40 protein-coding genes and 1 pseudogene (1 of these 41 running past the window's edge) are annotated in these 57,671 nt (G+C 43.2%); 20 read left to right on the forward strand and 21 right to left on the reverse strand.

Features of this window, described 5'->3' with window-relative positions; genetic code table 11:
- The 3 genes and pseudogenes from L4D05_RS04140 to L4D05_RS04150 form a co-directional block, all read left to right on the forward strand.
- Positions 1–7,932 (forward strand): tandem-95 repeat protein (locus L4D05_RS04140; protein WP_428793129.1); only part of this gene is annotated, 7,932 nt, incomplete at its 5' end.
- Between the two features lie 373 nt (positions 7,933–8,305).
- Positions 8,306–8,787, forward strand: a pseudogene (locus L4D05_RS04145) (transposase family protein); the annotation flags it as partial.
- Positions 8,788–9,606: 819 nt separating this feature from the next.
- A complete protein-coding gene (locus L4D05_RS04150; protein ID WP_265672858.1) occupies positions 9,607–9,858 on the forward strand; it encodes a hypothetical protein in 252 nt (83 codons plus the stop codon).
- 31 nt (positions 9,859–9,889) lie between these two features.
- Here L4D05_RS04150 and L4D05_RS04155 read toward each other — a convergent pair whose 3' ends face one another.
- The gene (locus L4D05_RS04155) at positions 9,890–10,201 is read right to left on the reverse strand and encodes a DUF3634 family protein (protein ID WP_428793130.1); all 312 of its coding nucleotides are present in this window, start codon (positions 10,199–10,201) and stop codon (positions 9,890–9,892) included.
- A 17-nt stretch (positions 10,202–10,218) separates the two neighbouring features.
- Positions 10,219–10,671: a macrodomain Ter protein MatP gene (gene matP / locus L4D05_RS04160; protein ID WP_428793131.1), complete on the reverse strand. Its 453-nt coding sequence runs from the start codon at positions 10,669–10,671 to the stop codon at positions 10,219–10,221.
- Positions 10,672–10,843: 172 nt separating this feature from the next.
- On the opposite strand from matP, the gene L4D05_RS04165 reads away from it, so the two are divergent.
- Together L4D05_RS04165 and fabA are read left to right on the forward strand one after the other, a co-directional pair.
- Positions 10,844–12,481, forward strand: coding sequence for a S16 family serine protease (locus L4D05_RS04165; RefSeq protein WP_428793132.1), 1,638 nt, complete (start codon positions 10,844–10,846; stop codon positions 12,479–12,481).
- Positions 12,482–12,553: 72 nt separating this feature from the next.
- A complete protein-coding gene (gene fabA / locus L4D05_RS04170) occupies positions 12,554–13,072 on the forward strand; it encodes a bifunctional 3-hydroxydecanoyl-ACP dehydratase/trans-2-decenoyl-ACP isomerase (RefSeq protein WP_265672862.1) in 519 nt (172 codons plus the stop codon).
- Between the two features lie 131 nt (positions 13,073–13,203).
- On the opposite strand, the gene rmf is transcribed toward fabA, so the two are convergent.
- The 14 genes from rmf to L4D05_RS04240 all read right to left on the reverse strand — a co-directional run bounded on the left by rmf (position 13,204) and on the right by L4D05_RS04240 (position 34,612).
- Positions 13,204–13,377: a ribosome modulation factor gene (gene rmf / locus L4D05_RS04175; RefSeq protein WP_250619036.1), complete on the reverse strand. Its 174-nt coding sequence runs from the start codon at positions 13,375–13,377 to the stop codon at positions 13,204–13,206.
- 167 nt (positions 13,378–13,544) lie between these two features.
- Entirely contained in the window at positions 13,545–15,536 is a 1,992-nt protein-coding gene (locus L4D05_RS04180) for a DUF3466 family protein (protein ID WP_428793133.1), read from the reverse strand.
- A 5-nt stretch (positions 15,537–15,541) separates the two neighbouring features.
- Entirely contained in the window at positions 15,542–17,464 is a 1,923-nt protein-coding gene (locus L4D05_RS04185; RefSeq protein ID WP_428793134.1) for an ABC transporter ATP-binding protein, read from the reverse strand.
- On the reverse strand, positions 17,442–17,693 hold the full coding sequence (locus tag L4D05_RS04190) for a glutaredoxin family protein (protein WP_428750715.1): 252 nt from the start codon (positions 17,691–17,693) through the stop codon (positions 17,442–17,444). The genes L4D05_RS04185 and L4D05_RS04190 overlap by 23 nt, the downstream gene beginning before the upstream one ends.
- Before the next feature lie 8 nt (positions 17,694–17,701).
- Positions 17,702–19,825, reverse strand: coding sequence for a bifunctional 23S rRNA (guanine(2069)-N(7))-methyltransferase RlmK/23S rRNA (guanine(2445)-N(2))-methyltransferase RlmL (rlmKL, locus tag L4D05_RS04195; protein WP_428793135.1), 2,124 nt, complete (start codon positions 19,823–19,825; stop codon positions 17,702–17,704).
- 547 nt (positions 19,826–20,372) lie between these two features.
- A complete protein-coding gene (locus L4D05_RS04200) occupies positions 20,373–20,918 on the reverse strand; it encodes a cell division protein ZapC (RefSeq protein WP_428750717.1) in 546 nt (181 codons plus the stop codon).
- Between the two features lie 205 nt (positions 20,919–21,123).
- Positions 21,124–22,134 carry a quinone-dependent dihydroorotate dehydrogenase gene (pyrD, locus tag L4D05_RS04205; RefSeq protein WP_428750718.1) on the reverse strand — a complete coding sequence of 337 codons (1,011 nt, stop codon included), beginning with the start codon at positions 22,132–22,134 and terminating at the stop codon, positions 21,124–21,126.
- A gap of 213 nt (positions 22,135–22,347) precedes the next feature.
- Positions 22,348–27,189 (reverse strand): NAD-glutamate dehydrogenase, encoded by a 4,842-nt coding sequence (locus L4D05_RS04210; RefSeq protein WP_428793136.1) that lies wholly within the window; start codon positions 27,187–27,189, stop codon positions 22,348–22,350.
- Positions 27,190–27,344: 155 nt separating this feature from the next.
- Positions 27,345–27,563 carry a DUF2835 domain-containing protein gene (locus L4D05_RS04215; protein WP_428793137.1) on the reverse strand — a complete coding sequence of 73 codons (219 nt, stop codon included), beginning with the start codon at positions 27,561–27,563 and terminating at the stop codon, positions 27,345–27,347.
- Positions 27,564–27,794: 231 nt separating this feature from the next.
- Positions 27,795–30,404 (reverse strand): aminopeptidase N, encoded by a 2,610-nt coding sequence (gene pepN, locus L4D05_RS04220; RefSeq protein ID WP_428793138.1) that lies wholly within the window; start codon positions 30,402–30,404, stop codon positions 27,795–27,797.
- 143 nt (positions 30,405–30,547) lie between these two features.
- Complete coding sequence (locus tag L4D05_RS04225) at positions 30,548–31,210, reverse strand: hypothetical protein (protein WP_428793139.1); 663 nt, start codon at positions 31,208–31,210, stop codon at positions 30,548–30,550.
- A 182-nt stretch (positions 31,211–31,392) separates the two neighbouring features.
- Positions 31,393–33,390: a carboxy terminal-processing peptidase gene (prc, locus tag L4D05_RS04230; protein WP_428750722.1), complete on the reverse strand. Its 1,998-nt coding sequence runs from the start codon at positions 33,388–33,390 to the stop codon at positions 31,393–31,395.
- Between the two features lie 17 nt (positions 33,391–33,407).
- Positions 33,408–34,040: an RNA chaperone ProQ gene (gene proQ / locus L4D05_RS04235; RefSeq protein WP_428750723.1), complete on the reverse strand. Its 633-nt coding sequence runs from the start codon at positions 34,038–34,040 to the stop codon at positions 33,408–33,410.
- Between the two features lie 98 nt (positions 34,041–34,138).
- Positions 34,139–34,612, reverse strand: coding sequence for a GAF domain-containing protein (locus L4D05_RS04240; RefSeq protein WP_428750724.1), 474 nt, complete (start codon positions 34,610–34,612; stop codon positions 34,139–34,141).
- Positions 34,613–34,695: 83 nt separating this feature from the next.
- Between L4D05_RS04240 and L4D05_RS04245 the strand changes: the two genes are divergently transcribed.
- The 4 genes from L4D05_RS04245 (at position 34,696) to rsmF (ending at position 42,002) form a co-directional block, all read left to right on the forward strand.
- Positions 34,696–36,492: an ABC transporter ATP-binding protein gene (locus L4D05_RS04245; protein WP_428793140.1), complete on the forward strand. Its 1,797-nt coding sequence runs from the start codon at positions 34,696–34,698 to the stop codon at positions 36,490–36,492.
- A 44-nt stretch (positions 36,493–36,536) separates the two neighbouring features.
- Positions 36,537–37,823 carry a PqiA/YebS family transporter subunit gene (locus L4D05_RS04250; RefSeq protein ID WP_428793141.1) on the forward strand — a complete coding sequence of 429 codons (1,287 nt, stop codon included), beginning with the start codon at positions 36,537–36,539 and terminating at the stop codon, positions 37,821–37,823.
- Positions 37,816–40,452, forward strand: coding sequence for a PqiB family protein (locus tag L4D05_RS04255; RefSeq protein WP_428793142.1), 2,637 nt, complete (start codon positions 37,816–37,818; stop codon positions 40,450–40,452). Before L4D05_RS04250 ends, L4D05_RS04255 begins: the two co-directional genes overlap by 8 nt.
- Before the next feature lie 131 nt (positions 40,453–40,583).
- Entirely contained in the window at positions 40,584–42,002 is a 1,419-nt protein-coding gene (gene rsmF, locus L4D05_RS04260; RefSeq protein WP_428793143.1) for a 16S rRNA (cytosine(1407)-C(5))-methyltransferase RsmF, read from the forward strand.
- 365 nt (positions 42,003–42,367) lie between these two features.
- Here rsmF and L4D05_RS04265 read toward each other — a convergent pair whose 3' ends face one another.
- Positions 42,368–43,213, reverse strand: coding sequence for a CvfB family protein (locus L4D05_RS04265; RefSeq protein ID WP_428750729.1), 846 nt, complete (start codon positions 43,211–43,213; stop codon positions 42,368–42,370).
- A 111-nt stretch (positions 43,214–43,324) separates the two neighbouring features.
- Here L4D05_RS04265 and L4D05_RS04270 point away from each other — a divergent pair, with 111 nt between their 5' ends.
- Positions 43,325–44,674, forward strand: coding sequence for a hypothetical protein (locus L4D05_RS04270; RefSeq protein WP_428750730.1), 1,350 nt, complete (start codon positions 43,325–43,327; stop codon positions 44,672–44,674).
- A 31-nt stretch (positions 44,675–44,705) separates the two neighbouring features.
- Here L4D05_RS04270 and L4D05_RS04275 read toward each other — a convergent pair whose 3' ends face one another.
- The gene (locus tag L4D05_RS04275) at positions 44,706–45,197 is read right to left on the reverse strand and encodes a PaaI family thioesterase (protein ID WP_428750731.1); all 492 of its coding nucleotides are present in this window, start codon (positions 45,195–45,197) and stop codon (positions 44,706–44,708) included.
- A 253-nt stretch (positions 45,198–45,450) separates the two neighbouring features.
- On the reverse strand, positions 45,451–46,350 hold the full coding sequence (locus tag L4D05_RS04280) for a putative PEP-binding protein (RefSeq protein WP_428750732.1): 900 nt from the start codon (positions 46,348–46,350) through the stop codon (positions 45,451–45,453).
- Between the two features lie 257 nt (positions 46,351–46,607).
- Between L4D05_RS04280 and L4D05_RS04285 the strand changes: the two genes are divergently transcribed.
- Positions 46,608–47,672 (forward strand): 3-deoxy-7-phosphoheptulonate synthase, encoded by a 1,065-nt coding sequence (locus L4D05_RS04285; protein ID WP_428793144.1) that lies wholly within the window; start codon positions 46,608–46,610, stop codon positions 47,670–47,672.
- Between the two features lies 1 nt (position 47,673).
- Complete coding sequence (locus L4D05_RS04290) at positions 47,674–48,156, forward strand: YajQ family cyclic di-GMP-binding protein (protein ID WP_428750734.1); 483 nt, start codon at positions 47,674–47,676, stop codon at positions 48,154–48,156.
- Between the two features lie 72 nt (positions 48,157–48,228).
- Here L4D05_RS04290 and L4D05_RS04295 read toward each other — a convergent pair whose 3' ends face one another.
- A complete protein-coding gene (locus L4D05_RS04295) occupies positions 48,229–49,167 on the reverse strand; it encodes a precorrin-2 dehydrogenase/sirohydrochlorin ferrochelatase family protein (protein WP_428751159.1) in 939 nt (312 codons plus the stop codon).
- 475 nt (positions 49,168–49,642) lie between these two features.
- On the opposite strand from L4D05_RS04295, the gene L4D05_RS04300 reads away from it, so the two are divergent.
- The 6 genes from L4D05_RS04300 to L4D05_RS04325 all read left to right on the forward strand — a co-directional run bounded on the left by L4D05_RS04300 (position 49,643) and on the right by L4D05_RS04325 (position 55,278).
- Positions 49,643–50,671 carry an amino acid ABC transporter substrate-binding protein gene (locus L4D05_RS04300; protein ID WP_428750735.1) on the forward strand — a complete coding sequence of 343 codons (1,029 nt, stop codon included), beginning with the start codon at positions 49,643–49,645 and terminating at the stop codon, positions 50,669–50,671.
- Between the two features lie 131 nt (positions 50,672–50,802).
- Positions 50,803–52,005 (forward strand): amino acid ABC transporter permease, encoded by a 1,203-nt coding sequence (locus L4D05_RS04305; RefSeq protein ID WP_428750736.1) that lies wholly within the window; start codon positions 50,803–50,805, stop codon positions 52,003–52,005.
- 1 nt (position 52,006) lies between these two features.
- On the forward strand, positions 52,007–53,104 hold the full coding sequence (locus tag L4D05_RS04310; RefSeq protein ID WP_428793145.1) for an amino acid ABC transporter permease: 1,098 nt from the start codon (positions 52,007–52,009) through the stop codon (positions 53,102–53,104).
- Positions 53,105–53,126: 22 nt separating this feature from the next.
- Entirely contained in the window at positions 53,127–53,876 is a 750-nt protein-coding gene (locus L4D05_RS04315; protein WP_265672887.1) for an amino acid ABC transporter ATP-binding protein, read from the forward strand.
- 214 nt (positions 53,877–54,090) lie between these two features.
- Positions 54,091–54,753 carry a Bax inhibitor-1/YccA family protein gene (locus L4D05_RS04320; RefSeq protein ID WP_428750738.1) on the forward strand — a complete coding sequence of 221 codons (663 nt, stop codon included), beginning with the start codon at positions 54,091–54,093 and terminating at the stop codon, positions 54,751–54,753.
- A 195-nt stretch (positions 54,754–54,948) separates the two neighbouring features.
- On the forward strand, positions 54,949–55,278 hold the full coding sequence (locus L4D05_RS04325) for a TusE/DsrC/DsvC family sulfur relay protein (protein WP_428793146.1): 330 nt from the start codon (positions 54,949–54,951) through the stop codon (positions 55,276–55,278).
- 44 nt (positions 55,279–55,322) lie between these two features.
- Here L4D05_RS04325 and yccX read toward each other — a convergent pair whose 3' ends face one another.
- Positions 55,323–55,595, reverse strand: a complete 273-nt coding sequence (gene yccX, locus L4D05_RS04330; protein ID WP_428793147.1) for an acylphosphatase — start codon at positions 55,593–55,595, stop codon at positions 55,323–55,325.
- A gap of 166 nt (positions 55,596–55,761) precedes the next feature.
- Here yccX and L4D05_RS04335 point away from each other — a divergent pair, with 166 nt between their 5' ends.
- Both L4D05_RS04335 and L4D05_RS04340 read left to right on the forward strand, forming a co-directional pair.
- On the forward strand, positions 55,762–56,952 hold the full coding sequence (locus tag L4D05_RS04335) for a class I SAM-dependent methyltransferase (protein WP_428793148.1): 1,191 nt from the start codon (positions 55,762–55,764) through the stop codon (positions 56,950–56,952).
- Between the two features lie 381 nt (positions 56,953–57,333).
- Positions 57,334–57,671: the beginning of a TolC family outer membrane protein gene (locus L4D05_RS04340; protein ID WP_428793149.1), read on the forward strand. It continues 982 nt past the right edge of the window; 338 of the gene's 1,320 nt are visible here — the first part of the coding sequence; its start codon is at positions 57,334–57,336; its stop codon lies beyond the right edge, outside the window.

Genomic DNA, 57,671 nt, shown 5'->3' on the forward strand with positions numbered 1-57,671 from the left:
GCGACGACGTCATTACCACTGAATCTTACCGTAAGTCCGGTGAATGACGCCGCTGACGTTGAGGGAATGAATTACACCGTACTAGAAGATGGCCTATTGAGTTTTACGGATACGGATCTATTAAGCAGTGCATCAGATATCGATGGCGATACACTGTCTATCGCACATGTTACTTATGACGGCAGTGAAGGGGTATTAACGAATCTTGGTGGTGGTACCTACACCTTTGCACCGAATGAAAACTTTAACGGTAATCTGTCGTTAAGTTATGGGGTTTCCGATGGCACGGTAGTAACGGATGGCATCGCGAACGTCACCGTTGAATCGGTCAACGATCTTCCTGTCTTTGGTTCGGCGTCTTACACCGTTGATGAAGACAATACTCTCATCTTTAATGAAACTCAGCTGCTATCTAGCGCGTCGGACGTGGAAGGAGAAGTGTCACTTATTGGAGTAAGTTATTCAGGTAGCGACGGGATCTTCACCATTAATAACGATGGAACATGCAGCTTTGCACCGAATGAAAATTTCAATGGTACCGTGACGCTGGATATTGTTATTGAGGATGAAGATGGCGCTCAAGTCGCGTCTACCTTTGATGTTAATGTGTTGGCGGTCAATGATGCGCCGGTTAGCGGTGACATCGCCTACACCTTGGACGAAGATGGAATCGTTACACTGTCACAAAATCAGCTGTTATCTCAAGCCAGTGATGTGGACGGCGATGATTTAACCGCCAGTAATGTGTCGGTTGCGGGTAATGCAACGGTGCTGGATAACCAAGATGGCACCTTTACCATCACACCAGATGCAAACTTTAACGGCAATATTGATGTCTCGTTTGATATCTCTGATGGCGACGCCACCGTTCAAGGAGCGGGTGGGTTGACGGTTAATCCTGTCAATGACTTACCGACTACAGACACCGTCACGGCGAGTGTCGACGAAGACAACAGCATCATCGTCAACCAAGCACAACTACTTGCTAATGCTGCTGATATTGATGGGGATGCTCTGAGTGCGGACAACTTATCTGCGACCAATGCCACTATCGTAGATAATGGCGATGGCACCTTTACTATCACACCGGACGCCAACTTTAACGGCCTCATTGATGTCTCATATGATATCAGTGATGGAAGTACACCTATTGCTGGAAACTTAGCACTCACCGTCGACCCGGTGAATGACGCTCCGATTATTTCAGCAGATGTGCCGATCACAATTGAAGAAGATGGCTCCTATACCGTGACGCAAGCTGAGCTCTTGCAATTTGCTACCGATATTGAAGATGACGATATGACTGCCATCATCGGAGAGCAAGGTGAGGCGACCACGGTCACAGGGACGGTACTTAACGCAGAAAATGGCCAGCCTGTCGTTGGCGCGGATGTGACCTTAAGCGATGCGGTGGGTAACTCCCATACCGTACAAACCGACGCACAAGGTCAGTATACGGTTAACGGTTCTGTCTTTGAACAAGGGACCATTACCATTGAGCAAGAAGGCGCTATTACTAATAGCTTCCTCGTGCCTGYCGGTGAAACCAYTGACAGTGGCGTGATTTCCTTGTCTGATGTGCTCGAAACCACCGATATGCGCATTGTTGTGACGTGGGGTGCATCACCGCGCGATATGGATAACCAYTTGTGGCTTTATGATACGGATACAGGCGCCGAGCTTGACCATATATTTTATCAAGATATGAGCCATAACTTGAGCGGGGGTACCGTTCAACAAGACGTTGATGATACCAATGGTCATGGCCCTGAAACCATCACCGTGCCGAACTATCAAGATGCCAATATGCATTACTCGGTACACAACTATACCAATCGCAGCTGGGACGTGGATGGCGTGGATGAAGTACAAGTGCAAGTCTTCGTTGGCGACACTTTAGTACAAACCTTTACGCCAGAATTACCAGAAAACATCAGTGGTGACCACTGGCATGTGTTTGATGTCGTAGATGGTATTGTGGTACCAAGCCAAGAGGTTGGAGGACAAACCGCGTTTACCTTACCGACCAGCGAAGAAGCGGCCAATGCTGAAAATGGTGTTGATATTGCTGCACTGTTTAACGTCGATGAAGGCACCGATGGAGAAAGTGGTACGGATGGTGGTGACAACGTCACCGTTGGTGATATTAGCATGCCAAACGGTGTCATTACCGATAATGGCGACGGGACTTATACCATCACACCGGATGAAAACTTCAATGGTGAGTTTGAAATTAACTACACCGTTGATGATGGCAATGGTGGCGTATCGCCAGCGCAGATAGATGTCACAGTTACCGCGGTAAATGATGCTGCCGTCATTTACGACCAAGTCTTCAACATGGATGAAGATGGCACCTTAACCTTCACTGATGCTGAGCTACTAGCAGGGGCGACGGATATAGAAGGTGATACACTGACCGTCACAGGTGTGCATTATGACGAAACAAATGGCGTATTGGTCTCAAACGGGGATGGCACACATACCTTTACACCGAATGAGAACTTTAATGGCACGGTGAACTTCAGCTTCGATGTCTCTGACGGCACCGATATCAGTAGTGGTAGTATTGATGTTGCAGTGGCCGCTGTGAATGATGCGCCAGTTGTTAGTGGCTCCCTGTCTTATACCATTGATGAAGATGGTGCGATCACGCTAACCCAAGAGCAGTTACTTGTTCATGCTTCTGATGTGGATGGAGACATACTCACTGCAGCAATTGAATCAGCTTCAAATGCAACAGTGACTGAAAATGAAAACGGCAGCTTTACACTAACACCAGACGAAAACTTCTCTGGCGAGATCGTGTTTAGTATGAACGTCTCAGATGGACAATCTATTATAAATTCTGACGTTGTGCTAGCCGTTGATGCGGTTTCTGATGCGCCCGATGTATCAATAGGATCAACCTTATTTGCTATAGACACGTTTGAAACCGGGATGGAAGGTTGGTCTGGAGCAACTGTTGCTGATTCTAGCGGTTTTGAAACTGGGCAAATGTTAGGGCAACAAAACAACCGTAGTGGTGAAGAGGAAGTCTCCAAAACATACGATGTGCCTGCCGGAGCTTCTGAGGTAACGATTGAATTTGACTTTTATCGTCTAGATTCATGGGACGACCACAACTTCAATATTTACATTGATGGCGAATTATTTAGTGTCGAAACCTTCTCTTATCATGGTAACGATAGTGCTAATGTGGTGGATATAAATGGCCAAGTCGTCGGCCAGTTTGTGTCTTCTGAAAATGCTCAAATTCATGGTGTTCAATGGCCGGTCAACCCCCATTACTCAACCGATCAGTCTCATCACTTTACGCTAACCGTACCCGTAGACCCAGACGCTGGACAACTTACGCTTGGATTTGGGTCTACATTGGACCAATCATTAAGTGATGAATCTTGGGGATTAGACAATGTTGCATTGTCAGTGGCTTCTTACCCTGAAGACAGTGCGATTCCTCTTGATATAACAGCGGCACTAACGGATACCGATGGCAGCGAAAGCCTGGCGATTTCTATTCGAGAACTTCCTGAGGGTACGCTTCTATCTTCAGGTTCACTGAATCCTGATGGCACATGGTCTCTATCTGCCGACGACCTGGCAGGTCTAACATTAACTCCACCGGCTAACTTTCATGGAGAACTTAGCTTACAAGTAGACGCAATATCAACAGAGTCGACTGGCGACAGTTCAACAACAACAGTGCCAGTTAACCTGAACATCACACCAGTCAATGATCGACCAGAAGCACAAGACCTACAATTTACCATGCTCGAAGATGGGTCGTTAACATTCTATAACTCGGACTTACTGGCAAGTGCTACCGATGTTGATGGCGACGATTTAGTTGTTATGAATGTTGATTATTCAGGGAGCCAAGGAACACTTACCGATAATCAAGACGGTAGTTATACATTCGTACCTTCAGACAACTATCACGGTGATGTCGAGTTTACTTTTGCCGTTTCCGATGGCGAACTTGAAACAACACAGTCGATTGCAGTCAATATTGAGGCTGTTGCGGATTCACCAGAACTGTCCGTTACCGATGGCGCCAACCAGCCAATCGGAGCCGAAGGGATTAAAGTTGATCCTGATGATACGATAGAGCTTAATATATCAGCAGCACTCACTGATATTGATGGTTCTGAGGTACTGACCGTCGGCGCTTCAGGTATTCCTGAAGGGTCTATAATCCGCTATGACAGTGATACCGTATTAAATGATCAAAGTAATGGTTTAACGAGTTATGTTGATAGTGAAATTACTGTCACCTTTGAAGGAGAAGGTGCAGGGTACTTAAATACTGTCGGTTATTATAAAGTTGACGAAAACGGGCAGATTCAAGATGTACAAGTTGTATATGAAAACGCCTCTCAGCTTGGAGGTGGCGGTAATCTGATACCAGGGCAATCAGCGTTCAGCTTTGACCTTGAGCAAGGCGAAAGCTTCAACTTATTCGTTATTCCAAATGGATTTAATCATAATAACTTTAATAGTTTAGGTGATGGTTCATTCGAGTTTAGAGATGCAGATGGAAGTACGGCAACTACAAGTTCAACTGACCCACAACTTATCTTCGTAAGTTCAAATGGTGAAGAAACGCTAATTCGTAGTGAAAGTGGCGATGCGGTATTCCACGGCGGTACTAGCCCTAACCTAAACCAAGACAATATCAACCACACACAGACATACTTCAATTCAGAAAGTGAATTGGTTTATGGTATCGAGGACATGTACAACGGAGGAGATCGTGATTTTGATGACTTCTTATTTACCATTGATCTCGGAGAAGTGAACAGCTCCATCTACCAAGGCGAAGTCACCGTTGATACTACTGATCCTATCATCTTACCTACAGTAGTATTACTTGAACCTATTACCATCGACTTACCGGGAGATTACAGTGGTGAATTTGACCTACAAATCGACGCAACTTCCACCGAGTTGTCAAATGAAGGGACCTCAACAAACTCCCAGACTATTCATATTGACGCAAGAGAACACGCCCCTGAATCAACACCTATCAATACCAGTGTTGATGAAGATGGAAATCTACTTGTGACACAAGACATGCTATTAGCAAATGCTGTTGACCTTAACGATGATCCACTTACAGCAAGTGATGTCGCAACGAACGATCCAAATGCAATCGTTACCGATAATGGCAATGGTACTTTCACGATTGTGCCTAGCGAAAATTTCAACGGTGACATTGAACTTACTTATAACATCAGTGATGGCGAATTCACGACTGCAAACACTCTAAACTTGACTGTCAACGCAGTTAACGATGCGCCGACATCGGATCGAGTTGATTTAAGCGGTGTAGAAGATGAAAGCATTGTTATTTCGCAGCAGGATTTACTGGTTCATGCTGTCGATATCGAGAATGATGATCTTACCGCGAATAACCTTCAAATTGACCCATCATTTGGTGATTTGGTTGATAACCAAAACGGCACATGGACGTTTACACCAACCGAAAACTTGAATGGTGATGTGCCATTTACATTTAGAGTAGAAGATGGTGTTGACGGTACCGAAGTCTCTGGGAATATCAGTTTAGCTGAGGTTAATGATGCTCCTGACGCTCCAACAGTCACATACTCGACAGATGAAGACCAAGTATTGGTGGTTGACCCTGCATTTATCTTATCTCAAGCTTCTGATATTGATAATGACGCGCTTTCCTTGGAAAGCTTAACTGTCCGGTCTCCAGAAAATGCGACGTTACAACAGCAACCTGACGGACTTTACCATTTAGTGACCAGTCAAGATTTCAATGGATTGGTAGAGCTAGATTACATGGTTTCAGATGGGGAGTTGAGTGCCCAAGGCACCGTGAATGTGGATGTCATTCCAGTAAATGATGAACCATTTACTGTGGGTAATGCATTCTTGACGACCAATGAAGACGACGCCTTTACCTTTGATACCTCTGATATGCTCGATCTCTTCGGAGATATAGACACCACAGAACTGGTTATTTCACGAGTCATTGTCGCTGATAGTGAAGATGGCGGTAGTGTTACTGACAATGGGGATGGAACGTGGACATTTACTCCTACTAGCAACTTCGCGGGATTGTCCGAATTACAAGTGATCGCATCAGATGGCGAGTTTGAAACTGCCTTAGACGTGCCTGTATATGTAAGACCTGTTGCCGATGGTGCTGTTATCACAACCGCACATGATGGACCGCTGGTGTTTGATGAAGATACTACCGGTTACTTGAACTTAGATGTCAACCTTATTGATGATTCAGAGCAGCTTAGTAACCTTGTTATGACAGGTTATCCGGTTGGCTTTACGCTCAGTGATGGGCCCAACGTCGTGGAAATCACCGAGGAAGGGCAACTGATTAATATCACCAATTGGGATATTGATAATCTACAAATGACTCCGCCAGAGGATTTCCATGGCAACTTCTTTGTCACAGTAACGGCGACCACCGTCGACTATGGTGATGAAGCTAACGAGCAACCTGAACAACCAGTAGGAGGAGACTTCAATGTTGTGTCTGGGGAAGCGCTTGTTATTAGTCATGACGATCTTATCGCGATGGCGCAAAATGTAGAAGCAGAGCAGGGTGATAGTGTCCAACTCGTGCACTTAGTCGATCCTTCTCAAGGAAGCTTAATTGAGAACGACGATGGTACGTGGACCTTCAGCCCTGCGTCAGGTTTCTCTGGTAATGTAGACTTGGCTTATGTCATTGAAAAAGAAGGAATACTATACGATGAGCAAAGCGACATAGGTGTCTTTGACTCCAGTGAGTCACTGACTAGCTCGCCAATTATAGATGCTATCGCTTATACCGATACCGACGAAAGCGAACCACTCACGTTTACTAACGAAGATATGCTAGCAACGATTAGCTCTGAGGATAATCACGATCTAAGTATCGAATCCGTATCTCTACTTGCAGGAGAAGGACTTATCGAATCAAACGGGCAGGGTAACTATCAATTTACTCCTGCAGAAGGTTTCACCGGTCAAGCCCAAGTAGGATTTGTCGCTAGTGATGGAGAAAATAGTGTTCAGAGTCACTTTAATATTGGGGTTGATAATGAAGTCTCCGTGAATCAAACACTTGCTCAAGCGGATGATGGTTCAATTGAGATAAGCGCGTCTAACGTTTTAACTAACTTAAGCATAGAAGACTCAACATTAACCGACCTAAATTATACCGGAGATCAAGGTGCGTTAATTTCAAATGGCAATGACATGTGGACGTTCTGGCCTGATGAAGGATTTGAAGGCAATATCGACCTTAGTGCTGTCGTTGAAAGTAGCGCTGGAATTGAGCAAACGTACACAACAAGCTTAACGGTAGAAACGGTAGAAACGGTAGAAACGGAAGGAGCTCAAACTCAGCCAGTTGATACACAGAGTACGAATTCAAGTGACGAAGTAAATTCAAACATTGAAAGCTCTGTCGATATTACTGCAGCGCCCGGTGATGAAGTGGAGATTAGCGCTCCAGAAGAAGTTACATCCGTTGATGGTGTCGATTACATAACCGTGACAAATCTACCGGAAGGTGCGGAAATCAATGGCGCATTAAGTGATGGTGAAGGTGGTTACACAATATCAGGAGACTTAAATCAATCTGTCACATTAGTACTCGACGATCAGTATGAAGGTTCTGCGAATCTTTCTTTCCAAGGGTTTGATGACTTAGATACTCCAGTAGAAGGTGCGACGGCAACGCTAGAGCTCGATATTGATGAACAATATTCAATGCAAGCTTCAAGTCAGCAAAACCAAGACACATCATCATTGCAGCAAACTGATGGTGCTGACTGGACACAGAGTGATAATACTCAGGTAGATGTAGACTTTACTGATGATACCGGCAGTTTTGGTACCGATGATAGCTCAGGCCCAAGCACACAATCAGATGTGGATGACAACTTGGTATAGCCACCAAAAAGCAATGGCTGAGTTTGCAATACAAACACAGTCATTGCTTTGATCTCTTGATTTCTAATAATCACATTAACTTAAACGTAGATTAAGTTAATGTGATTATTAGGTATTTTATGGTAAATAGCGTTATTGTTAAATACAGAAAGAAAGCTCAGCACCCAATGTAGCAGGGAACTGCTGAACACTAGATTAATCTTACTATTGTGAAACTACATTTAACATAAGATAGATAATACGCACTGATATTGTAAGCCCCAGATAGTAATGTCACTTTTGAGCTAGATTAAAATGTCACTTTAGTACTGGTTGCTGACTACATTTCATGTACCAGCTTCGGTTACTAAGGACTACTGAGATGTTGATTGCCATGAGTGAAAAAGAAATTAGTCGATTCAAAGTTATTCAAGACGTCTGTGAACATCGTTTGCGTCGTACTGATGCGGCAGAGATACTTTCGTCAAGTTCAAAGGTTAATGAACAAACTACGTGAACATGGTGCGGCTAGTTTAACCCATGCTTCTAGAGGTAAACCCAGTAATCGACGTTATTCTGATTTCTCGCCCACATTTGCACGTGGAAAGATCATAGAAAATCATAATTTAGCTATCTCGTTAGAGACACTTCGCCAATGGATGATTGCCGACAACCTTTGGATCCCGCACTCACAACGAAAACCTAGAGTCTATCAACCTCGTTATCGCCGAGATTGTCTCGGTGAGCTCATTCACAAATCGATGGCTCACACCACGATTGGTTTAAGGACACAGCGACAAGTACTGCCTTTTGGCCCTCATCGATGATACGACTGGCCGCTTGATGAACTTAAGGTTCAGTGAAACCGAATCGGCAATTTTGTCGACGCTAATTAGTGTCATATCAAAGGAAAATATCTGCGCTTGTTCAGTTAGGTGTCATCGTACTCGAAAAGCATCGAGCAAAAAAAACCGCCTACAAACACACAATAGTAAGTAGGCGGCAAAGCTTTAATACGGGTCTAGGTTCCGTGGAACTAAATATGTAGGATTACAAATAGTTGTGCAAACACTATTAGCAAATCTAATTCAACCTATTAACCAATGTCGTGAGACAAGGGAAAGGCGAACGACTCAACAGTGCCAAAACGCCATTCAAGCGTTGGATAAGATGGATTAACATAAACCAATGGAGTTACAGTGTCACAGGGCTAATGCACTAACACTTTGGGATAGAAGCACCATGGGTACGGTGTTTTGGATTGCGCGTAATATGCCCCCTACTTGTCAAATCATCAGGAGTAACCCGTATGCAATTGATGACAGAGCGGCACATCTAGCATCTTCATTAAAGAACCGTAAATCCAGCTTTGACGCCAAATCAAAGCGAACGATAACAAATAGCAAAGATTGAGTGACAACATAAAAACCAAGCCAATATAATAGCCACCCACTATTGATTTTCCAGAAGTAATTAATATAACTCAAGTGTATCATATGACACCTTTTAAATAGGACTTTAATAAGTTACATAAATAATGTGGCAATAATAAATTAAAGCTGATAATAGTGATTGTTATTTATAAATTTTTATTCGCTATTTTTAACCTTAACCCTTTACATAAATATAAATTTCATTATTCTAACGAAAAGGAAATAGAACTATTTAAATAAACTTATAGAAATGGAGTATTCTATGACACTGCCTTTAATGTGGTTTGAAACAAGTTACACTCGTATCAAAAAGTGGGATACAGAGGGTCTTTCACTGCTGGAAGCTGAGACGGCGCTAGATACGTACTTAACTGAGAACAACCCTATCTCACTTGAAATGGCGGACTATGTAGCAGAAAACTGGACATGCAGAAGGATACAAATGCTCGATTCAGATGCGCGCCGCACCCTAATGAAGATATGGGATGAAAGAGAAATTGCAGCACAAGGCTAATGCAGGAATAAATATGGTAGCAGCCTAGCTGCTACCTAGACTTCTTACGTCCTTTAGATTTAAAACTTTGGAACGGGAATACATTACGTATTTTTTGCTGGCTCTTTTTGTTAATTTCTTTAGAGAACTTTAATGTCATTCCTGAGCGTGTTTGGTATACCTTAAAAGTGCCAGAAATATTATCCCTTTCAGCGATATCTTTAAGGTTGTGACTAAATGAAGGTGGAATATGGCCTTTAATATTCGTGACTTTACCATCAGTAACTTGCACAGTGAGTACTGGGCGATCAATCGCGACTAACCAAAATACTAATACAGCGCCAATCAAAATTACATATAGCATTTACTTCTCCTTCTTTGTTAATCATCGCCCAGAAGCTTGCTCAAGTCTTGTTTTAAGCTACTTACGGTTTTTTTCGCCTTTTCGCTTCGTGATGCTTCACTCAATAGATATTCAATTGCCTCTGACAGCGTGCATCCCAACTCATTTGCTCGATATGACAATTTTTCCCAGACTCGATAGTCTAAATCAATCGACTTTTTCTTCGTATGCACCTGTTCTGCGTTATAATGACGTTTTCTTTTTGCGCGGATGGCTTGCTTGAGTTTATTGTCAACTTCCAATGACATATGCTCACTGATCCAATCTAAGACCAATGTCGGCTCATATTCAATGGCTTTAAGTTGTGAAATAGCGTGTTCTATCTCACTAGTATCGACATATCGAGTGATATTTTCGCCATCTCGATGTTTTTTTGACAAATATTGCCACTTCCAACCACACTCTAGATTTTCAAGTTGTTGGTATTTCATTAAAATTTGCCTCTACATTGGTTAGAGTGACAGCGTAACCCACCTTCTTTACAATCTCAACAATTGTGCATTCAAAGTGAGAATCAAATCTCGTTGATTTACGTGCTATTGACTAACTTTAGTCGTGAAATCGTTGTATACTCCATGCAAATCTAAACTAAGCTCTCAAATAATGAATCCAGTCCTTTGGCAAGATGCCTGCCCGCTCTACACCGATTTTAAACCTACTCTAGATAACGTTGCGAACAGCGCAGGGAAATCCCTGTTTGATTTGCAACCCCGTTTGCGACAAACACTTCAGTACTTTGTTTCTCCGGCTTGTTTTTCTAAAGTATTAGTGATCAAAGATGGTGGCAGCCTTACTTATCGCGAGCTTGTTGCCAACGAATTGCGTAGCCTTGGAACGCATGTGGTGGTTAGTGCTGATGTTCGCTCTGAAACATTATTTGACCAATATCAGGTCACCGATGGTCACGTGGAGTCTAAAAAGGGCCTCATTCATCAAGCTGATACTGGTATTCTGATCACATCAACGAACACTGTATTGTCTACGTTAGTGAGCTGGACCAATACCAAAGCCCTACTACAAGGTGCTCAATTAGAAGCGACACCAGTGAGTCAGATCAGTGCCAATATTGAGCAGCCGATCTACAGCTCAGAGTTTAAACTGATTATTATCGGTGATAGAGAGCAACTCGCAGAGCTGGATTATCTAGAAGCTGAGTTTAGATCAGGATTCATGCAATACACCGAACTAGAAAGTGACTATAAGTTAAATAATGAATCAGTTGCGCCATACTTGGGTTTTGTTAAACAGTTAATGTTAGATAATTTGCCAAGCCATACACTCGATTCATCGGGCTACCTTCGCCTCCTGCAAGCCGGAGCTAGAGAAACCGAAGATAAACAATATGTCCCGTTATCATTAGATTGGCACTTAGCTTTGCTAGGAGAAGCATCCTCTTACAGCGACAATAGTGTGATTAACGAAGACCACATAGAGTCTGCGATAATGGCAAAGCGCTATAGAGAGGCGTACTTACCGGCGCGAGCAGTCGATGATATTTTAGAAGGTCAAGTGGTCATCGAGACTCAAGGCGAGCAAATTGGACAGGTTAATGGCTTAACGGTTATCGATATGCCTGGCCATCCACTCTCTTATGGTGAACCTGCTCGTATCTCCTGTGTGGTTCACTTTGGTGATGGTGATATTTCTGATGTCGAACGAAAGGTCGAACTTGGGGGTAATATTCACGCCAAAGGTATGATGATCATGCAGGCGTTCGTCAGCACAGAACTAAATCTAGATGCCCCGTTGCCCTATTCTGCTTCTATTGTTTTTGAACAATCGTATTGTGAAGTAGACGGTGACAGTGCCTCATTAGCTGAGCTGTGTTCTTTAGTCAGCGCCCTTTCTGGATACCCAATTGACCAACAGATTGCCGTCACTGGTGCGGTTGATCAATTTGGTCGAGTTCAGGCGGTTGGTGGTCTTAATGAAAAGGTCGAAGGGTTTTACAATGTGTGTAAACATCAAGGTTTTACAGGCAAGCAAGGCGTTATTCTACCAAAAACAAATGTTCAGCACCTCGCGTTGAGCAAGGAAGTTGTCAATAGCATTAAAGATGGGCAATTTCACATCTGGGCAGTTTCTCATGTCGAGGAAGTGATCCCTTTACTGCTAGGCAAACCATTTAAAAGTGAATCAGAAGAAAGCGTGTTAAGTAAGATAGCAGAACGCATTGAAAACTTTGAAAAACTTGAACTACCAGAAACCTTGTTAGAAAAAGTAAGAAACTGGTTTGTTTAGTCGTGGTCGGAGTTGTTTGGCGTACACGTGTTCACTAATATGCTCATATCAAATATTGGAGTGACTTTAAAAATGCAAAACAGACGTGATTCGTATACTCGTGAAGATCTTTTAGCTTCTAGCCGTGGTGAACTATTTGGTGAAGGCTACCCTCAGCTACCCGCTCCAAATATGTTAATGATGGACCGTGTTACCAGAATGTCAGAAACAGAAGGTGATTTCGGTAAAGGTCTTGTTGTCGCAGAGCTAGATATCACACCAGATCTTTGGTTTTTCGACTGTCACTTTATCGGTGACCCTGTTATGCCAGGCTGTCTAGGTTTAGACGCAATGTGGCAATTGGTTGGATTCTACCTAGGTTGGATCGGCGGCGAAGGCAAAGGCCGTGCTTTAGGTGTTGGCGAACTTAAATTTCAGGGTCAAGTACTTCCTACTGCCAAAAAAGTGACATACGAACTGCACCTAAAACGTGTTGTTAACCGTAAGCTTGTAATGGGTATCGCAGATGGTCGTGTACTTGTGGATGGTAAAGAGATTTACGTAGCAAAAGACCTAAAAGTTGGATTGTTTAAAGACACTTCTTCTTTTTAAGTGAGAGTTTATTTAAAACGGCATCATTGCCGTTTTATTTTCTATTAAACTATTTAGTTATAGTGCGTTAGGTAAGTTAAAAGAAGGACCTCATGTGAGATCCTTCTTTTAACTTACCTAACTACTCCCGACTACTTGAAAAGCCCTGACTGTCTGTCATCTCTCGCATCACGCCAACCACCAAGCCAATAGGACTTAGCATCCATTTGTTGGTATGGGCAAGTTTCCATAGATTTCCCGTTCAACCCTGCTTTATAGCCTTGGGATTGAGCTCGATCTAAACGGTCACGCTTTTGTCTCTTCATAGTGCGGTCCTCGCTATACAAAACTGGCGGCTAGCCAGCCTTTTGATATTAAAGATTTGTAGAGTTTTTATGACTCCTCAATAATAATTGCTCAATTTTTAGCAGAACTCAAGACGTAAAAAAGCTCGTATTTATCCACATAAACACGAGCTTTTCTTTTTATAACACTATTTGTTACGGCGTAACCCTAAGAAGCCCAAGAAAATCATAGCCATCCAACCTAAGCTACCACCTTTACGCTCTACCGGTGGCGCTTCAATAGTACGCGGAGTAATTGAACGTTCGTCTGTATTTGAGATCGGGATCAACTTAACTGCGACCACTTTCTCAGTAGTCTGCCCATTACCACAATATGAGTTGTGACCAGTGGTGTCGTATCCTTGCGGACACTTAATCGCGGTTGCAGCGATGACACCATCGTCGTTGATGTCAGCTGCGTCGATGATGCGATATTTGTTGTTTTCAGCACTAAATGTGCCTCCATTGGTTAAGTCATCGAGTAACCAAGGTTTATTTTGAAAAACGTCTCTTCTCTTAACTATATCAGGGTTATTAGCATCAACAACGGTGTACGGGTATATAAATCCGCGCTGGCGGCGCTTTTTACCGTAGAACTCTGTAGCTTGTTCCGCATCAACCGCACCAACAATTTCATTGAAATTGTTAATTGCGCCCGTCTTACCACCGACACCACGGAAGAAAATACCGCTGTTACCGTTCAATTCGTCAAAATATTGAGCTGATGCGCCACCGCTATCGTTAACTTGTGCCAAAAACATTCGGTTCGCTGCCGCACCATTTTCACGTTTGTCACCGCGCCGCTTGGCTTCACCAATTAGTACAAGTTGCTCATTGATGTCTGTCGCTACAGAGTTAGTGTAGATATAATCATCGCCGTCTTTAATCCGCGAGCGGCTCACTATTGATGGTGACCACGCATTTCCGGCGGATATCGCGTTTCCATTAGGGCTAAATACTGTCGCTTCGACAAAGACATTGCTGCCATCTTGATAGCTATTCATACCAACAAGAACAGGCTTCCCGGTAAATGCCGTCGCGTTTGCACTGATTACGGCTGCTCTTGCACTGCCTTGCATCGCTTTTTTGTCAACATTACGAGAAGTACCGTTATTCCAACCAGAAATAGGGTTAACGGTAGCTCCATCAGCAGACCACACTGCCGCTTTTGAAGCAAATGCAAAATTTTGGCATTCACGCTTTGCCGCAGGGTCATTGCCTGACAAGCAATTATTTAGGTCGCCACCCCAGTTTTTATTATCGTCATTGTAATCAAATGGACCTACTGCGGCACTGCCTACATAGTATGTGCCAGTATCATCACTAAATGAATCCCATGCCATGGTGCGACCCATCTGAGTAGTAATCTGCTTCTCTTGAGTATTGCCGTTATCTGCGAGAGGTTTCAGCATTGTCGTAGTACTACCATCAAAAACATAACCACGTTGACGATAGGCTGTAGCAAGTTTGTTTGAATCTAACTTAAAGTACCCAGAGCTCGCAGTGCCAATGACTTTATCACCATCAAGGCGATTAATGACTATATTTGCTGAATTTGTTTCGGTTGTAGTTTTCCCTCCTGGCGCATAGCCGTCAGAAGTAGGGTTAACCATTAACATCGGTGCCGCAGCGGCTGAAGCCGTATTGCCACTAAAGGCCTGAGCATTAGATTTATATTCCGTTGCGGAAAAAGCATCACGCTCACGCTTTAGTCCACCAATCGAACTAAAGCTATACCACATTTTGTTCGTCCAAGCAGGATCACAGGTTTGGTATCCTAGCTCAGAACGACAGTAATCTCGATTTCGGGTCCAGTCGGTGTAATAGAAGCTAACATCCATATTGAACGGTACTTCATCACGGTAAGAGAAGCCTTCTGAACCGCTCCTAGAGTCACCATACAGCGTATAATCAGTACAAGTACCACCTTGTGTAAAACAGCCCATCGGAGTCACAGAAGCACTCGGTGTACTCTCAATCGCAGAACCATAGAACTCTGTGTACTGCGCATCATAGATACCACTACTGCTAATGCTCGCTGTCGGGTCTATTTCGACAATCTGATACAAAGCAGCATTTGCGGTGGTCGCAGCGAATACGCTTGCGGCCACCATTGAAATTTTAAATTTTGTACAACTCATTTAGGCTAACTTTCCTGTTGCATTGCTTCTAGCTCTTCCCATCGCTCGAAAGCAACGTCCAACTCTTGCTCTTTAGCAGAGAGTTTATCTAATATTGGTTGAGTCTCATCAACGGGTTTTGAGAAAAATTCGGCGCTATTCACAACTTCTTGTAATGAACCCAACTCTTCTTCTAACTGCTCGAGCAGCGCTGGTAGCGCTTCAAGCTCTCTTTGCAGTTTATACGACAGCTTTTTCGGTTTAGAGTTCACAGCACTCGTACTCTTTTTAGGTTCAACCGATGCTTTTTCGACCGTCTTTACGGGTTCTAAATCACGTCTGGCATTTTTAACCTGTAAACGCTGCTGTTGTGCATCATGATAACCGCCAACAAACTCTTCAATAACCCCTTCACCTTCAAAAATCCAGCTCGTGGTCACAGTATTATCAACAAATTGACGATCGTGACTCACTAAAAGCAATGTTCCTTGATAGTTGCCCAATAAATCTTCGAGCAATTCGAGTGTTTCGATATCAAGATCGTTGGTTGGCTCATCCAGAATTAACAGGTTATTGGGTTTTAAGAAAATACGTGCTAATAACAAACGGTTTTTCTCACCACCAGATAAGGCTTTTACCGGAGTGCGAGCACGCTTAGGAGCAAACAAGAAGTCTTGCAAGTAACTAAGAGCGTGTCGTTCACGACCACCTACCATTACTTCTTGCTTACCGTCAGCTAAGTTATCGATCACTGTTTTTTCTGGATCAAGCAATTCTCGGTATTGGTCAAAGTACGCCACTTCCAGTTTAGTGCCACACTTCAATTTACCTGAAGATGGTTGCAGCTTATCAAGCAACAACTTAATTAATGTACTCTTACCGCAGCCATTGGGGCCAATTAACGCGATACGGTCACCTCTCATGATATTAAACGAGAAGTCCTTAACGATTGTCTTACCCTCAATATCATAGCTGAGGTTTTCTGCTTCGAAGACGATCTTACCTGAACGAACCCCATCGTCGACTTTCAGGTTCACCTTGCCTTGCACTTCACGGCGGTCACTTCTTTCTTCACGAAGTTTCTTCAGAGCACGAACTCGACCTTCATTACGTGTACGACGCGCCTTTATTCCCTGACGAATCCAAACTTCTTCTTGTGCGAGTTTCTTGTCAAACTCAGCATTTTGCATTTCCTCTACACGCAGCGCTTCTTCTTTCTCGATTAAGTACTGATCATAACGTCCAGGATAAGACACCAACTGACCACGGTCTAAATCGACGATGCGCGTCGCCATAGAGCTAATAAACGCTCGGTCGTGAGAAATGAAGATGATAGAACCACGAAAATCTTTTAAAAACGTTTCAAGCCACTCAATCGTCGCAACATCTAAGTGGTTGGTCGGTTCATCAAGAAGTAATACATCTGGGTCACAAACCAATGCACGTGCAAGTGCGGCTTTACGCTGCCACCCACCCGACAAATCCGTGAGTAATGTTGCGCCATCAAGCTTCAACGCAGCAAGAATATTTTTGATGCGGTCTTCAAAACGCCATGCACCTAAGACGTCTAGCGTATCTTGAATCTTCGCAAGCTTGTTAATGTTCTTTTCACTAGGGTCATGAGCGACAAGGTCCAACAACGCATGATACGCTTTCAATTGCTGACCAACTTCTGCAAGCCCTTCAGCCACGTAGTCTTCAACCGTCCCTTCTTGGTTACGCGGTGGATCTTGCTCTAAACGCGAAACAACAACATCTTGAGTGATTTGAAGTTTACCGTCATCCATAACGATTTCGCCAGCGATGACTTTCATCAACGTCGACTTACCGGCACCATTACGCCCAACTAAACATACACGTTCATTTTCTTGAAGTGCAAAATCTGATTTGTCTAGCAACGGGTGATCGCCGAATGCTAGTTGTCCATTATGAATGGTAAGTAATGCCATTAAGGTTCAACCATTGTGTTAATTGATGAATATCGAAGGGCCAATTGAGTTCTGAAGAACCATATGAGATCACTGGAATAGTGACCCCGTAACGGCTAAAGAGCTCATCGTTAAATGCTATATCAATAATATCGAATTGTTGAGAAAGCCCGACGCGATGAAGTAATTCGGATGCCATCTCACAAAGATGGCATCCTTCCGTGCTGTATAAGGTCAGTTCCTTTGTCATTATATCTCTTAGCTCTTGTGAGTAATAAGCCAGCAGTTATGAATGTGTTTGTTACGTGAGAAATCAAGTGGCAACGTCTTATCTGAGATGTTCTTCGCCTCTAAGCCGATTTCTGCCAATGCATCGTGATCCATCTTGAACAAACGCTTGTTGTTGGAAAATACTATGGTGCCATCCGTTCTAAGCAAACGCTTTAAGTTTTCCATCAACATAACGTGGTCACGCTGTACATCAAATGATTGCGCCATTCGTTTTGAATTCGAGAATGTCGGTGGATCGATGAAAATCAAATCATAATCGCTATTGGCATTTTCTAGCCACTGTAGACAATCGGCTTGGATAAACTGATGTTGACTTCCCACCTGTTTATTTAATTGCATGTTCTCTTTTGCCCACTCAAGGTAGGTATTGGACATATCGACTGTCGTTGTGGACTTCGCACCACCTACTGCTGCGTGAACAGAAGCAGAGCCCGTGTACGCAAACAAGTTTAGGAAATCCTTGCCCGCTGCCATTTGACCAAGCTTACGACGAGTGATTTTATGATCTAAGAACAAACCCGTATCTAAATAGTCATGAAGATTAACGATTAACTTAACACCGTATTCATTCACTTCCATGCGATCAGATTTCGCCGCCAACTTGTTGTATTGGGAAGAACCCTTCTTCTTCTCTCGCACTTTAATCACAACGTTGTTGGTTTCAATACCCGTCACGTTAATGCTTGCACGAATAATGTCCGTCAAACGACGCTTAGTCTTTTCTTCAGGGATATCTTTTGGCGCAGCGTATTCTTGAATAACAAGGTGGTCTTGATAGACATCGATAGCTACGTTGTACTCCGGAAGATCCGCATCATAGATACGATAACAATCTAGTTCTTCACGTTTCGCCCATTTGGCGATTTTTGCCAAGTTCTTTTTCAATCGGTTGGTAAAGTCTGGCGCGACAACTTGGTCGGTACGCTTCTCTGCAAGCTGCTCTGCCGAGCGGCCTGAAATTGAGTAGTTTTTTTGGTGACACGGTAACGCACCGTTATTTAACTTAAACTGCTTATCAGCACGCATGCGTAAGCAGCTTAACAAGTCATCCGAACTTGAGAAGATAGACGCTTTACTTCCACCAAACTCGATTTTTAGTTGGTTACCGAATTCAGTGTAAAGGGCAATAAGACCAGGCTCAGTACCAAGACGCTCACCATAAGGTGGGTTACAAATAACAATGCCTTCTCCAAAGCCCTCAGGCTTGGTCAATTTACTCGCGTCACCTAATTCAAACGTAATCAAACTATCGACACCAGCTCGACGGGCGTTATCTTTTGCCGTTTGTAGTACCCGAGGGTCATTATCGAAGCCCCAAAACCTGCTGTCAGTCTTTTTGACACCGCGACGACCTTGTACACTGGCTTCTGATTTTATCTCAGCCCACAGCTCTGGCTCAAAGTCTTCGTGCGATTCAAAGCACCAGCTTTTTCTCTTTACACTCGGTGCCATATTCGCCGCTAGCATCGCCGCTTCAATAAGCAACGTGCCTGAACCACACATTGGGTCAAGCATGTCATCACCTTGAGTCCAACCACTTCGAGCAACAATTGCCGAAGCTAGCGTTTCACGCAATGGTGCACGACCCGCTTCCGTACGGTAGCCACGCTGATGCAAACCAGACCCTACCATATCAAGACCAAGAATAGCTTTGTCTTTATGCAGGCGCACGTGGACACGAATATCAGGACTTTCTTTACTGATGTTAGGGCGCGGCAGGCTTCTTTTATTAAAGCAGTCCACTACCGCATCCTTCACCTTCATCGCGCCATATTGGCTATTACGAATTTCTTGGTTAGTACCGTTAAAGTCGACAATAAACTTCTTCGAGCTATGGAAATGATTAACCCAATTCACAGCAGACGCAGACAAATACAAATCCATGTCGTCTTGGCAGGTAAATTCAGCAAGAACTTTAACGAAGCGGGAAGCATATCGGCTCCACAGGCAAACACGATAGATCTGCTCATTGGTCGCTTTAAATTTCACTCCAGCCTGAACAGGATTGACGTTTTCAATCCCAAGTTGTTCAAGTTCACGGGCGAGTAGGTTTTCCAGCCCATTTGAAGTAACGGCAAGATATTGATTCATAGTGTATGTCTGACTGCGGAAAAATGGTGCCAATTATACCTGATAATGTGCCATCCCACTAACCAAACAAGTCGCTTTCATTAGGATTCTCGTTTATTTGCGCAAGCTTTAGTCAACTGAAAACTAACACCATGTGTTTAACAGAACGTGATACACGCAACTGAAATCAAACCTAATTACATACCACTCAGCGATAGTGACTACTTATTCACTGCAAATCTGGACTATACCAGAGTGAATTTGCGACTGAAAGTTACTTACAAATATACATAAACGAGGAATTTATAGTGGCCAAATGGTATTTTCCCGTTCAGTATTTGCTCATTTTTTATCGTAAATTTCTGGTTAATTTTTGTTGATAGTCAAAATCTTGTAGGAGCTACGCTCTAAGAGATAGGAAAAAACGAGTGGGAATAATGTAGATTGCGTTGATACTGAGGAAACATAGGCAAAAAAAATCGACCCGTAGGCCGACTTTTATCGCTTGAACACTGTCATGTTCTTGAGACAAGCACCACTGCTTTCTCTTATGGCGTTGTTACGCCGTCTAACCAACCAGTGCGATTGGTTGTAGTGACGTCATGTAAGAATGAGCAGAAGCCATTCTATCATGCATCACTTTAATGCTTTGCCCGAACTGAACGTCCTTATTTGAGGTCAAGTTGAATGGGTCTAAATCAACTAAGGCGCATAAACTCGCGCTTTCCCCTACTTCCAACACAATAAAGAAACCAGAAGAGTATTGGTTGGTTAACCTGACCAATTCACCTTCTTCAGGTTGAAAGGAAACATCTTGATGGTCGAAGAACCAACTCTTAGGCTGTACTGGCTTATGAAAGCGCTTCGCGGCAACGCAGTATAGCGCTAGCTCTGCTTGTCGCGGCTCAGAGAGGTCTAGGTTCGCAATTTGGTCTTTATAGATTTGAAACGCGGACGCGTCATCAACTGTGAAGTTATTCTGACCCATCGCGCACTCAACTAAGAGTTTACGGGAAAGATTGGTTTTAAAAACCATTTCATCTCCCAAATCCAGCATCAGAGAATTCTCATCCTCATCCATATACCAGATCCATGTATCGCTGGGTTTAAGCATCGTTCCGTCTCTTATAACTAAAGAATAATCAGACTGTTAGGTAAAACGCTTAATTACCTTTTTGGTCAGTTGACTCTAATTCTACAAACGATTGAACAAAAAAAAAGGGGAAAACTATTCCCCCTCTCAATGGTTGCAACTTGGACAGAACTATCAATATATGAACATATTGATGGGCCTCTAACCGATATAGTCAGTATGTGCCCTACAGGTTTTTGACGATCTCTTTAACAAGCTTTGGTCCATGGTAGATAAAACCAGAGTACACTTGAACCAATTCAGCGCCAGCCATTAACTTTTCTTTTGCTGAAACATAAGAGTCAATACCACCAACGCCGATGATTGGCAATTGACCGTCAAGATACTTAGCTAGCAAACGAACGACTTCAGTACTACGTGATTGGACTGGACGACCACTTAAGCCACCAGCTTCATTCGCATGCTTCATGCCTTCGACAATTGAACGATCTAGTGTGGTATTCGTTGCGATAACACCATCAATCTTATTCTTAATCAATGAGTCACAGATTTGCTGTAATTCATCATCGCTAAGATCCGGAGCAATCTTTAACGCCAGCGGCACGTACTTGCTATGCTTCTCTGCCAGCTCAGCTTGTTTCGCTTTTAATTCACTAAGAAGATCATCAAGTGCTTCCCCATACTGCAGAGAACGTAACCCTGGAGTATTAGGCGAAGAGATGTTCACTGCGATATAACCCGCGTGCTCATACACTTTTTCCATGCAGATAACGTAGTCTTCTGCACCCTTTTCAATTGGCGTGTCTTTGTTCTTACCAATATTGATGCCGATAATGCCGTCGTACTTCGCTTTCTTAACGTTTTCGACTAAGTTATCAACACCTAAGTTGTTGAAACCCATTCGGTTAATAATGCCTTCCGCCTCTACAAGACGAAACAGTCGCGGTTTATCATTACCAGATTGTGGACGAGGTGTTACCGTCCCTACTTCGACAAAACCAAACCCCATCGCACCAAATGCTTCAATACACTCACCGTTCTTATCGAGGCCAGCGGCAAGGCCAACTGGATTCTTAAACGTTAAGCCCATACATTCGACAGGACGATTTGGGAGATGTTGACGATAAGCTAAATCAAGAGGAGTGCCGGTAAAGCGCTTAAAATTTTGAATAGCAAGATCATGAGCCTTTTCGGCATCAAGTTGAAAAAAGCCAGTTCTGGCAAGACGGTAAAGCATTGTGCCTCCGATAGATAACCCGTGTAAACGGGGAGGTATTATTGACGCAAACGTTTGAACTTGCAATTGAGAATTCGCTTTTATTTACCAAAAGCAAATGTTTAGCGGAATAAGTAAGCAATTATTAAGTGACCGCGTCACCGAATAGACATCGACATAAAAAAAGCGCCCTATTTGGGCGCTTAGCTAATGGTGTAGCACGTTTCTTTGTATTTAGATGCTCGTCGCACAATTGAGGTTAAGTAAACTCAACTCTCGCAATGCAACAGAGAACTTGGCAAATTCATGAACACTACCTACTTTAAACTCGTTAAGAATATTGTCCCAACGTTGTAAGCTAACCGCGTTTGTCTCCATCCAGTTATCAAGTGACAGGATCACGTCTTGACCCTCCCCGCCACAACCGCATCTCAAAACTTGCGCCGTCAATTGGCGCTGTTGCCAATCTAAATCTTCTCTAAATGCGGCCCTTGCAAGTGCTTGCCAGTTATTGTCTACCGCCTGACCATTAATTTGGTTAAGGAACCAATGCAACGATAGACGGTCTCCAAGGTGGAAGTACAATTTAGAAGCCTGTTCGACATCATAGTTTGCTTCTGCCGCTATCTCAGAGATATCCACCGCAGATAATAGACTCGATAACCTTGAGACATAGCTCGCGAGATCTTTATCAACTCCGCTTTCTATCCAGCCTTGAGCCTGAACATTATGCTCTGCAACTTCTTCATCTACGAGACATGATTCAAGTTTCTGCTCAATCTTAATGACGTTATCTCGATAACGTGCCACTAATTGCTCAACCGACTGTTTTCCAGGGCGGTTACGTAAAATCCATCTCGCTAAGCGACGTAACGTACGTCTCACGATAAAGAGCAATTCGTATTGAGCCTCGGAAGTCGCGATATTATCCAGTTTACGTATTTGCTCAAACGTAAACGCAAAACCATAAATTTCTCTTGATGCAGCGTAAGCATTGGCAATATCAACAACCGTCGCTCCCGTTTCTTCTTGCAAGCGAGTCACAAAGTTGCAGCCCATTTCATTAACCATTTGGTTTGCTAGGCCTGTGGCAATAATCTCAGCTTTAAGCGGATGACTTGGCATACTATCAATATAGTTACGGCGTAACAGTGATGGGAAGTATTGCGTAAGCTGTTGATTATGATAAGGATCATTGGCTATTTCATCCACTACCAGCTGTTCTTTCAATACCATCTTGCCATAAGCAACTAATACCGACAGTTCAGGACGAGTCATACCGATGCCCTGCTTTTCTCGCTCGAGTAAATCGTCATCAGCAGGAATGTATTCAAGCCCTCGATCAAGGTAACCGGCTTTCTCCAATGTATGAATGAAGCGGATCTGCTCTTTCATTAACGGAACACCTTGGTATTCGGTCACGGAGATTGATTCAGCTTGGCAATAAGCATCATCGAGAACAATCTCACCCACTTCATCTTCCATCGCTTCGAGTGTTTGATTACGTTGCTTGATCGTTAGATCGCCGCTAGATACTAAGCTATTCAGGAAGATTTTAATGTTCACTTCATTATCTGAACAATCTACACCACCAACGTTGTCGACAAAGTCGGTATTAACACGACCACCAGCGAGTGCGTACTCCACACGGCCTAGCTGTGTCATACCAAGGTTTCCGCCTTCTCCGACCACTTTTGCTCGTAAATCACTGCCATTAATGCGTAGTACATCGTTCGCACGGTCACCGACATCGGTATGCGTTTCTGCTGATGATTTGACGTAAGTGCCAATACCACCGTTCCACAAAAGATCCACTTGCATAGACAGAAGCATCTTAATGAGATCGTTTGGTGTCACTGAACTCTTCTTAGTGCCGATCATCTTTTGGATTTCTGGAGTCAGCGTGATCGATTTTGCTTTCCTAGGGAATATCCCACCACCTACTGAGATCAACTTAGGATCATAATCTTCCCAGCTTGAACGCGGCAGATCAAACAAGCGCTTACGCTCGATCCAACTTGATGCTGAATCTGGATTCGGATCAATGAAAATATGCATATGGTTAAACGCGGCTTGCATACGAATATGTTTCGATAACAGCATACCGTTACCAAATACATCCCCAGCCATGTCACCTACACCTATAGCAGTAAAGTCTTCATTTTGGCAGTCGATGCCCATTTCACGGAAGTGACGCTTAACCGATTCCCAGCCACCTTTCGCCGTAATGCCCATTGCTTTATGGTCATAGCCGTTTGACCCGCCCGATGCAAACGCATCACCTAACCAGAAATTGTATTCTGCCGAGACTGAGTTGGCTAAATCAGAGAATGTCGCTGTCCCCTTATCCGCAGCAACTACCAAGTATGGGTCATCTTCATCATGACGTACCACACTCTTAGGCGGAGCCACCTCGCCTTCAATGATATTATCGGAAACATCTAGCAACGCGCGAATGAACTGCTTGTAACAGCGTTGGCCTTCAGCAAAGATTTCATCACGAGATGTGAGTTGAGGTTGACGCTTACAAACAAAGCCTCCTTTTGCACCAACAGGAACGATAACGGTGTTTTTCACCTGTTGCGCTTTCACTAGCCCTAGAATTTCTGTTCTGAAGTCTTCCTGACGATCGGACCAACGTAATCCACCACGCGCCACTTTACCACCACGTAAATGCACCCCTTCAATATCCGAGGCATAAACAAATATTTCAAAGGCTGGCACAGGTGCTGGAATATCTGGAATCTTAGAAGGTTGCAATTTAAGTGATAACCAAGGCTTGTGAAGTCCTTTGTCATCTTTCTGATAATAGTTGGTTCGCAGCGTTGCAGAAATCATCTCGACATAACGACGAATAATCCTATCGTCATCTAAACTTTCCACTTTATCTAACTGAACATCAATTTTGTCGATAACGCGTAACTGACCCTTCTTACTGCCTTTCAACGACGGCATAAATCGTTGAGAGAAAAGTTCAACTAAGTCTTTTGCAATTTCCGGATAGTGATTAAGCGTGTCTTCAATATAGTGTTGACTAAACGGAAAGCCAACCTGTCTCATATACCGCGCATAGGCACGTAGAATAGAAACTTCTCGACCTGTTAATCCTGAACCCAAGACTAAACGGTTAAAGCCGTCACTTTCTAGGTCACCAGCCCAAATAGAAGCAAACGCTTGTTGGAAACGATCGCGAGCTTCTCGAAGATCGACCACTGTTTCACTCTTGTGAAGCATGGCAAAATCAAGAATCCAATAGCTGCCGCCATCGCTCTTAATGACTTCATAAGGCGACTCACCAATAACACGAAGTCCAAGGTTCTCTAGCATCGGCATTACATCGGAGAGATGAATGGGCTCATCACGATGATAAAGCTTCAATTTAACTTCTTTTGAATCTGCCGCCGCTTCTTGTGGGCGATAGAACAACATCCCTAACTTGTTACTCTCACTTAACGCTTCTAGACGCTCTATATCTGCAACAGCAGACGTTGGCATCATGTCTTCCTTATACGAACGAGGGAATGCACGTGAATAGACTTTTGATAGCGGTAGGCCTTTGCTTTCACCAAAGTTAGCGACAATCGCTTCCGATAAACGATCATCCCAAGAGGCAGATACTTCCATTAAGTTTTGTTCGATCGCTTTTACATCGACATCCATGTTGTTGTTATCAACCCTTACTATATAGTGCGTTCGAGCTAACGGACTTTCAGAAAAATAGGTGGTGAATTCGACTTCTTGCTCGCAGCCAAAGTAGCTTTTTAAGATCCGCTGTGTATCTTTTCGAAGTTGAGTGTTGTAACGATCTTTACTCACATACACCATACAACTAAAGAAGCGACCAAATGGATCTCGGCGCACAAACAATCGGATCAAATCGCGATCTTGCATTTGAACGACACCCATCCCGATTTCAAGCAATTCTTCTTCTTTTGCTTGAAGCAGTTCATCTCGGGGGTAATTTTCAAGAATGTTTCTTAGTGCTTTATATGAGTATGAACCACTACGGTAACCACTTGAGGCTAAAATACGCTCCATTTTCTCGCGGATAAGTGGAATCGTTGACACGCTTTGGTTATACACTGCTGAGGTATATAGTCCAGTGAAGCGATGCTCACCAATAACTTTTCCATCTTTATCGAACTTTTTTATACCAATGTAATCGGTATACGCTGGACGATGTATCCGGCTTGCTTTATTACCCTTAGTAAGAATCAATAAGAAAGGCTTTTTCGCTTCTAACCTGGCTGAATCTGAAAAGTCCGAAATTTTAACCGCGCGAACACGTTGCTCACTAGAAAACAGCCCTAAACCTTTTTCTTCTGTCGGCTTAAGAATTGACTCACCATCTAGTTGAACCAAATCAAACTCTTTGTAGCCCATAAAGGTGAAGTTATGATCGCCTAACCACTGCAAGAACGCCATGGTCTCGTCAAAACGATCATCTTCTGTTGGCAACATCGCCTTATTCTTAAGTAGATCTTTAGTGATCGCCTTAAGCTTCTGCGACATCGGCTCCCAACCGTTAACCACCAAACTTGTATCTTCAAATATAGTGACTAACTCTTCTTTCAATGCCGTCATTTCTTGCTTATCGCTTAAGCGATCTACTTCAATATGGAAAATAGACTGTAGATGCCCTTTCTTCTCATTGACCGAAGTGATTTGTCCTTTCTCATCACGTTCAAACTGAGTGGGACCATGCAGAGTAATATGACAAGTTAAATCAAGTCGGTTGAGCGCCATTTTGACGGAATCGACAAGAAATGGAGAATCAGGAACCGCAATCTCGACAATGGTATGTGTTGACTGCCAGCCATGTTTACTCACCGCTGGATTAAAGACTCTGACCGAGATTTCATCGTGTTTCTTTTCGTTAAGGTGATGCCAAAGGCTGATGACAGCACCATACAAATCGGATTCATTTCTTTGTAGCAAGTCATCTGGGGACACATTGCTCAAGATATGTTTGGCGAGTTTGGTTACTAACGGTTGCGCCGAGCTCTCAAGCTTCGACTCAATCAATTTGTAAACTTTCTCCAGAAGAACCGGGACAACGGGTTCGCGCGTGGTCATAGTAACGCTCCACTTTCTATTTTTATTGGGGGATAGGCTTGCTTTTATTGTAAAAGCTTTATTGATAAAGAGTTAATAAAATTTGGAATAAGTTGGAGAGAAAAGTTTGATAGTGTGACTGATGTACTTATTTATCTTGCTAGCAAAGCGACAAATTACAGTGAATCTAACCGTAGAAATTTATTGTTGTGGTCAGTTGTCAATCTAAAGCGACCTTTTATACCTATTTGTGTTAAATATGGGCGGAAACGAGCCGCGGGTAATTGGAGCTTTAGCCCGTTATCCGTTACCACTAAAATGTTAGCGGCATGGCCAGCGTAATGCTCGATAAATGCTTGATAACGGATATTCATAGAAAAGTGATAATAGTTCATGATAAAAATAGCCTCCTCACACAAGAACTGTATGTACATACAGTTATTTTACCTGCTGATTTTTAGTCTCTAATGTGCTTTGCTGCCTTTCATTAGCAATTCAGTACAAAACTACGCCATCATTAAGCGAAAAATAGCCATGCAACTGATAAAAATCGCCAGCACTGTATGGATATACAGTGCTGGCGATTAGCTAGTATTAACGTGACTTAACGTACCTAATTAAATGCCTCAAGCCTCAAGGGCCTTAGTCACTTTTTCATACAAGTCGTTCGCTAGGTTATCCATCGCTTTCAGCTTTTCTAATTCAGCAATAATTAGTGCCTGGCGATCAGTATCGTACTTCTTGAATTTCAATAAAGGATCGATCAATCTAGACGCCACTTGCGGGTTAGATTCGTTAAGGCTCCGTAGAATTTCACCTGCAAACTGATAACCACTACCCGATACATCATGGAAGCGACGTGGGTTCATGTTAAGAAATGAACCAACTAGGCTTCTAACACGATTTGGATTACTCAGGCTAAACGCTGTGTGTGACATGCACGCTTTAACATTTTCAAGCGCATTTGAACTTGGATTCGATCCCTGTAACGCAAACCATTTGTCCATAACCAAGCCATCGTGGCTCCAATCCTCACTATAGCGATCCATGAGGTTTTGTCTAATCGGCAGAGAACTACTGTTGGCAGCCACCATCGCGGCAATCGTATCCGTCATATTGTTTGCAACATCAAACTGATTAGACACTAGAGGTGCATATTCTTCCATTGTCGCCAAGTACTGTAAGCAGAGGTTCCGCAGTGCTCGTTTCGCTATCGCAGTATGATTAACGCTATAATCTTGCTGACCCAGAGAATGATACGTAGCTGACAGTTCATCCTTTAGTTCAGAGGCAATAATGTGTTTTACGCCTTTAAGCACATCACAAACCGAATCGACTGAGACAATATCATACCAACCTGCAACCTCATTAAAGCTAGGCAGTGAAAGTACTTCAGCAATAAACGCAGGATCAAGCTGATCGTTTAAGATCACCCCTCTAAACGCATCAATAACAAGCTCTGGCAAGGTAATCGCTTGCTGGTTTAATACTGCTTCAACGTTTGATTTAACATACTTTGCCAGCAACATCTGTCCAGCATCCCATTTAGCAAATTCATTTCGAGCATGAATCATTAAAAATGCGAGCTGTTCATCTGAATAATCAAATTCCAGTTTTACTGGCGCTGAAAACTCTCTCAGCATTGATGGCGTTGGTTCGGTATCAATATTTTCAAAGACGAATGTTTGCTCTTGTTGAGTAAAACTTAAAACGTTTCCTACCGCACTACCATTACACTGTAACTCTAAAATATTTCCTTCACTATCATACAGTTCTACATCAAATGGAATGTGTAGCGCTTGTTTTTCCTGTTGATCTTGTGTTGGTTTCGTACATTGAGTAAGCGTTAACGCATATGTTTGCGCGTTTACATCATAATCCGCTTTCACGCTAACGGTTGGCGTACCAGATTGACTATACCAAAGGCGGAATTGATTAAGATCGATTCCAGACGCATCCTCCATGGCACAGACAAAGTCTTCACACGTTGCCGCAGTTCCATCATGGCGCTCAAAGTAAAGCTTCATTCCCGCTTGGAATTTCTCTTCACCTAGCAAAGTATGCATCATTCGAATTACTTCACTACCCTTCTCATATACCGTTAAGGTATAAAAGTTATTCATCTCAATAACTTTTTCTGGGCGAATAGGATGAGACATTGGGCTTGCATCTTCTGCAAACTGAGGACCACGAATGATTCGAACATTGTTAATGCGGTTGACAGCACGGGAGCCGAGATCTGAAGAAAACTCTTGGTCACGAAATACCGTTAGCCCTTCTTTTAAACTTAGTTGGAACCAGTCTCGACAGGTGACTCGGTTACCGGTCCAGTTATGAAAATACTCATGACCGATAACAGCCTCAATCCCTAAATAGTCAGTGTCTGTCGCCGTCTTTTCATTGGCTAGAACGAACTTGGAGTTGAAAACATTTAAGCCTTTATTCTCCATCGCCCCCATATTGAAAAAGTCGACGGCAACAATCATATAAATATCGAGATCGTATTCTAATCCAAAACGTTCTTCATCCCACTTCATCGAATTAATCAATGACACCATGGCATGATTTGCTCGATCTAGATTGCCCTTATCAACGAAAATCTCTAGTGCAACTTTACGACCAGAGCGCGTTGTATACTGGTCGCGCAACACATCAAAATCGCCAGCGACTAAAGCAAATAGGTAACATGGTTTAGGATGGGGATCTTGCCAAACCACATAATGTCTTTGCGTATCCACCTCACCTTCTTCTACTTTATTACCATTACTAAGTAGGTGTGGGAACGCCACTTTATCGGCAATGACTTTTGTCGTGTAGGTAGCCAGTACATCTGGTCTGTCTAGAAAATAAGTAATGCGTCTAAAACCTTCGGCTTCACATTGTGTGCAGTATGCGCCATCAGATAAGTACAAGCCTTCCAGTGCGCTATTGGCAATTGGCGAAATCTTGTTTTCAATTTTGAGCTCAAACTCAGCAGGTAAGTTTGATAGTTCAAGACCTGATTTTAACTGCTTGTAATCAGGCCACGCTTGACCGTTGATATACACGGCAACCAGTTCAATACCTTCACCATCTAGAAGTAAAGTCGTTGAGTCTGTATTTTGCTTAACAGTAGAGATCGCTGTCACATGAGTTTCACGTTCGTGAAGATCGAAAGTTAGGTTTACATCTGAGATAAAATGAGAAGGCGATTGATAATCGCTACGGTATTTGGCTTTAGGTGCTGACTCCGTCATCCTTTAGTCCTTATTTGTTATAATTAGCATTGTCGCTGTAAATACCGAACGATTATAACCCCATGTATCAACTGATTGCAGATCCTTAACGCAAAAAACGCCAATTAATATTGACGTTTTTTTGGTGACCGTGTGGCTTAGCATTAACGAATCCGGTTAAGTACCGCAAACATATCCCCATCTTCAACTTCTAACGTAAGTTCATCTTGGTTCAAAGTGTAAGTAGCATCATGCTCACCGTCGGGATAAAGCAAAACAATATGATTATCTTCAGTGTAATAAACACCACTGTGTATTGCTTCATTTCCTTCGTTTGAACTCACTCGGAAGGTAAACACAAAGTCAGGCTGCAACACCAAATCCATTCTAGCAATGTCGTTAGCATGTTTGTCATCCCCCGTCACGGTTGTTGATGACCAAATTCCCGCAAGCGCATTCGGTAACGCTTTTGTAAATACGACACCATTTAAGTTCAGCATATGATGATTGCCACTATAGTTATAGATTTGCGGTTCATCGCTGTTCAGTCCCAAAATAATGGTATCTTCATTGGCCGTAAACAAACCTTCCCAATGTTCAATACTGTAGTCTTGTTTTTGAATATCGATATTGAACGAGTAGTTCGAGTCGAGGGAAAGCTTAATCGCCAGAAATGCATCGGGCGATTCTTCTGGAGTCGGGTTTATCAAATACCAGTCACCCAGTAAAAAAGGCTGATCAAACTGGGTCAAATCATTATTGTCTTTACGTGTATCTGATAATACGCCAAACGATACCACACATAAAATCACAGTAATCCATCTCATATGCTTCCCCTTTGCTGTTTACTTAAGCTTAGGCGCTCACTACGAGAATGCTAAATTTTTTGATCTAAATCACAAATTTTACTGGTGAGTATCAGCTTTGAGAACACAAATTTTGGACAAAAAAAAAGCGAGCTCAAGGCTCGCTTTATTATTCAGGCTCGCTTTATTATTCAGATTCGTTTCTATTGCTTAATCATGTCGACCATAATGGCAACTGATTCGTCCAGATACGCATCAGGCACTTCGTAATCTTTTGGTACGTCATCTAGCGTAGCAAAAAGATCATCTCCCGCCGCTTTTTGGCGAGCATTGATACGATCAAGTCGTCGCACATCATGATTATCACTTTCAGCTTGCCTTGTTGCTTCATTTAACGACAATGTCTTGTCATCTTTTTCGGCGTTGTACTTAGCAATATCTTCAGCGATAAATCCAAACTCCATATCAGAGCCAATTCGTGCTTCATGCTTCTTCGTTAATGCTGCAATCATCTCGTCGTTACGCTGTAACACTTGATATTTTGCAGGGTCAATGCTGTCCCAAGGCAGTGCGTTATCTTCTACACTCTCCCCTGTTTCCGCAGGATCGATTGGTGTTGGGAACGCAATATCAGGTACTACCCCTTTATTTTGCGTACTACCGCCATTAATTCGATAAAACTTCTGAATCGTGTATTGCACGTAACCCAATTCTTTATCAAACAAGTCATAGATGTGATTTAGTGAACGGTGCTGTTGTACCGTGCCCTTACCAAATGAATTCTCACCTAAAACTATGGCACGACCATAATCTTGCAACGCAGCAGCAAAGATCTCAGATGCCGAGGCGCTATATCGATTTACCAGTATGGTTAACGGACCTTCGTAACTCACTTTTCCGTCGGTATCGTTATTAACGTTAACACGACCATAGCTGTCACGAACTTGTACCGCCGGACCACTGTCAATAAACAATCCGGTCATTGCGGTTGCTTCTGTTAACGCACCACCACCGTTGTTACGTAAATCGACAATAATACCGTCAACGCCTTTTTCTTTAAGTTCGGTAATAAGTTTGTCGGTATCTTTAGAAAGTCCTACGTAATAGCTAGGAACTTCGAGAACACCAATTTTCTTACCATCCTTCTCAAAGATTTCAGACTTGACTGCACGATCTTCTAATCGAATTTTATCTCTAGTAATTTCAACTACTTGTGCTTTAGCATCTTTACTATCAGACAAAATTTGCAACTTAACTTTGGTTCCTTTTGGTCCCTTAATCAGTTGCACGACATCATCGAGTCGCCATCCAATCACATCAACAATTTCTTTGCCGTCTTGGCCAACGCCGATAATCTTATCGCCTTCACCTAGCTGCTTACTTTTTGACGCAGGGCCTCCAGCAACGAGAGAACGAATAATCGTATAATCGTCCGTCATTTGAAGTACCGCACCAATCCCTTCAAGAGATAAATTCATCTCTGATTGGAATTGCTCAGCAGAACGTGGCGACAAATAACTCGTATGCGGATCAACTTCACGCGCGAACGCATTCATGTAAATCTGAAAAGCATCTTCATTATGAGATTGAGTGATTCGTTTGATCGCATTATTGTAACGCTTACCTAACGTCTCTTTTATCTCATCCCAATCCTTACCTGCAAGTTTAAGGTTAAGCGCATCGTATTTAACGCGTTTACGCCACAACTCATTAAGTTCAGCTTCGTCTTTAGCCCAATTGGCTTCCGAACGATCAAGCTCTATACCTTCATCGACATCAAACTTCATCTCCGTATCAAGCAGAGATAATGCATAGACAAAACGATCGTATCGTTTCTGCATCGATAAGTTATAGACATCAAACGCAACCTGATTGTTACCCGCTTTCAATTGATCATCGAGCAGTGTCGACCAAGCATTAAAGCCATCAATATCCGATTGAGTAAAAATGTTACGGTTGTAGTCGAGCATTTCCAAATAACGATTGAACATCGCCTTGGAAAACTCATCATCTAGGGTGAAATGCTTATAGTGAGATCGTGTAAAGCGAGATGTCACTCGCTTACTCGCGGTTTCATGTTGTGCTTCTGGAGCTAAAGTCGGGATATCAGTTTTCTGATACTTAGCTTCTAAAGCGTGAGCTGAAGACGCTGCTAGCCAAAGGCTAGCAGCAATCAAAGATACTTTTGAACGGCACTTCATGCGTAGGAGTTTCTCCTTTAAGCGCGCAAATGCTCCGCTTTAACAACCATTTGTAGGCCATTGACTAGCTGAACACGCACATCTTCCTTATTGATTTCAACAATGGTCGCAGCCATGTTTCCTTTACCCATGTTTACGTTAACGTCTTTGCCTACGATCATTTCATCGTTATTCAAAGCACGCGTTTCAACAGGTTTGCTTACTTTTGCGTTTTTGCTTGCACTACTTTGTGGTTTACGAGCTTGTGGCTTTTTAGCTTTAGGCTGTTTAGCTTTCGCTTCTTCACGCGCTTTTTGAGCTTGCTCTTTGCGGCGATTCGCTACTTTTGCTTTGCTTTCAGCTAGTGTCGCTTGAGCATGTTCTACATGTTCAGCTTCAAGCTCTCCACAAGCATTACCATCTAAATCTACTCGTACTGCACCCGGTTTAACACCGTGCAGGTAACGCCAAGAAGAAGTGTACTGTCTTAACGCTGCACGTAGCTGAGTTTTACTTACTTTCTCATCATCTTTCAAGCGTTCAGCAAGATCTTGAAATATACCAATTTTAAGCGGTTTCGCTTCACCTTCTACAGTAAAGCATTTAGGGAAACATTCAGCAACATACGCGATAATTTCTTTGCTGTTCTTCAACTTCTCAGTGTTTTCCATGTGGGTTCCTGGTTAATGCGGTTTTCCGCGAAGCATTAAGAAAAATATTCTTGGTATTATAGTGACCTGCTATAGAAAAACCACCAGCAAATGTGATTTTAGACCACGTTTGCATGGGAATTGAGCACCTTTTCTACAGATCTCATGAAGTTTGTCAGTCCAATTTCGTCAATTTCGGAAAATCGATTAATACTTGGGCTATCTATATCCAATACACCAACCACTTCACCATTCACAGAAAATGGAATCACAATCTCAGAATTACTCGCAGCATCACAAGCGATGTGCCCTTCAAATTGATAAACATCGGCAATTCTCTGAACCGTATTGGTTTCAACTGCTGTACCACACACTCCTCTACCTACCGGAATGCGTACACAGGCAGGTTTACCCTGAAAAGGACCTAATACTAATTCACCGTCCTTCATGAGATAAAAGCCGACCCAGTTAAGATCGTCTAACTCCATGTTAAGAAGTGCACTAATATTAGAAAGGTTAGCGATAAAATCCGTTTCTGATTCCGTCAGTGCAATAGCTTGTTTCGCTAGGCGATCGTAATTGTCTAAATTCATTATATTTCCATTAATATAGTGCTTTGATTTTGTTCTAATCCACGTACAATGCCTCAATCTAAATAGGACTTATTATCATAGATATGATCAGTACGAACGACACTATTAGCCGCTCTTGGTTGATAACACAAGTAAAAACTCACAAGTCTCGACTTATTGGCGCAAATTTAATCGCCATTATTGCCACATTAATTAGCGTCCCTATTCCACTACTCATGCCGCTTATGGTTGATGAGGTGTTGTTGGATCAACCCGGTTTAGGGCTAAGTTACATGAATACGCTTCTCCCTCAGTCCCTAGAAACGCCAATTGGTTATATTAGTCTTACTCTCATCCTTGTTGTTCTGATGCGTGCTTTTAGTCAAGCATTCAATATTTTACAAAGTCGTCAGTTCACTCTAGTGTCCAAAACCATCACCTATCAAATTCGTTGCAAAATGATTGATAAATTGGGCCGCATTAGCATACGTCAGTACGAAACAAGGGGCAGTGGTGGCATCAATGCGCATTTAATTACTGACATAGAAACTATTGACCAGTTTATCGGTTCGACGCTTAGTAAATTCATCGTTAGCTTTCTCACCGTCTTTGGCACCGCGATTGTCCTGCTGTGGCTAGACTGGCGATTAGGCCTTTTCATTTTATTGGTCAACCCCGTCGTTATCTATTTTTCTCGTAAATTAGGTGGCATGGTTAAACACCTTAAGAAGAAAGAAAACCAAGCCTTTGAAGGATTCCAAAATCGCTTGGTTGAAACCCTTGATGGTATCTATCAACTAAGAGCCGCAAATCGCGAACGTGAATTTTTACAACAACTCAAAGGACAAGCTGACCAAATCCGTATCAATGCAGACAAATACGCTTGGCAATCTGAAGCGGCTAGCCGTGTCTCCTTTCTTCTCTTCCTCATCGGATTTGAATTGTTTCGTGCGGTTGCTATGGTAATGGTGTTATTTAGTGACTTAACCATTGGCCAAATCTTCGCGGTATTTGGGTATCTATGGTTTATGCTAGGTCCAGTTCAAGAACTATTGGGCATTCAGTTTTCTTGGTATAGCGCGAAGGCTGCCTTAGCACGGATTAACTCACTGTTGGCTCTCGAAGAAGAGGCTAGAACCGTGAGCAAGATAAACCCGTTCCACAACGGTAAACAGGTTGATGTGTCAATTCAAAACGTGAGCTTTTGTTATGACGACGATAAAGATGTACTTCGCAATTTAACGCTAGAGATACCCGCAGGAAAGAAAGTGGCACTCGTTGGGGCTAGTGGTGGTGGCAAGTCTACACTCATACAGTTACTGATTGGCGTTTATACACAAAGACAAGGCATCATAAATTATAATGGTTCTGATAGCCGCGACATCGGTTTTGACATAATTCGAGATAAAATTGCTGTTGTTTTACAGCAACCTATACTATTCAATGACAGCATAAGGCATAATCTGACGCTCGGACGTCACTATGATGACCGTGAAATATGGAATGCCCTGGACGTCGCGCAACTACAAGATGTCACCAGAAAATTGACCGACGGTCTCGATACCGAAATCGGTCGAAATGGGATTCGTCTTTCCGGAGGACAGCGGCAACGGCTCGCCATTGCTAGAATGATATTAAGCAATCCGCAGTTTGTCATACTTGATGAAGCAACATCAGCACTAGACACCTCAACCGAGGCTGCTTTGCATATTGCTTTAAGTGCTTTTTTGCAAAACCGGACAACCCTAATCGTTGCGCATAGGTTGTCTGCGGTCAAACAGGCGGATTTAATTTATGTGTTGGAAGATGGACAAGTTACCCAAACCGGTACCCACATCGAATTGGTTGAACAACAGGGACTCTATCAAACCCTGTATGGTTCGGTGCAATCCGCAAGTTAATCGTGGCGAAATGAACGCATCGTACACGTATTTTGGAGTTTACGATGCGCGTTGTTTCTAATTCACAAGATCCACAAACAAGTAACCAACCCCAGCAACATAATGTGCGTCTATGCCAATGCTGCGAGTTACCGGTCGCCGTCATTGGGCTGGATAAAGGGTATAGCGCCGACTGCCCTCGTTGTGGAACTCAGCTCTACCGCAGTGAACATCATTCTATTAATGGCAATTTAGCGATTGCCATTACTTGCTTATTACTTTTTATTCCTTCTCACTATTTTGACTTTATTACCATCAGATTGGTAGGTGTGATGATTCAAGGCACCTTATTTGAGGGGGTATTAGCACTAAATCAAGAAGGTTACCCCGGTCTCGCATTACTCACTCTTTTTTGTCACACCATTGCACCTGTTGCCATGTGTACTGCAGTCCTCACCACACACCTAGCGCTACGATTTCACTGGTTTAAAACGCTTAAGTGGTCCTTAAGCATACTCACCCATAGTAAACACTGGATGATGTTAGATGTTTTTCTTATTAGCATCGCCATTTCATGTTTCAAGTTGCAAGACTATTCCGACATCTACATTGGTCATGCGTTATATAGCTTAGTACTACTGCAAGGACTGAGCGTTTTGCTTGTATGTCGCATCAGTGTTAGGCGCTACTGGGAGGCATGGAAACCAGAAATCTCTTACCCTTCTTCAATAAAAGAGATTCATTGCCACAGTTGCCACCTTTCTCAAAAAGAGGCCGACCGTTGTTTACGATGTGAAGCTAAGCTTCATCATAGAAAACCCTATTCATTGCAAAAAACCTGGGCTTACCTCATCGCAGCATCGGTGGCGATTCTGCCTGCAAACTTAATCCCAATATCGATTCTCATCACCAATGGACAACGATTAGAAGATACCATCTTCTCTGGTGTTGCGTCCCTAATCAATAACGACATGATCGGTATCGCTATCATTATCTTTGTCGCCAGTATTGTCGTGCCGGTGGCGAAGATATTAGGACTGGGGTATCTGCTTTTTTGTATACAATTTGATAAAGTGAACAATCACCGTTTTGAAATGACCGTCTTTCGGATCATAAAATGGATAGGTAAATGGTCAATGACCGATCTCTTTGTCATATCAATTATGTTGACCTTGGTAGACCGAGGGCAAATTCTTAATTTTACACCGGGCTTCGGCGCGGTAGCGTTTGGTATTGTTGTCATATTCACCATGTTTGCAGCCGAGAGCCTCGACCCTCGCCTATTATGGGATAAAAAGACAACATCCTCTTCTGTATTAGACACTAAGACGAGTATTAGCGGTAATGAGTAACGAGACTAAGCAACCTATGTCGTTCAACCCTGAAGTGAAGAAAGATCGTCGGATTTCACCGCTTTGGATTCTGCCAATTTTGACTCTCATATTAGCTGGCTGGCTATTAGCAAAAGCCGTGCATGATGCAGGTCAGCGTGTTCAGATCTATTTTTCTGATGCCCAAGGTCTTATCGCGGGACGCACGACCATTAGGTATCAAGGGTTAGAAGTTGGGATGATCCGTGACATAAACTTATCCAAAGACCTTAGTAATATCTATGTTGATGCCGATATCTACCCTGAAGCGACCAAGTTACTTGGCGAAGACACTAAGTTTTGGCTAGTAAAACCATCTGCATCCTTATCAGGGATTTCTGGTCTAGATGCACTAGTGTCGGGTAACTATGTTTCCATTTATCCGGCAACAGAGACCAGCAATAGCAAAACAAAGTTCCAAGCATTGGATACTGCACCGGCTGAGCTGGCAGCCAATGACGGCCTAACCGTCACACTCAAAGCTCGTGATCTCGGTGGCATATCCGTCGGTTCAAAAATCGTCTATAAGAAGATACCAATCGGTGAAGTGTACAGTTTTAAGCTGGATGAAGACGCAGAAAGCGTACTCATTAAAGCCTCTATTGAACAACAATTTAGCCATATTATTACTGATAAGAGTCGCTTTTGGAACGTCAGTGGCATTGGCGCCAATGTTGGTTTCCAAGGCGTCGACATTCGTTTAGAAAGCTTAAGCGCCATACTGGCAGGCGCGATTGCCGTTGACTCACCAGATAGTGGCGCGCCCGTCGAGAAAGGCACTTCTTTTAAACTTTATCGTGATTTAAAAACGGCTGGTCGTGGTATCCCTATCTCCATAACACTACCAGACAATAGTAATTTGAAAGCTAACGGTTCTCCGATCGTTTACCGAGGATTGGAAATCGGCCAAATAAATAATCTCGCACTCAATGATGAACGTGATTCCATCATCGCTTCTGCATCTATCGAGCCTGCCTTTAGTGATATGTTAAACGAAGGCACGCTATTCCTACTCGAAGAAGCCAAAGTATCTTTGTCGGGTGTCGAGAATCTATCAAACTTAATTACTGGCAACTTTTTAACACTCGTTCCAGGGACGGGTGGCAAAGCCCGCCAATTCGATGCTATTAAGCAAGAAGAGTTTGATCGAGTAAAAGCCAAATCCATTTCTATTCGGCTGCTATCGGAAAACTCTTTCGGTTTAGAGCCAGGAAGCAGCGTATTATATCGCGGAATTCCTGTTGGCTCCCTCACCTCAGTCGAACTCGTCGACGATCAAGTTGCCATGGACATTGCCGTAGATATTGAATACCGCAACCTTATTAGAACCCAAAATCGATTCTATGTAACAGGAAGTGCCACTGCAGAGCTTACCAAAGCAGGACTCAATGTTACCGTCCCACCAGCAAAGCAATTACTTACCGGTTCGATCAGTTTTGTGAGTGAAGGTAAAGCGACAGAGCGTGTTGAATTCCCGCTATTCCAAACTAAATCATTAGCGGAATTAGCCAAGCACAATCAATCAGGCTCAATGAAACTGGCCCTGTTTGCCAACGAATTACCGCCAATTCAAGAAGGCAGCCCTATCCTTTACCGCAACATGCAAGTTGGTAGTGTAACGGACTTCTCATTAGTCGATGGAGGCGTCTACATCAACACCTCGATTGATAATCGCTACAAGCATTTAATTACCCCTCAAACCGTTTTTTGGAATCGTTCGGGAGTAGAAGTGGAGGCATCGTTGTCTGGTGTTAGCGTAAAAGCTGCACCGCTCAAAACGCTAATAGACGGAGGCATCGCCTTTGACTCTATGCCTGGTATAGAAAATAAGACAGGTAAAAATTGGAAACTGTACCAAGACTTTAATGACGCGAGAAAATTTGGCGCTTCCGTTCAACTGGTCACCACAACTACGGACCAACAAGTCACCAAAGGCATGCCTATTAAATATCAAGGCGTGAAAGTGGGTGAAGTCATGTTAACACTCCCCGACTTTACCCATGAACGTGTTGAGATTACCGCTCGAATACTGCCTGAGTACGTAGAGCAAATCGCCAATTCGCAAGCCTATTTTTGGCTAGTTAAACCTGAGTTTGGCTTGAGTGGTGTGAAAAATTTGAATGCACTAGTCTCCCAATATATTGCCGTTGAACCGGGAAAAGGCAAAACACAAAAGCAATTCAAGCTCTTTGATTTCCCTAAAGTTGAGAATGGCATTGAGTTTACACTGCAAAGCGAAAACCGAGGTTCCATCAAAGAAGGAACCCCTATTCTCTATCGTGACCTCGAAGTTGGCCGAGTAACAGACGTTGAACTTGGTCCCTTTGCCGATAGAGTGATTTCAACCTTTCAAATAAAACCAGAGTTTGCCTATTTAGTTCGCGCCAATAGCGTATTTTGGAATGTATCGGGTGTCGATGTTCAGATTGGCCTTTCTGGCGCCAGCATTAAAGCAGGTACAATGGATAGCCTAATTCGTGGCGGGGTGACTTTTTCAACGCCTGAAGGGACTGAACTTCAGCCAAGAGCCAGTGAAGGTCAGAGCTTTTACCTCAATCAATCCGGCGACCCTAAATGGAAGGAATGGCGAACTGCAATCCCTGCTCCTTAGAAAAGATTCACAGCAAAAAGCCCTGCGCTGTTAAATCACACAGATAAGCCCGCAAACGCGGGCTTTCGTTTTCTGTTCAGTGCAGTTCAGGTTATAATTGAGCAAATACTTTCCAACCAGCAGGCTCCATTTTGCACTCTAACGTCTATATCCCTGACGACTTTCTAACGCACATCGCATCTCAACTACCCAAGCATCTAAATATGGATGACTTTGTTGCCGCTTGCCAAAGACCGTTACGAAAGAGTATCCGTGTCAATACCCTCAAACTGACCGTTGACGCTTTCTTAGCAAGAGCAGAAGAAAATAACTGGTCGCTCACCGCTATCCCTTGGTGTAATGAAGGTTTTTGGATTGACGCCGATGAGAGTCAAGTACCGCTAGGAAATACAGCAGAACACATGGCAGGCTTGTTTTATATTCAAGAAGCAAGCTCTATGCTTCCTCCAAGCGCCCTTTTCAACGATAACGCCAGTTTTGATACTGTGCTAGACATGGCGGCGGCGCCTGGTTCAAAAACAACGCAGATTGCCGCACTCATGGATAATAACGGCATTTTAGTCGCGAACGAGTTTGCCTCTAGTCGAGTCAAAGTACTACACGCCAATATTGAACGCTGTGGCGTTAGAAATGTTGCGTTGAGTAATTATGATGCTCGCGTGTTTGGTGGCTGGCTACCAGAACGCTTTGATGCCATTTTATTAGACGCCCCATGTTCCGGTGAAGGCACAATTCGAAAAGACGCCGATGCAATGAAAAACTGGAGTCTTGAGTCCACCAATGACATCGCAGAAACACAGAAAGATCTTATCGAAAGTGCATTTCACGCGTTAAAAGTAGGCGGTACACTGGTCTACTCTACCTGCGCTTTGAGCTGCGAAGAAAACCAACAAGTCATGCAACACCTTCGAGATACGTTTGATCACGCGGTTGAGTTTGAGTCACTTGAGCACTTATTTCCAGATGCTAAGCTCGCGACAACGACGGAAGGCTTCTTACATGTTTACCCTCAATTATTTGATAGTGAAGGTTTTTTTATTGCCAAAGTCAAAAAACTGGTGTCTACAACTCCGCCAGTAGTGAAAAAAAGGCTGGGTAAATTCCCATTCCAGAAGCTATCGTCTAAAGAAAATGAAGCCGCTACGTTGTCACTGAAATCCGCATTCTCCATCGATTTCCCAACACATAGTCAACTTTGGAAACGTGATAACGATATATGGCTATTTCCAACAGCGCTCGAACCATTACTGGGTGAGTTTCGCTTCTCCCGCATGGGAATCAAGGTCGCTGAGCAACACAAAAAAGGCTACCGTTGGCAACACCAAGTTGCGACATCACTAGCAAGCAGTCAAGCTGAAACGGTCGCGGTGAATCAATCTGATGCGAGAGAGTGGTATATGGGCAGAGATATTCGCCCAGAAGGCTTAAGTGGTTCTGGAGAAGTCTTTGTTAGCTATAACCACATCGTCATTGGGTTGGGGAAATGGGTAGGCAACCGGATTAAAAATGGCTTACCTCGAGAGTTAGTGAGAGATAAAAATCTGTTTTAACCCAGAGGCATAGCGGTTTTGTGCTGTTAAAACCGCTGTGCATATCGCTTTTTTACCGTTTTGTACTACACTTTAGGGGTTATCAACATTGGCATGAACAAGCGATATCACATCAACTAAGTGGTTCATTTTACACTCGCTTGCTTAGCATCAGTACACCGAATAAAGCTATAGCATTAATCGTTGAGTAACCAGTTAATAGTAAGTAACTAACACTCGATTAAAACAGTTAGCGTAGGCTCTCCATGAGCCATTCCCCTAGGCCCAAAACAGGATCAGTTTTGGGCCTCTTTTTCGCTCTTACCTTTCAATAACCAATCGATTGTCACGCCAACAATCGGGATGGTCAAAGGGGATAGCTAAGATTAAGCGTCTTCGCCAACCAAGCGAATGCCATCTTTATCAATCGTGATTTTGCCTTGCTTGAATAAACCACCAATGGTTTTTTTGAACGTACCTTTACTGGTTTTAAACGTCGTAAAAATCGCTTCTGGCGTCGACTTATCACTTAAAGGCAAGAATCCGCCCTTCTTCTCAAGCAAACTCAGAATGCTTTCACTCAAATCGTCCATCTTTGCCGTACCAATCTTTTGTAGTCTAAGATCGATCTTCCCATCTTCACGAACTTGCTTAACAAAACCTTTCAGACGTTTACCAACAAATAGCTTACCAAATACATCCGATTGGAAGATCATGCCCCAATGCTCACCGTTAACAATGGCTTTATAACCAAGTTCACTGCGCTCGGCGATGATTAAATCGACTTGTTGGTTCGTGGTGTAAACCGCAGGCACGTTATCGAGCCATTTGTTGAATTTAGTCGTACCAACAATACGCCCAGAAGCTTTGTCGGTATAAACATAAACCAAAATATTTTGACCAACGACCAAGCGTCCACGCTGCTCACTAAATGGAATCAGAAGGTCTTTTTCTTTGATGCCCCAGCTTGCAAATGCACCAACACTGTTAACGCCTTCAATTGTCATCATTCCCCACTCACCCACCTGTGCTACAGGCTTATTCGTGGTCGCTGCAATCTGGTTATCTGAATCAAAATAGAGAAAAACATCAATGCTATCGCCAACTTTTACCCCTTCAGGAGCGTATTTTTTGGTTAGCAAAATTGATCCATAATCTTTGCCGTCTAAAAACCACCCGAAGTCTGCTTCTTTCATCACTTCAAGCTGGTTCATTTGACCTACATTTATCATTATTTTATCTCTATTGGGATTATTCGGGCGATTATACCTGACTCGCTTTAAGATGCTAGTTTCTGCGTGTTCTGATATGCTTAACGGTATCAATACAAACGGAGAAGTTGTTTGATTTCTGTCGACAAACAAGATGCCATCACTTTAAAAATTGCTCATGCGATGGCTAATACAAAAACCTTAGACTTAGATGTTTTTCTATTCATCCCAGGAGAACTCGACCTCGAGTCACACCAAGTTTCCGAGTCAGACTTTTATCACAACTCGTTCTCTCAAAAGCGCACGTATTTCAGTACAGAAACCCTGCTGCCTCTTATCCACTCTCGACTCGCCAAGCGTGGACGTTTATCCAACACTCAATATCGTGTCAGTTTAAGCTTGTTCGCCTACCAATATGTATTTGCGTTAGACAATGCGGTTTCTTCACTCATCAACTCCTCAAAAGAAGAAGTCACCGCAGACGAAATTGATGAAGTAATTGAGTTAGCCATCGACATTTTGCGTAAGATGCGTCGAGCTGTGCCCTATGAGGAGAGCCTCAAGCGTTATTATGCCAACATCGACAACTACCTTTCTTGGTATACAGGTCAGAAATTTCTGTCCCTTGTCGTTGCGTTACCCAATAGTAAATCATACACACCGCTCAAAGAACGACTCATCACCATTGTTGAGAAAGAACAAGCACACCGAAACCTCAACAATTATAACTCTGATCAAGTTCGTAAGGACTCGACTCGCCTTAGTAATAAGATGCGATTATTACGACGATTAATCGAGCACCCTATTGTGCTACAAGAGAAACTGACCTCAATGGGTAACAACACTAAACGCTTCATCAAGGGGTCAGCAACAGGGCTTGTGATGTTATTCGTTACCACGGCCGTCATTTTAGCAAGAGATTACCTCGGCGAAATCACGGCCTCGTTTATCTTAGTGTTGTCCGTCATCTATGCGCTTCGTGAAGTATTTAAGGACGATTTACGCGACATTTTATGGCGTTGGATCCAACGAGGTAAGCCTAAATGGCGTAGGCGCTATATCGACCCGACGACAAAAAAAGAAGTGGGGAGAAAAATTGAATGGTTGGATTTTGTTTCTTTTGACCGATTACCTGACCGCATTAAAACAATACGTAAAAAACGAGTGGTTCAGAGAGAGGAAAAAATACTTCACTATCGCACTCACACCACCATGGCTACATCGAAGTTCACCAGTGGCTATGACCAAACCCGTGAAGTGATTAACATTAACTTTCGCACACTAACTCGCCTAATGGATAAAAGTAATAACCGTTTCTTCCGCCTACAAGAGGGACAAGTGGTAAAAGAGTCGTTAGAAAAGCGTCATCTCCTCAATTTAATTATTAAGGAGAATAATTACGATACGGAACCGCACTATTACCGTTGGAAGATCATTCTTAATCGTTCAAAAATTGTCGACATTGAAGAAATACCGCTTTAAAGCAACGGGATTTAGCTATCACCTACAATTATCAGTGAACGGTTTTCTTGACGACCTTTTTCAATGATAGCACCAGTAAAAACTCCGCCATGGGCTCGTCACCATGTAACGATGGACATATGGCGGTAATTTTTACTGGACGGTTCACTCGCTCTCCGGTGGCAAGTGTCTCATCTAGCATGCTATCAATTAGCGCCCCATCATCACAGATAAAATGAACATCAGCTTCTGGCCGTTTAAAAAACTTACCTTCTACCTCTTTAAAAGCCAGTGATACCCTTTCACCTCGCTGTTGCGCTTTATTCATCGCCATATATCCACCAGCCACATCGGCACCAACAGCCAGAACACCAAAATACATACTATTTAGATGATTTTTTGTCCGTCGCTTTAAAGGGATTTTAATCTCGACCTTACGCTGATCAAGCTGAAGAATTTTAGGTCGGCATAGCCAAATGAAAGGAACTTTGAAAAAACCAAAGGTATTGAGATATAAGTTAGCTTTACGAAGTGGTGATAACATGTCCTTGTCCTTTACAAGAAAACTCATCCGACCAGTAAACTAAAAAGCAATAGGGATGTCAAAGAAATGTTACAAAACGACACGATATTAAAAAGTTGGAGAATGTGAAATCGCTAAAAGGAAAACGCTGTGGAGTATTAAAATGAAAAAACTATGGAATATAAAAAGGCTAAGGCTTGGATGCCATTAGCCTTTCATTATTTTCAGCTCCTTAACTGACCTGGAATCATTAAAGAGCCAGCCACTACTGTAGTTACGCCGTCACGTAAACATCAATCTGCCCCAACTCTTCCAACTGGAGAGCAAGGTGGGGATAATCATCAAGTGAACCAATAACCACAATCGCTGGTTTCTTCACTTCTTTTGCCGTAACCACGGCATCTCTAACCAACTTAAGTACAGCCTCACTCTGTGGATCATACAAGTGGGCTAACTCGTCTTGATGGCGATCCACGCCAAGTGTTAACTGGGTCAAGTTGTCAATTTTTATCACTAAACCATCAAAATACTGCAGTAAACGCTCTGATAGCAGAACAGCAGATGGCGTATCACAAGCAAATAAAATCTTTAAACCATTCAACCCGCGTGGCAAACCTTGCTCTGCAAGTTGATCAATAATTTTTGCCGCATCACTTAGTGCTCTTACGCACGGTACAATAATCTCGACATTAATTCCCTGTTCTCGCAACGTCTTCACAACCTGGCACTCTAACGCAAACGTCGCACTATACGCCGCTGACGCAAAACGAGAAACGCCACGAACACCAAGCGCCGGGTTCACCTCTTCTGGCTCAACTTTTCCACCTAGCAAGGCACTCATACCATAGCTGTCCGCATCATTTAACTCTATTCGTACCACTTTGTGGCAAGGCTGAACGGCCGACACAATTTCAGCAACGAGAGTTTCAACGAAAAAGTCCGACGCTTCACGCCCCCCGAGTAATGCATTGATAGCGTCCAATTCGACGCTATCGAGTTCATCACCAAGTTGAGCATAGTCAGGATGAAAGAATATTTTCTCCATAATGAGTTCGGCAATTGATACATACAAATGCTCTGCCTCAGCTGTTTCAGAGTAGCTTGGAAAAACATGACCAAGACTCAGTGATGCTAAGGGAATGTTTTGACTTTGTTTCTCGCTTTCGTAACTCATGACTGCTCCGTGCTTTCTTAACTCTAACTAAAAGCAAAATACCGACTCAACCTTATGAATACAAGGCATGATGAGGAATTATCATGAACTATTTTGACCACAGTCCATACATTCCGACAATTGCGTTATTTTTAATCAATTATGTGACCATATTTAGCGGTAATCCCTCGTCAACTAAGGAGATTGCCATTAATAGTTTATTTGACTCGGCATTTCCGCTATCTTTACCGCTTCGAAATTAATACGTAGGCTGCCCCATGCCATTAAAAACAGACGAACTAAGAACTCAGGCACTAGGCCCAATGCCCACTCCGTTGGAATTAAGTACGACTCATCCCATTACAGATGATGTCGCGACAAGAATTGCCGATTCTCGCCGTCAAATTGAAAATATTCTATCCGGAGAAGATAGCCGTCTTCTTTGCATTGTTGGTCCATGCTCTGTCCACGATACAGACGCCGCGCTTGATTACGCGAAACGCCTAAGTGCGATTCAAGACCAATACCGCGATGAGCTTTTCATCGTCATGCGTACCTACTTTGAAAAACCTCGCACAGTCGTAGGTTGGAAAGGCTTAATCACCGACCCAAATCTAGATGGCTCTTACGCCCTTGAAACTGGCTTAAACAAAGCCCGCGGTCTATTGCTTGACATCAATAAGTTAGGTTTAGCAACGGCAACCGAATTTCTCGACATGATAACAGGGCAATACATCGCCGACCTTATCACTTGGGGTGCGATTGGCGCTCGTACAACCGAATCTCAAATCCATAGAGAAATGGCCTCGGCACTATCTTGTCCTGTTGGGTTTAAGAATGGCACCAATGGCAGCGTTAAAATCGCCATGGATGCGATCCGAGCAGCTCGCGCTTCACACTATTTTTATTCACCTGATAAAAATGGTCGCATGACAGTTTATCGTACAAGCGGTAACCCACATGGCCACATTATCTTACGTGGTGGTGATACAGGTCCAAACTTTGACGAAGGCTCTATTGCCTCTGCTTGCGAGCAGCTTGCTTCATTTGATTTGCCACAGCGCCTAGTTGTTGACTTCAGCCACGCAAACTGTGAAAAGCAACACCGTAAACAGCTTGATGTTGCGGAAGAAATAGGTCGTCAGATCATCGCAGGTTCGCATAAAGTTGCTGGCATCATGGCGGAAAGCTTCATCGAGGAAGGCAATCAGAGCATGAGCGACATCAATAACCTCGAATATGGGAAGTCAATCACTGACCCATGTCTAAGTTGGAGCGACACTGTTGATATGCTTAACATTCTCGCCGACGCGGTAAAACAACGTAATAGTAAGGAAATCTAACATGCCATCATTTGATATTATCTCTGAAATCGAGACCGTTGAATTGCGTAATGCTGTTGATAACGCAAATAGAGAGATCACTACCCGCTTCGACTTCCGTAATGTTGAAGCATCATTCACACTAAATGGTGAAGTAGTGAAACTGTCTTGTGAAAGTGACTTTCAACTAAAGCAAATGCGTGACATTTTACGTGGTAACCTGACTAAACGAGGTGTCGACGTTGCTTCTATGGAATCTAAGACGGCTGAGCAGTCTGGTAAACTTTGGCACCAAAACGTTGAATTTAAGCAAGGTATTGAAACTACCGTCGCTAAAAAAATCGTGAAAGCGGTAAAAGACGCGAAAATCAAAGTGCAAGTTTCAATACAAGGCGAGAAAGTTCGAGTGACAGGTAAGAAACGCGATGACTTACAAGCTACGATGCAACTTGTTAAAACCAGTGAGCTAGGACAGCCTTTCCAGTTTGACAACTTCAGAGACTAATCTCCGACCAATACCATTTGTTGCTTATTTAACAGCGACAAACAAATAGATAAAAAAGGGCTTCTGCCCTTTTTATTTTATCCGTGCCAACTCAATGACGTCGTCATTTTCTTTGAGTAATCGATAAGCTGACGAGGTAGGGTCGACAAAGACCACCACTCTTTGCCCATCACTCTTGCACTGGCGTATGTGTGCCGCCACATCAGTAATATCGTGAAAAGAAAGTCGCTCTGCATCACGCCTTACTAAATCCACAAAACCGAATGGACAGGTTTTATCGTGAAATACGATTTCTGCCTCTTGCATCAAGCGTAATGCTCTTAGCGGTAGTAATTCTGGGTCAGCGCCAAACTCAATCCAAGTACATGATTCGGAAAATGTCACCGGTTTCTCTACCATACGCTGATAAACCTGTTCAATCTCTTGATTGTTTACACAACACATCACTTCAGGCTTTCGAAAAAACAGCTCCCAAAACTTACGACGCTCATCAACAGAAGGAAAGCGTTGCTTAATGTCTGTCCGCTTACTCGCGGCAAAATCCGCTAATTGGGCGGTATTCATAGGCAAAACCGTTTCTATTTTTTCGCGTATACCTCGAATGAGCACTGGTGAGGATCCGCCACTAGAAATCGCTATCTGGATGCGCCCTCGGTTAATTACTGAGGGCGTTATAAAATCACAATAAGGCGTATCATCGACAACATTCACAAGAATACGTAATTTTTTTGCATCTTTATGCACTTGATGATTTAAGCTTGGATTATCCGTTGTCGCCCAAACTTGCACGTAATCGGTTGTCATCAATTCCGGCGCATAAAAACGCTGTATCCAATGGCACTTCTCATTTTCTACTAATTGCGCTAGATAAGGCTCTATCTTAGGCGATACGACGGTAACCTGTGCACCAGCACGCAGCAACATATCAATCTTCCGACAAGCAACCTCCCCTCCACCTATAACGAGTACAGGCTTTTCAAGCAGATCCATAAACAGTGGAAAGTAACGCATAAATTTCCCTTTCAAACCGAAATAACTATTCATTCAAACTCACCAGAATGGTGCAGCTTTGTCACCGAGACATTCGTCACAAAACAATTTTTCACTAAATTTTTAACGATAACAAGCACAATATCCAGAAGTTAAATCAAAAAACAAGCATGTATATTAAATTAACGTTTCTTTAACAAATCTACTTCTATCGCACTAAGTTGGTGTTTAGTTGCACTATTTACAAAACTATTACACTTCGTCATTCTAACAATGGTTTAAGGTCGTGTGACAACTCAAAACATCTTTTAAATTAATAATTTGAGAAATCATTAAACATTATCTACGCTTTAAACGGTTGTTACAACTGGTAGAAAATTAGTTCGAATATTAAGAACTTAAGATGCACCAAAATCATGACCAGCATAAAACAATGATTAGCACATTGTATTCAGGATGGACCTGATTTACACGGAACTTACAGGAAGGATACACAATGGCAAAGAACCTCACTCTAATTGCATCTTTGGTAGCTGCTTCAGCTGCTATGGTAAGCACGTCAGCTTCCGCGGCTGACAGCACTCTAGAGAAAGTCACAAAAGCAGGTGTTTTAACTTGTGGTGTGAGTACGGGTCTTCCCGGCTTCTCTAACCCTAACTCAAAAGGTGAATGGGAAGGGATCGACGTAGAATACTGCCAAGCTGTTGCAGCTGCAGTACTTGGTGATAAATCGAAAGTAAAATATGTTCCCCTAACTGCTAAGGAGCGTTTTACTGCCCTTCAGTCTGGTGAAATTGACGTACTATCGCGTAATACCACTTGGACATTGCACCGTGATACGGCACTTGGTCTAAACTTCGTCGGCGTTAACTACTACGATGGTCAAGGTTTCATGGTCATGAAAGACCTTGGCGTGACCAGCGCTAAAGATCTCGATGGGGCTTCTGTTTGTGTACAATCAGGTACAACAACCGAACTTAACTTAGCCGATTACTTCCGAAATAGTGGTATGTCATACAAGCCGGTGGTATTTGATACCGCAGCACAAACTTCAAAAGGTTTTGACGCTGGCCGTTGTGATGTACTGACGACTGACCAATCCGGTCTCTATGCGCTTCGTCTTAACCTTAAAGACCCAAGTGCAGCAGTCGTACTCCCAGAAATTATTTCTAAAGAACCGCTAGGCCCTGTTGTTCGTCAAGGTGACGATCAATGGTTCAACATTGCTAAATGGACACTAAACGCCATGATCAATGCTGAAGAATATGGTATTACCTCGAAAAATGCGGACGAAATGCTTAAATCGACCGATCCAAACATCAAGCGTATTCTTGGTGTTGATGGACCAAAAGGTAAAGGTCTAGGCATTAATGATGACTGGGGTTATCAAGTTATCAAACAAGTCGGTAACTACGGCGAAAGCTTCGAGCGTACTGTCGGTACAGGCTCTCCACTTGCGATTGACCGCGGTGTCAACGCACTTTGGAATGCTGGTGGTTTCATGTATGCGCCACCAATCCGCTAACGGTATCAAATAGCTGAAAGCGAACGTCGCTGTTAGTTATTTGCACTACAACTAGTGCTTTGAAATACATAATGCTCCAAAACAAGGGCGGTTTATCCGCCCTTTCTCAAAGGATTTGAGGTTATAGCTGTATGAAACCTACTAATACTCAAGTCGCACCGCAGAAAAAACCTGCGAAAAGCGCAAATCTCCTGTACAACCCTACCTTCCGTTCTGTTGTTTTCCAAGCTATTGCGGTTATGGCGCTTGGTGCTTTTTTCTATACGATTGTCACCAATGCTCTCGATAACCTTGCCGCTCGAGGAATCGCAACAGGTTTTGATTTTCTTTCTGAAGAAGCTGGATTTGGTATAGGGTTAACGCTCATTGAATACGACGAAACGTTTTCTTATGGTAGAACCTTTTTTGTTGGGCTACTAAACACGGCTCTTGTCTCTGTCCTTGGTATACTCTTTGCGACAGTATTAGGCTTTGTCATTGGTATTGCTCGTCTTTCTTCTAACTGGCTCGTAAGCCGATTCGCTGCCGTTTATATTGAGATATTCCGAAATATCCCATTACTTCTGCAAATCTTCTTTTGGTATTTTGCCGTACTACAGGCGCTTCCTTCGCCAAGGCAGAGTATGAGTTTGGGTGAAGCCATTTTCCTTAATGTTCGTGGTTTGTACTTCCCTGCCCCCGTTATGGAAGCAGGAAGTAGCATCGTCATTGGAGTCTTCATCATCGGTCTAATTGCTACTATTGGCGTTAATATATGGGCTAAAAACAAACAGAGATTAACCGGGCAGCAGACCCCTATGCTACGTATTGCCTTAGGGCTACTCGTTGCATTACCACTGGTGGCGTACTTCATCATGGGAATGCCGATTTCTGCAGAGTACCCCGTACTTAAAGGGTTCAACTTCCGCGGTGGGATTAGCATTATCCCAGAGTTAGCGGCATTAACCATTGCGCTTAGTATTTACACCGCTTCCTTTATCGCAGAGATCGTTCGTTCCGGTATCAATGCCGTCAATCATGGTCAAACCGAGGCCGCAATGTCTCTTGGTTTGCCTCGCACTCGCACCCTGAAACTGGTCGTGATCCCTCAAGCGATGAGAATCATTATTCCGCCTCTCACTAGCCAATACCTTAACTTAACCAAAAACTCATCTTTAGCGATGGCTATTGGTTATCCAGATTTGGTCTCTGTTTTCGCGGGCACAACTCTGAACCAGGTTGGGCAAGCGATTGAAGTTATTGCGATGACAATGGCAGTCTATCTGACCTTAAGTCTAGTCACTTCCGCGTTAATGAATGTGTATAACCGCAAAGTTGCTTTGGTGGAGAGATAATATGTCGCAGCATCAATTTCAGCCTGACCTTCCGCCACCAGCTAACACGGTAGGTGTTGTCGGTTGGCTACGGCAAAACTTGTTTGATGGGCCAGTCAATTCAATACTCACCATTATCGTGAGCTACATCTGTATTACATTACTGTGGCAAGTTGCCAACTGGGCATTTATTAATGCCGATTGGGTGGGTACAACTCGAGATGCCTGCTCACGAGAAGGCGCATGTTGGGTGTTCATCAGTGTCCGCTGGGACCAATTCATGTACGGCTTCTACCCAGAAGCTGAACTCTGGAGACCACAGCTATTTTATGCAACACTCGCGATTTTCGTCGCCTTGCTTGCCTATGAAGGAACGCCTAAGCGCTTGTGGATTTGGTTGTTTTTTGTAAACATTTATCCATTTATCGCTGGCGCACTACTTTATGGCGGCGTGTTTGGCTTGGAAGTCGTTGATACCCATAAATGGGGTGGCCTACTCGTCACACTAATCATTGCACTGGTTGGGATTATCGTCTCCCTGCCAATTGGTGTGGCATTGGCACTAGGGCGGCGTTCAGAAATGCCTATCATCCGCAGTATCTGTACTGTGTATATTGAAGTCTGGCGTGGTGTACCGCTCATCACAGTCTTATTTATGGCGTCTGTAATGCTTCCATTGTTTTTGGCTGAAGGGACAGAAACGGATAAGCTGATTCGTGCTCTAGTGGGTGTGGTGTTATTTAGTGCCGCCTACATGGCAGAAGTAGTCCGAGGCGGGTTACAAGCAATTTCCAAAGGGCAGTACGAGGCAGCGGATGCTCTAGGTCTAAGCTATTGGAAAAAAATGGGGTTAATTGTTTTACCTCAGGCATTGAAGATCACTATCCCTTCAATTGTGAACACGTTTATCGGTCTTTTCAAAGACACCAGTTTGGTACTCATCATCGGTATGTTTGATGTATTGGGTATTGGTCAGGCAGCAAACACCGACCCAGAATGGTTAGGGTTTTCTACCGAAAGTTATGTATTTGTCGCGTTAGTGTTCTGGGTATTCTGCTTTGGCATGTCGAGATATTCGATATGGCTAGAGAATAAACTGCATACCGGTCACAAACGATAAAACGGAAATTCAAGGACGTATTATGACGCAACAAGAAGATTACATGATCCAACTGAAGGACATGAACAAATGGTATGGTGAGTTTCACGTACTAAAAAATATTAACCTAGAAGTTAAAAAAGGCGAGAAAATCGTTATTTGTGGCCCTTCTGGCTCTGGTAAGTCGACCATGATTCGCTGTATTAACCGCCTGGAAGAGCACCAAGCCGGTAACATTTTTGTATCTGGTACTGAGTTAACGGAAGATCTAAAAAACATCGAAGCAGTAAGGCGAGAAGTCGGCATGTGTTTCCAACACTTTAACCTCTTCCCGCACTTAACTGTGTTAGAAAACTGCACACTTGCGCCAATTTGGGTTAAAAAAATGCCTAAAGAAGAAGCTGAGTCAATAGCAATGAAGTATTTAGAGCGTGTAAAGATCCCTGATCAAGCAGACAAATACCCAGGTCAACTCTCCGGTGGTCAACAACAGCGCGTTGCGATTGCTCGCTCACTTTGTATGAGTCCTCAGGTTATGCTGTTTGATGAACCAACTTCCGCACTCGACCCCGAAATGGTACGTGAAGTACTCGACGTAATGGTTGAGCTTGCCGACGAAGGGATGACAATGCTTTGTGTTACTCACGAAATGGGGTTTGCAAAAGAAGTCGCCGACAGAGTTATCTTCATGGACGCGGGTGAAATCATTGAAGAAAACAACCCTATTGATTTCTTCGAAAACCCACAATCGGACAGAACACAAAACTTCTTGAGTCAAATCTTGCACCATTAATGTATCAATCACCAAAAGGCGACGGAAACGTCGCCTTTTTTTGTGGATTCAATCATTTGCAACTCAGACATATTGTGTTACATCTTACTACATACTTAAGCAACTATTTTTATTATGATTTTGTAAAGTGACTTATAATAGGAAAGCTTGATTTTTTGAACAATCGGCCCCATAACTAGTCATATAAGAAAGTTAATCATCTACGAGGAAGATTATGAACGGTCCTATGGTATCTCGCACTTCGTCTGAAGCGAGCGTTCTGCAAACGAACAAAGTATTACGTAACACCTATGCCCTACTATCTATGACTTTGCTTTGGTCTGCGGTAGTCGCTGGTGTTTCTATGGCGATGGGATTACCTCGCCCTGGTATTATTATCACTCTGGTTGGCTTTTACGGCTTACTTTTCTTAACTGAGAAAAACCGTAACAACTCAATGGGGCTTGTATTTACATTCCTATTCACTGGCTTTATGGGTTACACCATTGGCCCACTACTAAATATGTATTTAGGCGCGGGCATGGGCGATGTGATCGTCACCGCTCTTGGTGGTACAGCCTTGTCGTTCTTAGCGGCATCTGCGTATGCGCTGACAACTAAACGCGACCTGTCAATGCTTGGCGGCTTAATGCTGTCACTGTTTGTTGTACTGATTGTAGGTATGATTGCCAGCATCTTTATTCAATCTACTATCATGCACTTAGCACTTAGTAGCTTGTTTATCGTGTTCTCTACCATGGCTATCTTGATGACAACACAGGGCATTATCCGTGGCGGTGAAACTAATTACATTTCTGCAACCGTTACGCTTTTTGTGTCTATTTACAACATCTTCATCAGCCTGCTAAGTATTCTTGGCATTATGAACGACGATTAATTTGTTGACGACCAGTTGAGTGTAAAGCCCGAGTTTATCTCGGGTTTTTTATTGCTTATTACTTTTTACCTATTCAGTTTTCCTACCGCCTAACGGCAACGCCTACTCAATTATCAGGCAACACTAATTACTGGCTTGAAATTGTGTTTTAATTTGCGCTAACATCCTAGCGAGTCCAACATACTGATTGATACTATGATCCAATACCAAGATAAAAGCATTGAAACGGATGCAGAAGGCTACCTACTGAATTTCGAAGAGTGGGAAGAAGGCATGATTGCGATTCTTGCTGAAGAAGAAAATATTGAACTCACCGACGCGCATGTTGAAGTCGTGATGTTTGTTCGTCAGTTTTACCAAGAGTTTAATACGTCTCCTGCGGTTAGAATGCTGGTAAAAGCAATGGAAAAAGCGCACGGTCCAGAAAAAGGTAACAGTAAGTACCTATTTAAACTCTTTAAAAAGGGCCCAGCAAAACAAGCAACGAAATTGGCCGGGCTTCCAAAGCCAGCGAAGTGCCTATAGTTTCCAACTAACACTCTTGCTTACAACTAACGCTCAAAGCTCGGCTATAGGATCTTAAAGCCACGATATAGCTGGTATTCGCATGGCTCTCGCACCACACTTTCAACATGTGCGGTTCTTGGGCCAATCATTAGCCATTGCTCCAATGCGTCAACATCGATAGGTTGGCCACACACCATCACTTCCACTGTCCCATCAGATTGATTCTTTGCATAGCCCGTGGTGTTTAACTTCAGTCCTTCATGGCAAGTGTGGTACCGAAAGCCCACTCCTTGCACACGCCCCTGAACAATAAACTTCTTACAAATATCCGGCATAATAGTATTCCTAATGTAACCACTCTTAGAATATAGCTAATATATTGGCCTGATCTGAGCTTAAACTGTATTTAAGCGCAGTCATTACCGCGACATCATTGCATTTGTCAGCGACATCACACAAAATAGCCCACCCTTTCTTTTGTACTAACACGTAAGGCATCCCATGGCTCCTGCAATACATCTCGTAAAAGGTCGCGACAAATCACTAAGACGTAAACACCCTTGGATTTTTTCACGCGGTATCTCCCGCGTCGATGGGCAACCTTCTCTTGGTGAAACGGTTGATGTCTTTGCGGACAACGGTGAATGGCTAGCTAAAGCGGCATTTTCACCAAATTCACAAATTCGCGCTCGCGTTTGGAGCTTTGAAAAACAAGCGATCGATGTAGATTTTTTCGTGTCTCGCATCCGAACTGCTCAGCTACTGAGAGAAGACATAATTGAACGAGATGGTTTAACTGGCTATCGCCTCATCGCTGCCGAATCTGATGGTTTACCCGGCATTACCATTGATAGATACAATCAATACCTCGTATGTCAATTACTCAGCGCGGGAGCGGAATATCAAAAAGACTCCCTTGTTAAAGCCTTACATATTTGCTTTCCAGAGTGTTCGATTTACGAACGTTCAGACGTATCTGTACGTAAAAAAGAAGGCCTTAAAGAGCGTACGGGCGTCTTACTTGGAGAAGAGCCTCTAGAGCCAGTCGTGATTGAAGAAAACGGCGTGAAGATTAGCGTTGATATCATCAAAGGGCACAAAACTGGTTTTTATCTTGATCAACGCGATAGCCGCTACCAAGCGCAGAAATACACCAAAGGTAAAGAAGTCTTAAACTGCTTTAGCTATACCGGAGGCTTTGGTCTGTACGCGCTAAAAAGTGGCGCAACTCGCGTCATTAACGCGGATGTCTCACAACTTGCATTAGACACGGCAAAGCACAATGCGGAACTCAATGGATTTACCGAGAAGAAAAAGGCCGTATTTTTAAATGCCGACGTCTTTAAGCTACTAAGAGAGTACCGTGATCAAGGCACCAAATTTGATGTTGTTATCATGGACCCACCTAAATTCGCGGAGTCTAAGGCCCAGCTCAACGGAGCGTGTCGAGGTTACAAAGATATCAACATGCTCGCCATGCAAATTCTGAAACCAGGCGGTACACTATTGACCTATTCCTGCTCTGGTTTAATGGATCAAAATCTATTCCAGAAAATCATCGCTGACGCAGCACTGGACGCAGGACGTTCAGTCAAATTCGTTGAACGATTCGAGCAAGCCGCGGATCACCCAACAGACACAGCCTACCCAGAAGGCTTCTACCTGAAAGGATTTGCCTGCAAAGTTCTGTAGTCAATAACTCGCAATTATCACACTTTCGCGTGAACACTAAACCACTCATCATCACATGAGTGGTTTTTTTATGTCCTATCCGTCTCAATTTTGAGACTTATTTGCAGACTTATCATTGAACAACCGAATTTCTCTACTATTTTCAATAATATGTTTGTATTTTCATGTTGCATTCAAAAAAGATGCGAAGAGTCTTAATTTGGATACACTAACATCGCAGTTCCTATTTGAAATTATGTCATTGGTCACTATAGTTTATCTATAGATACCGTAACCTAATGACTTAACTTACATTATCAAACTGTGGGATTAACTAATGCATGTTCATTATAAGAACCTTATCAAAGCGACCAATTTGCATAAGGGCTAAGGAGAGTCACATTGAACAAGTTAACCATTTCAACTATTGCTTGCTTTATCACTGCTAGTTTACCTGCGGCTAGCCAAACACTAGAACAAGCGGTTGCTACGACATTGGCAACCAACCCTGAAATCAAGGCCGCATACAACGAGTATGTAAGTAAACGATATGACGCCGAAGCCTCGGTAGGCGCCTACAGGCCCAAGGTAGACTTGGATGGTGGTATTGGTTATGAGCGAACTGACTTTGACCGTGCAGACTCGCTTAATAATAGAAATGAGAGCCTTACCAGAAAGGAAGTCGGAATTAGCCTGACTCAATTACTTTGGGATGGTAATGAAACGTTAAACGATATGGA

The organism is Vibrio nomapromontoriensis (genome assembly GCF_050337205.1).
GTDB classification, from domain to species: domain Bacteria; phylum Pseudomonadota; class Gammaproteobacteria; order Enterobacterales; family Vibrionaceae; genus Vibrio; species Vibrio nomapromontoriensis.

Coding starts and splice junctions, on each gene's coding strand:
- L4D05_RS04150 (WP_265672858.1), top strand. CDS start 9,607: ATGACACTGCCTTTAATGTGGTTTGAAACAAGTTACACTCGTATCAAA.
- L4D05_RS04155 (WP_428793130.1), bottom strand. CDS start 10,201: ATGCTATATGTAATTTTGATTGGCGCTGTATTAGTATTTTGGTTAGTC.
- matP (WP_428793131.1), bottom strand. CDS start 10,671: ATGAAATACCAACAACTTGAAAATCTAGAGTGTGGTTGGAAGTGGCAA.
- L4D05_RS04165 (WP_428793132.1), top strand. CDS start 10,844: ATGAATCCAGTCCTTTGGCAAGATGCCTGCCCGCTCTACACCGATTTT.
- fabA (WP_265672862.1), top strand. CDS start 12,554: ATGCAAAACAGACGTGATTCGTATACTCGTGAAGATCTTTTAGCTTCT.
- rmf (WP_250619036.1), bottom strand. CDS start 13,377: ATGAAGAGACAAAAGCGTGACCGTTTAGATCGAGCTCAATCCCAAGGC.
- L4D05_RS04180 (WP_428793133.1), bottom strand. CDS start 15,536: ATGAGTTGTACAAAATTTAAAATTTCAATGGTGGCCGCAAGCGTATTC.
- L4D05_RS04185 (WP_428793134.1), bottom strand. CDS start 17,464: ATGGCATTACTTACCATTCATAATGGACAACTAGCATTCGGCGATCAC.
- L4D05_RS04190 (WP_428750715.1), bottom strand. CDS start 17,693: ATGACAAAGGAACTGACCTTATACAGCACGGAAGGATGCCATCTTTGT.
- rlmKL (WP_428793135.1), bottom strand. CDS start 19,825: ATGAATCAATATCTTGCCGTTACTTCAAATGGGCTGGAAAACCTACTC.
- L4D05_RS04200 (WP_428750717.1), bottom strand. CDS start 20,918: ATGCTTAAACCCAGCGATACATGGATCTGGTATATGGATGAGGATGAG.
- pyrD (WP_428750718.1), bottom strand. CDS start 22,134: ATGCTTTACCGTCTTGCCAGAACTGGCTTTTTTCAACTTGATGCCGAA.
- L4D05_RS04210 (WP_428793136.1), bottom strand. CDS start 27,189: ATGACCACGCGCGAACCCGTTGTCCCGGTTCTTCTGGAGAAAGTTTAC.
- L4D05_RS04215 (WP_428793137.1), bottom strand. CDS start 27,563: ATGAACTATTATCACTTTTCTATGAATATCCGTTATCAAGCATTTATC.
- pepN (WP_428793138.1), bottom strand. CDS start 30,404: ATGACGGAGTCAGCACCTAAAGCCAAATACCGTAGCGATTATCAATCG.
- L4D05_RS04225 (WP_428793139.1), bottom strand. CDS start 31,210: ATGAGATGGATTACTGTGATTTTATGTGTGGTATCGTTTGGCGTATTA.
- prc (WP_428750722.1), bottom strand. CDS start 33,390: ATGAAGTGCCGTTCAAAAGTATCTTTGATTGCTGCTAGCCTTTGGCTA.
- proQ (WP_428750723.1), bottom strand. CDS start 34,040: ATGGAAAACACTGAGAAGTTGAAGAACAGCAAAGAAATTATCGCGTAT.
- L4D05_RS04240 (WP_428750724.1), bottom strand. CDS start 34,612: ATGAATTTAGACAATTACGATCGCCTAGCGAAACAAGCTATTGCACTG.
- L4D05_RS04245 (WP_428793140.1), top strand. CDS start 34,696: ATGATCAGTACGAACGACACTATTAGCCGCTCTTGGTTGATAACACAA.
- L4D05_RS04250 (WP_428793141.1), top strand. CDS start 36,537: ATGCGCGTTGTTTCTAATTCACAAGATCCACAAACAAGTAACCAACCC.
- L4D05_RS04255 (WP_428793142.1), top strand. CDS start 37,816: ATGAGTAACGAGACTAAGCAACCTATGTCGTTCAACCCTGAAGTGAAG.
- L4D05_RS04265 (WP_428750729.1), bottom strand. CDS start 43,213: ATGATAAATGTAGGTCAAATGAACCAGCTTGAAGTGATGAAAGAAGCA.
- L4D05_RS04275 (WP_428750731.1), bottom strand. CDS start 45,197: ATGTTATCACCACTTCGTAAAGCTAACTTATATCTCAATACCTTTGGT.
- L4D05_RS04280 (WP_428750732.1), bottom strand. CDS start 46,350: ATGAGTTACGAAAGCGAGAAACAAAGTCAAAACATTCCCTTAGCATCA.
- L4D05_RS04285 (WP_428793144.1), top strand. CDS start 46,608: ATGCCATTAAAAACAGACGAACTAAGAACTCAGGCACTAGGCCCAATG.
- L4D05_RS04290 (WP_428750734.1), top strand. CDS start 47,674: ATGCCATCATTTGATATTATCTCTGAAATCGAGACCGTTGAATTGCGT.
- L4D05_RS04295 (WP_428751159.1), bottom strand. CDS start 49,167: ATGCGTTACTTTCCACTGTTTATGGATCTGCTTGAAAAGCCTGTACTC.
- L4D05_RS04300 (WP_428750735.1), top strand. CDS start 49,643: ATGGCAAAGAACCTCACTCTAATTGCATCTTTGGTAGCTGCTTCAGCT.
- L4D05_RS04305 (WP_428750736.1), top strand. CDS start 50,803: ATGAAACCTACTAATACTCAAGTCGCACCGCAGAAAAAACCTGCGAAA.
- L4D05_RS04310 (WP_428793145.1), top strand. CDS start 52,007: ATGTCGCAGCATCAATTTCAGCCTGACCTTCCGCCACCAGCTAACACG.
- L4D05_RS04315 (WP_265672887.1), top strand. CDS start 53,127: ATGACGCAACAAGAAGATTACATGATCCAACTGAAGGACATGAACAAA.
- L4D05_RS04320 (WP_428750738.1), top strand. CDS start 54,091: ATGAACGGTCCTATGGTATCTCGCACTTCGTCTGAAGCGAGCGTTCTG.
- L4D05_RS04325 (WP_428793146.1), top strand. CDS start 54,949: ATGATCCAATACCAAGATAAAAGCATTGAAACGGATGCAGAAGGCTAC.
- yccX (WP_428793147.1), bottom strand. CDS start 55,595: ATGCCGGATATTTGTAAGAAGTTTATTGTTCAGGGGCGTGTGCAAGGA.
- L4D05_RS04335 (WP_428793148.1), top strand. CDS start 55,762: ATGGCTCCTGCAATACATCTCGTAAAAGGTCGCGACAAATCACTAAGA.